We start from the raw sequence: 57,671 nt of genomic DNA, 5'->3' as shown, positions 1-57,671 counted from the left end.
TCCTTCGCCCCGATGAGGGCGAGATCGAGGTGGACGGAGTCTCTATGGTCGACTCCCCCCTGGAAGCAAAAGGGCGGATTGGTTATGTACCGGATCAGCCAGAGGCAATCATGCGTGTTACAGGGTGGGAGTATTTGCGTTTCATTGCCGATGTCTATGGTGTGTCAGAAGAAGAGAGAAAGGTGCGTTTACCACAATTACTTGAACGTTATGGGATGGAGGAGGCTGTATATGATTTAATGAACGGCTACTCCCGTGGGATGAAGCAGAAGCTGGCAGTGATTGCGTCTCTCATACATGATCCCGCTGTATGGATACTCGATGAGCCGATGGTAGGGTTAGATCCACAGGCCGCGATGGTAGTAAAAGAAGAGATGAAAAAGTGGAGAGATCGTGGCAAAACTATTTTCTTTTCCACCCATGTGTTGGAGGTGGCAGAACGTTTATGTGATCGGGTAGCGATTCTGCAAAAGGGTCAATTGATGGCAGTGGGAACAATGGATGAGCTCAAGCAAGGTTCAGGTGTCGTAGCAGATGAAGAGACACTGGAGAGGCTCTTTTTGGAGTTGACGGGTACATGAAAAAGGGATGGGCATTATTTGAGTTAATTGTCAGGGGGCAGTTTCGTCTTTCTTATTTTAGAGATCGTTATCAAAAGAAAAGTAGACGCTGGGAGATAGGGGTTGGTTTGTTAGGATTGGTCTTATTGGAATGGTTTATTTTAAATCTTTATGGAGGGGCGTACCATCTTTTTGATCAAATAGGTCAACCTGAAAAAGTGTTTCAACTACTAGTAATCGGTGGGGTGCTTTGGGTATTGGTGACGAGTATTACGCACCTCATTCAACAACTTTATTTCACACAGGATGCGGAGGTAGTGAGTCCGCTGCCCCTTACACCGAATCAAGTAGTAGGAGCGCGATTAGCCGGTGTATGGTTAGGGCAGGTTGTTGGAATGGTTATATTTTTCCTACCGGGCTTCTATCTCTATGGGTTAAATATAGGGATGGGTCCTTCTTATTACATCCTGGTACTCGACTTATTACTCGCTCTCCCAGTTCTTCCTATAGTGTTCACTGGAAGCCTCGTTTTAGGATTGATGAGAGCGATTCCTTGGGGGAAATATCACCACCAGCTACGTAGATTAGGCCCGATCTTTATTGCTCTTCTTTATGTAGTTATGTTTGTTCTTATACAGTGGGTAAACGGAGGACGAGGGACCTTCTTGGCTCAGGGGATGCTGGATGTACCGGGTACAATTGCTAGTTACTTTTATCCGCTTCATTGGGCATTGGGAGTTGGCTCTTCTGGGATTTCGGGATGGATAAATGCTCTCTTCTTTGATAGTTTCAGCCTCTGTTTGGCGCTCCTTTTTATTATTATAGGTGGATCTTTATATCAAAAGGGACTCCATAAAATTTCAATGGATGGAAAAAGAACTGGCAAACCAGGAAAAGTAGAAAGCAATCTAAAAGAACGCTCCCCCTTTCGGGTGCTGCTCCGCCGAGAATATCATTTATTGATGGATACCCCTGTGTTTGTAACAAATGTCATTTTTCAGTTTGTCATAGTACCGTTAGTGTTTTTAGTGGGGAACCTGAGTGAGGGAGGCATAGATGATCTTTCGATCCCACCCATTTTTCTTCACTTGGGTGGGGTTGTGATGATCCTTGTGATGGGGGCGATGAACGACGGGGAAGCAAGGTCGGCGCTCTCCCGTGAGGGACGATTTTTTTACTTATCAAAAGTAATCCCTGTCCCCTGGAGAATACAGATTGGAGCGAAGTATACCTTTGCGATGATGATCCTGCTATGTGCATGCGTAACGATCTCGTTACTACAGGTGTTGTTTTTTGGCACGTGGATGATCTCCTTGTGGACATTTATCACAGGGGCTCTCGTAGGTTCACTCTTTGTTCAAGTTGGGCTTTTGATCGACTTACGGATGCCCAATCTCACCTGGCAAACACCGAGAGAAGCGTTACAGGGATTAGGCAGGCTGTGGATGTATCTCCTTCTCGCTGGATTTGTTGGTTTTGTGGGTCCACTTACTGGGTTTTTGGTTGAGGAAGTTGACCTTCCCTTTATACAGATGCAATTAATATGGAGTGCCTTATTTATTGGGCTGAATGTCGCTAGTTGGAAATGGTTAGTTAAGGTAGCTAACCGTCGTTATCAAGAAATCGATGGGTAAAGAGAAATCCCCGGTAGCTGGTTGTTAGCAACTGGGGATTTGTTGTGTTTAGGGGGCCATTTTTTCCTTTTTGAGTAGCTCGAGTAGCTCACCCTCTCGGTCAGCATCCATGCCAGCAATACTCTGATAGGCGCGGGCTGGTTTTGGAAGGGATAGGACACGGTTTTTTTCCCAATGCCATGTATCTTTAAGTGTTTCACTGAGGGGACGGAAGGTAAGTCCAGACTGCAATGCTTTTGCATTGGATATTTGTAAAAACCCTTGCATAGAGCCATGTTGTTCGATCCATGGGCCACCTTCGGGGATATAAAGAGGCATTTCGGTCCAGGGTTGAACTTGATGAGCACCGAGAAACTGATCATCTGCCCAGAAGAGGGTGGCATCTGGATTCAAGGTTTGACGCCCTTCCTCTAGAAACTCTCCGATGGTTAATCGCTTAGCGGGGCCAATCGCGTTGTAAATCCCTACGTGACGCGCTTGTGCCATATCGAGTATCCACTCCGCTAAGTCACGGACATCGATATATTGCACAGGAAGTCCAGGCTGTCCAGGGGCGAGGATTTCCCCACCTTGGGAGAGCCTACGGCACCAGTAGGTGAAGCGGTTACTCGGGTCATAGGGGCCTACGATTAATCCTGGACGGATGGTTAGGACGCGGCTGGGCATCTCCTGTTCCGCTGCCTGTTCACATAGCACTTTAAGGGCACCATAATTTTCTCCTGTAAGGGTGTCAGAGGGTGAATCTTTAGGTAAGGGAGCTAGCGGCGAGGTCTCTGTAATATGAGGATGGGCAAAGGAGGCATATGCAGAGACGCTTGAGATAAAGGTATAGTGATCCGTGAGCCTTGCTAGTGTTCGTACATTATCCCGGATGACCTGGGGAAGAAAACCTGAGGGGTCGATTACCACATCCCAGTGTCGTCCCTGTAGAGCCGAGAGCCCTTTGGTACGATCTCCATGAACCTCCTCTACATCTGGGAAAAGTCCTGGATTAGTTTGACCTCTATTAAAAAGAGTGACTTCCCATCCACGAGCAAGAGCGGCGCTTGTTAGATGGCGGCCCATAAATTGCGTGCCTCCGATGATCAGTAGTTTCATGGTAACCTCCTATTTTCTCGAATGGATTTATTCGATTTTTAGATGGGATGATCAGATGATAACCTCGTCAATTAAACCGTATTTCTTTGCCTCTTCGGCGTTGAGGAAGTAATCTCGATCTGTATCACGATTGATCTTAGAAAGGGACTGTCCTGTTCGTTTTGCAAGGATTTTATTGATCGTTTCTCTTGTTTGCAGAATGCGCCGGGCACTGATTTCAATATCTGTTGCCTGTCCTTTGGTACCGCCATGGGGTTGGTGGATCATCACCTCGGCATTGGCGAGTGCTCGGCGTTTCCCTTCAGCTCCTGCTGCTAATAGCACAGCTCCCATGGAAGCGGCCATTCCGATGCAGATGGTCCTGGCTGAACGTGTTGCATGCAATCGTAAGCAACTATGCAACGAGCATGGCCCGGGGGGAGGAGGAGCCAAACCCAGAAGAGACTTCCGTGATTACAAGGGGGGCTGATTCGGGGGAGGTGACAGTCTGTACTGAGACAGTATGAGGGGCTGGGTGATTCCTCTGGGTAGGGAAAGGGATGATTTTTGAGTCAGTTTGTTGGGAGCTTTCTCCGAAGATCGGTGTCTTGTCACTGTCGGTCTTCATATTTGCTTTACACAGGATCATAAGTGAACCTCCTTTTTCTCTTCAATGGGTTCAGGTCAGGTTGACAAAGTGTGAGGGTTCTTAGCAGGTTTCAATTCTTTTCTGGATAGACAGCCATAACCATCCGATAAGGGGAGCCATGCCCTTCTTTCTTTGCTGAATACTTTGCCGCAAGTTCTTGCAGAAGGGCGACATATTCATCTAGAAAGGCACGCCGTTCCGCTTCATCTTGTAGAAAAATATTGCTCGTAAGGGTGGCACTGGGGATTTCCTCACCAATATCTGTACGATCCATCAATCGAACAGCGGCTTCTTTGATTCTTTCTGAGGTTTGAATCAGGTGAGAGAGAGATGTCTCTTGCTCCAAACGTTGCAGATCTTGAGGAGAAAGGCCTAGGGTATCGGCCAGAAGATAGGAACGGGCTGCCCCTTGATAAAGACCTTCCACCAGATTTTTCACCTGACGGCTTCCTGTTCGCTGGACGAGGCCAACTTTTTCAAGGGTCTTGAGATGATAGTTGACCCGTTGGGGAGTTTCACCGATACGGCGGGCTACCTCTGTGGCGGAGGCGGGTTGAATGAGGTGAGCCAGGATCTCTCCACGTAAGGGGTGAAGCAAAGCGGCAGCTTGCTCTGGGGATGTGATGCGATAGGTTTCTTGAAGAGGCTGCATAGAATCAACTCCAGAACATATTTGTTTTTCGTAAAAATATCTTATTACGAAGAGGAACAGAAAGTCAACAGGGAGGTATGTATTTTTGCTAATTTGTGGCTCTGATAAAGACATTACTGTGACGATGGACTTGAATAACGTGGGAAAGCTGTTTTCTTAGCGTTACTTCAAGAAGGCGAGAGGCAAGAGTTGAGAGAGTGATGATGAATAGGTGAGGTTTTTTAGATTAGAAGTTTAGTGCATTTCTTATTTTGCGGAAGGGATTTATCTACTCGTGGTGAATACCTATAGAAATTTGCATTAGGAGGATTTGTAGGAGATGGATGGAATGCAATTATTTAATGATCATAAAGCTTTACGTAATTATATGGAGCGCCGAGGACGAGACGATAATCCAAATAAGGTGCTGGAAGGCCCAGTGATGAGTCAACTAATTGGGGCGGTAGAGGGATTAGACATCCTGGACTTGGGATGTGGGGATGCTGGTGTTGGACGGAAAATGATCCAACAAGGCTGTCGTTCCTATACAGGGTTAGAAGGGGCCCCGCGCATGGCTGAAAAGGCGCGAGAGGGATTGGCTGGTACTAGGGGGCAATTGGTGGAGACGGATATTACAGAGTGGGACTATCCCGAGGATCAATTTGACCTTGTGATATCTAGCCTCGTTTTTCACTACATCGAAGAGATGCCCCAGCTACTTAAAAAGGTTTATCGTACTTTGAAGCCAGGGGGGCGTCTGATCTTCTCGGTAGAGCACCCTATCGTAACCTCCTGTTTTAAAGGATATGGTACAGAGATTAGTCAACGGCACGAGGATTGGCGAGTCGATGATTACTTTTACACAGGAGAGCGCGTAAAACATTGGCTAGGTAACGATGTGCGCATCTTTCATCATACGGTGGAAGAGTGGTTTTTGATGGTGCAGAAGGCGAACTTCACGGTGGATTCCTTGCGCGAGTCCTGTCCCGAGAAGAGGCATTTTTCTTCAGAGAAAGAGTACCGCCGCCGGATGCGTGTGCCACTCTTTCTTTTTCTCAAGGGGAAAAAGTAGATTGCTTTGTTGATGTGGTACTGGCGCTCTACAACCATTATACTGAAGGTTGAAGAACACTTGATCGGCAAAGGGTGCGTGAACTATGGAACAACCCGGCCTGGATCTCTTTCAGGAAAGTTACTTAAAGGGGTCATTTGTCCAGGAGATTTATTATAACGAAGAGAGTCACTATGGTGTCTTTTTGCTTCGTGTGATTGAGGCGACTGAGGAATTAGACACGGATGAGGTGACGGTGGTAGGAAGTATGATGCGTCCCCATCCAGATGAAACGGTGATTTGCTATGGAGAGTGGAAGGATCATCCGCGCTATGGGAAGCAGTATCAAGCACGGATGGTGAAAAAGGAACTACCCCGTTCACGGGAGGCGGTTGCGAAGTACTTAGCCAGTGGCCTTTTTCCTGGTGTAGGAAAGAAAACCGCCGAAAAGATCGTGGATCACCTTGGTACAGATGCTCTCACCAGAGCAGCAGATGATCCGGGTCTTTTAGCTGAGGTACCTGGTTTGACGGATGCGAGGGCGCAGACGATTGCTGACAGTCTACGAGAGCATCATTCCTTGGAACAGGCATTGGTTTATCTTTATCAATTTGGCATGGGTCCTGCTACGGCATTAAAAGTAGTGCAGGCGTTCAAGGGTGCTACATTGGAAGTGGTAAAAAAGAATCCCTATCGGATGATCGATGAGGTAGAGGGTGTAGGCTTTCGCCGGGCGGATGAAATCGCTCGTCAGACAGGTATGGCCCTGGATGCTCCAGAACGATTCCAGGCAGCGGCGATTTATGCTCTGCGAGAGGCCTCTCTTTCCCATGGCCATGTATTTGTTACAGAAAAGGAGTTGATGGAGGGAATTGATCAACTCCTCGCTCCACAAGGGGAAGAGTGGTTTCCAGCTGAGAAGCGGAAACTCCTTATAGCAAAGATGGCTGAAGAGGAACGGTTGATCGAGGATCATGAGAAATATTATCTTCCTTCCCTCTTTTGGGCGGAGCATGGATTAGCGATGAGGGTGCGGAGTATGTTGGAAGGAACCACAGAGCCTACCCCTGCCCATGAACTATTTAAAGCGGTTGGGGAAGTGGAAGAAGAATTGAAGGTTGCTTATGCGGAGAGGCAACGGGAAGCGATGACGACTGCTGTTGACGCTCCCTTCATGATCTTGACAGGGGGACCGGGAACCGGGAAGACGACGGTAATCCGGGGAATTTGTCATCTATTTGCTAGGCTAGAGGAGTGCTCTATCGATCCTGCAGATTATGAAAACTCGGAGAAGCCGTATCCGATTCGACTGGTTGCACCTACGGGACGAGCAGCAAAACGCATGTCCGAAGCCACAGGGATACCTGCGACGACGATTCATCGACTTCTCGGGTGGCGAGGAGATTTTTTCGAGCGGGACGCGGATCATCCGATCGAGGGTTCGTTATTGATCGTGGATGAAGTATCCATGCTAGATGTCTGGCTGGCGAATCAGTTGCTACGAGCAGTGCCGAAGGGGATGAAGGTCGTGTTGGTCGGGGATGATGATCAACTTCCTTCAGTAGGTCCCGGAAAGGTATTACAACATCTGTTGCAGGTGAAGGCGATTCCACGGGTGCAACTGGTGGAAATTTATCGGCAAGAGGGAGGATCATCCATTATCCATCTCGCCCATGCCCTTAAAAAGGGGGAGGTGCCTCATGATCTAACCGAGCCGAAACCGGATCGGCGCTTTTTCTCATGTCGACGAAATCAAGCGCTACATATTATTTTGCAAACCTATATGAATGCCCTTGAGCGGGGATATACTGTCTTCGATGTTCAGGTAATGGCTCCGATGTATAAGGGACTCGCAGGGGTAAATCGCATCAATGAAGCGATCCAAGAAGCGGTAAATCCTCCTGAAGAAGGGAAGCGAGAAACTGCGTGGGGAGAAGCGGTATTTCGCCATGGAGATAAAGTACTACAGCTGAGCAATCATCCCGAGCACCCTGTTTATAACGGGGACATGGGTCATGTATCGGCTCTCGAGCCGGATGCTCGTAACGATGACCCTGTATTATGGGTACAGTTTGATCGGCAGGAAATCCCTTATAAACGGAGTCAATTGAACCAGCTCGCCCTTGCCTATGCTTGTTCGGTACATAAGGCCCAGGGTTCTGAATTTGAAATCGTTATTTTTCCCGTATTAATGTCCTACCGCCGGATGTTGCAACGCAATTTGATCTATACAGGGATTACCCGAGCGAAGTCGTATTTGATCCTTTGTGGGGAAAAAGAAGCCCTCTCTTTAGGAGTAAAGAGCCGGGAGAGAGAGGAGCGAAACAGTCAACTGACGGAATTGATCGAGATGGAATGGTAACATCTCCCCGGATGAAAAGGAGGGACCCTTTGGCATACTAAGGGAAGCGGGAGGAGTGATTATCCTTGCGCAAATCACAGGATGTCATCGGTTTGCCGGTGGTCCATGTGAAAACAGGCAAACGAATGGGCGATGTAAAGGATTTGCTCTTTGATGAAGAGCAACGCCTCCGTGGCTTGTTGTTAGAATGTGGAGGGTGGATCCGGAGTGGCCGGTTTATTCCGGTGGAACGGATTCGAGCATTTGGAGTGGATGCGGTTATCTTGGACAGTGAAGCGGATATATTTCCCCTCTCGCGGGGGCAGAAAGCCTGGATGAGTCTGCTAACGGGAGAACGGAAATTGAAGGGTCGCCCGATCCTATCCCAATGTGGCCAGGCATTGGGCACCGTGGAGGGCGTCTATTTCCGGGAAGAAATGGGAATCCTGTCTGGATATGAATTGTCCGACGGGTTTTTCAACGACTTGCGTGAGGGACGGAAGATTTATCGTCCTCAAGTACCGCTTGTCTGGGAGGGGGAAGATGTTCTCATCGCCCCCGCTCAACCACCCGTATATGGCGTCCAATGAAACGGGGGTACCCATATGCTTCGCTGTCCCAACTGCAACACCCATGATCTCGGTCGTGTCGGGACCAATCAGTTTTACTGTTGGGGTTGTTTTATTGAATTATGCGTAACAGAGGGTAAGATCTCTTCTGTGTATCAAGTAGAAGAGGATGGGAGCTTAAGCTCCTTGGATGATTTGTTCCTAAGTGGGGGACAAGATTCACTATCCATGTGATTTTCTCTCAAAAGGGGGGACTCCACTTGAGACGACTAATTTCTTCACTGTTGATTGGTTCGATTATTACCCTTTTGTACCGTCGCTTTCGACGTCCAACCTCGATAGCTGGATGGATGAATAGACGAATGGGTGGAATGAGCTGGATGGATATACCTCGCTGGTTACGTAAACTGCCAATAAAAACGAATGGTGCCCGTATCATTTCTATGGTCATCGGACGCAAATGGTTTCGTAAAATGGCCCGCTAAATGAGATTGATTGTTCCGACCGTCACTTTTCTACAATAAGTCGTCCGTGAAAACGGGCGGCTTTCTTTTCTGTGCGTAAAGGAGAGGGGTTGGACATATACTGTTCATGATCATCGGGACAAGAGGAGGGAGATCATGGAACGATTTAGCCAACGTCGGTTGTTGAACGGGTCGCTCTTGGTTTTCGTACTCCTTGGGATTCTCTTCCTTCTGGTGAAGATCAGCCCATTGTTTCATACGATATTTATCTTTTTAAAAGCGATTCTGGGGCCATTTATTATCGCCGTGATCTTTTCGTATTTACTCAATCCAGTGGTTACGTTGCTTTCCAATCAGGCAGTACCTCGCTACTTAGCCGTCCTCTTTATCTATACCGTATTCATCTGTGTAATTGCGATTATCTTAACCAATCTTGTCCCTCTATTTAATCATCAGCTACATCAATTGGCGGAGCATTTCCCCGAGTGGAACCAGCGTGTTCAATTATGGATTGATCAAATGAATCATAGTAAGGATGCTCTCCCTGAGAGTGTACGCCTTGGCATTGAGAAATCCTTGGATCGACTAGAGGGGACCGTGACAGATGGGGTTGGCAATATTATGGGGGATCTTGGCTCTACCTTAAATCAACTGTTTATCGCCTTTGTCATCCCATTTCTTGTTTATTACATGCTAAAGGATGTTCACGTAATCGAAAATACCGCTGTTAAACTCCTTCCAACTAAACGTCGGCGTGAGGTGATTCAGATGTTTCGCGAGATCCACGAAGCTCTCGGTAACTATATTCGAGGTCAACTTATTGTTTGTGTCGTTGTCGGGGTGCTTGCTTATATCGGCTATTTATTCATTGGACTGCCTTATCCACTGTTAATGGCAGGGATTGTTAGCATTTTTAATGTGATTCCCTATATTGGTCCCTTTATTGGTGCCGTACCTGCATTGTTGGTAGCTGTCACGGTATCCAAGGAGATGGTTTTTGGGGTAATCATAGTTAATCTGATTGTGCAGGTTCTCGAGGGAAATATCCTCTCTCCTCAAATCGTAGGGAGAAGTTTGCATATGCACCCCCTCTTTATTATTTTCGCTTTGTTAGTGGGTGGAGAGCTTGGCGGTATCATTGGATTAATACTTGCAGTACCCTTATTTGCGGTGGGAAAAGTGATTATTGATCACACCTTTCGTCACTATATGAATCGAGAATGAAAATGCACAAAAAGAAACAGACTAAAGATGAGGAGAGGTTTCATTCCAGAGCCGTTCATTGTATAATGAAAATCAAATAATTCTCCGACCAAATCATTAATACGATGAGGAAACCGAAGTAAATTGTCCCCCGATGCAGAGAGGGTGCCCCTTGGCTGTAAGGCTCCCCGGTACGGACAGTTGAAAGCCAGTTTCCGAGTGCGAGTGATGAAGCTCGCCGGCGTCAGTAGCCGTTATCCGCTTTTGAGCTGATCCTTTTCCCTAGTTCTTTATTTAGGAGAGAGGGTAATCGGGGTGGTACCGCGGGAAAAGCCTTTCCCGTCCCTGTGTTTGGGGGCGGGAAAGGTTTTTCTTCGTCTAAGTTTGGGCGGGAACGAAAGGAGAGGTAAAGATGAAAGGGAATGAAATCAGACAGAAGTTTCTCGACTTTTTTAAAGAAAAGGGACATCGGGTTGAGCCTTCGGCTTCCCTAGTTCCTGTAGAGGACCCTTCGCTGTTGTGGATCAACAGTGGGGTAGCCACCTTAAAAAAGTATTTTGATGGTCGAGTTACTCCAGATAATCCGCGAATCGTTAATGCACAAAAATCGATTCGTACCAATGATATCGAAAATGTGGGCTATACTGCTCGTCACCATACCTTCTTTGAAATGTTAGGGAACTTCTCCATTGGCGAATATTTTAAGAAGGACGCTATCCCTTGGGCATGGGAATTCTTGACGGACTCCCGTTGGATGGGGATGGACCCCCATCGACTCTCTGTGACGATTCATCCTGAAGACGATGAAGCGTTTGTCATCTGGAATGAGGATGTTGGTTTCCCCAAAGAAAGAATCGTTCGCCTTAAAGAAAACTTCTGGGATATCGGAGAAGGACCTAGTGGACCAAATAGCGAGATTTTTTATGATCGGGGAGAGAGTTATGGGGATCTTTCCGACCCTGAATGTTATCCAGGCGGGGAAAACGAACGCTTTTTAGAGATCTGGAATCTCGTGTTCTCACAATTCAACCATAATCCCGATGGGACCTATACCCCGCTACCCAAGAAAAATATCGATACAGGGATGGGTCTGGAGCGGATGGCTTCCGTGCTACAAGATGTCCGCACTAACTTTGACACGGATCTTTTTCAGCCGATCATACAAGCCACCTGTAAAGAGGCTAGCGTAACCTATGGGGAAGATCAGGAGACGGACATCGCTCTAAAAGTGATTGCGGATCATTTGCGTACGTTGGTCTTTGCGATTAGTGATGGTGTGCTCCCTTCCAATGAAGGTCGCGGGTATGTATTGCGACGTTTGCTTCGCCGGGCGGTCCGTTATGCTCGCTCCTTGGGAATTGAACGTGCTTTTCTCTATCAGCTAACGCCTGTGGTTACCTCGATAATGGCTGACTTTTATCCAGAGCCAGTCCAACGACAAGAATTTATTACCAAGGTGATTCGCGGTGAAGAAGAACGTTTCTTGGAGACCTTGTCTGATGGTTTGGCGATCTTAGCAGGGATGGCTGAAGGACTTAAAAAGGAAGGTCGCAAGGAGATCTCAGGGAAAGATGCCTTCACTCTATACGATACCTATGGTTTTCCAGTAGATCTGACGGTGGATTATGCTAAGGAATACGGCCTGACGGTGGATACAGAGGGCTTTGAGAAGGAAATGGAAGTCCAGCGAACCCGTGCCCGGGAAGCACGGCAAGATGCAGGTAGTATGCAAGTACAGGGAGGCGTTCTCTCTGAACTGAGCGTAACGAGCCGTTTTATCGGTTATACTAATCCGACGGTGAAAACTCGGATTGGGGCTTTAATTTTCGGGGATCAATTGGTAGATATGGCTGGGGAAGGAAAAGAATGCTTCGTCGTGCTTGATGAAACTCCTTTCTATGCTGAAAGTGGTGGCCAAGTGGCGGATAAGGGGGAGATTTTCAGCCCTCGTGCTCGGCTTGTTGTTACGGATGTACAAAAGGGACCTAAGGGAGAACATGTTCATTCCGTTCGTGTTGAAGAAGGAACGATTCGTACAGGCGATGAAGTGACAGCCGTACTCGATGATTCCTTCCGCAATAATGTGGTGAAAAACCACACGGCTACCCACCTTCTTCACAAAGCATTGAAAGAAGTGGCTGGTGAGCATGTGAACCAGGCAGGCTCCCTTGTTACCTCCAATCGCCTCCGGTTTGATTTCACCCATATTGAACCGCTCACCGAGGAGCAAAAGCGAGCCGTAGAAGAGAAGGTTAATGCGCGAATCTGGGCAAACATCCCTGTAGAAACGATGGTAAAACCCTTGGCTGAGGCAAAAGCTATGGGTGCGATGGCCCTCTTTGGTGAAAAATACCGGGATGAGGTGCGCGTAGTTAAAGTAGGAGATTATAGTCTGGAGCTTTGTGGGGGGACCCACGTTCAGCAGACCGCTGAAATTGGTCTCTTTAAGCTAGTGAGTGAGGTAGGAATCGGTTCAGGTGTCCGTCGAATTGAAGCGGTGACAGGTCAAAATGCATACCGGTATCTCGAAGAACAAGTGGAGCAGCTCAACCAAGTAGCAGATCGCTTAAAATCCAATCCCCTAGATGTAGTTGAGCGAGTAGAAGCTTTGCAAGGCCGGTCAAAAGAGCTATCACGGGAGAACGAATCCCTTCGTAGTAAACTGAATCGCCTTGAAGGGGCTAATCTGATCGAACAAGTTGAGGAAATTTCCGGCGTACCTGTATTGGCGACTCAGGTAGACGTATCTGACATGGAAACACTCCGAAAAATGGTAGACGATTTGAAAAATCGCATTCCTGAGGGTGTCATCGTGTTGGGGGCTGCTAACGAAGGAAAAGTCCAATTGGTTGCGAGTGTGTCCAAGAAGTTTATCGTAGCCGGTCTTCATGCAGGAAAGCTGGTAAAGGAAGTAGCAAGTCACTGTGGTGGCGGCGGCGGTGGACGTCCAGACCTCGCTCAGGCTGGTGGAAAAAATCCTGACAAACTGAACGTCGCTCTACAAGCTGTACGTCCCTTTATTGAAAATCAGCTATAAATCACCACCACGCACAGAAATAAAATCGGGGTGACCGAGCAAACGCGGTCAATTCTCGTTTACGACGTGTGCAAACAAGGAAAAAGAGGAATTAAATCCCCCAAGGAGAATTTACTTTGGAAAAGCCGATGTGACGGCACCTGCATGCATCCGACGTGAGAGAGGTGTGAACATGACCATGGACAATACGATGAAATTCGACTTTAGTGGAGAAGAACAGGAAACGAATCCCAGTGAGGTGCTGTTAACCGTATACGACGCTCTCAAAGAAAAAGGATATAACCCGATCAATCAGTTGGTAGGATATCTCCTTTCTGGGGATCCAGCTTATATTCCTCGCCATAACAATGCCCGAGCCTTGATTCGAAAGGTGGAGCGGGATGAACTCCTTGAAGAATTGGTGAAGTCCTTTATGGACAAGCAACAGAATTGAAAGAGTTAGGATGCAGGAGTGAAATGATGCGTATCATGGGAATCGATGTAGGAGAGAAGCGGGTAGGAATTTCTGTCAGTGATTTGATGGGGTGGACCGCTCAGGGGTTGGAGACCGTTTCTCGGACGGAAGACGACGGTTGGCTTCGCCGTATTGGTGAGCTGATTCGCGAGTATGAGGTGGAATCCATCGTCGTTGGACTTCCACGAAATATGGATGGGTCCATCGGGGATAAAGGAAAAGCCTGTGAAGTGATCGCAGAGGATCTTAAACAGCGATTCTCTTTACCCGTAAAGCTATGGGACGAGCGCTTATCCACGATGGCAGTACAACGTACGCTGATTGAAGCGGATATGAGTCGGAAAAAAAGGCGTAAAGTAGTCGATAAAATGGCGGCATCTTGGATTTTACAAGGTTATTTGGACTCTCAAAGGAGGAATACCCATGACTGACAATGGACATCATGAACACGAACAAGAGCAAGAGGTAGTAGAAACACTAGTCATCAAGAATGAGCAGAATGAAGATGAAATCTTCCAAGTCCTCTATCGTTTTGAGCAAGATAATGGAAAGAAGTATATCCTACTTATATCAATGCAGGAAGAAGATGCAGACGTAGAAGACGAAGAACAAGAGGTTTTTGCATTCCGTTATGAAGACAAAGGAGAGGAAATCTCTCTCATTCCTATCGAAGACGATGGGGAGTGGGACATGGTGGAGGAAGTCCTCCACACCCTCGAAACGGAGCTGGATAACCACGAAAGTTGAGGGAACGCACCATGGATGATTGGGACAGGGACTCAATACCGAAAAAGCTGGATCAACTAGAGTCGGAATTCGGACAAGAACTCATATTAAGCGATGAGGACGGGGCTGTTCCTGAATCTCATCATCACATTCTGCGTGAATTAGATATAGGGGGTCGCCACTACGCAGTGCTCCGATCTTCTGATGTGAAACAGTCCAACGCCTCTCTGTATCGAGTGACTGGGTCGGAGACAGATCGACGGATGGATCACGTAGAAGATGAAACAGAATGGAATACTGTAGTGGATGCCATTGAAGAGATGTTGCATTTTGATGAAGGTTGACGAATAACGGGGAAACTCCCCCGTTATTTTTTATGAGAGTTGTGGTACGATATAAAAGCGAAACCGCAAGATGAAGGAGTTATTGGATGAAATGGTTGAAGCGAATTCTCTACACTCTTGTTCTGTTTGCGGCCTGGTCAGTTTTAGTTTATTTTTACGTGGACCATTCATTGAGTTCACCTAAACGGGATCAGCCCGTACCAATTGAAATAAAAAGAGGCGTTTCATCGACTAAAATCGGTGAGATGCTAGAAAAGCAAGGATTGATCCGTAATCACTGGTTATTCAGTGCTTATGCTTATCTAACAGGCAAGGCAAAGGGCTTACAAGCTGGAGTGTATGAGATCCCACCTAATTACGATATTAATGGTATTCTCGATCTGATTACCCGGGGAAAACAAAATGTCTATACAGTTACGATCCCTGAAGGGTTTACTGTCGAACAAATTGCTACCACAATCGATAACAAAGGGTATGTGAGTAAAGAAGATTTTCTGAAGGCAGTGGAGCAAAGAAATTATAAATATCCGTTTTTAAAAGAGATATCTGAAAACCCCAAGCGGAAATATCGTCTGGAGGGATACTTGTTCCCAACGACCTATAACATACCCAAAAACGCTCCAGCAAGAAGTATAGTAAATTTGATGTTGGGTCAGTTTCAGACACGAATGAATACAAAAGCTATCATGGACGAACTGAAAGAAAAGGATATTACCTTTGATGAGTGGATTACGATTGCTTCCCTCGTTGAACGGGAAGGACAAGTGAAGGCTGAGTTACCTCGAATCTCAGGGGTGATTTACAATCGAATGAAACGCAAAATGCCACTCCAAGTGGATGCCTCAGTTCAGTATGCCCGTGGTAAACATACATCACGTCTGCTCTATAAGGATCTCAAGGTGAAAAGCCCGTACAATACGTATAAAGTAAAAGGCCTTCCACCTGGACCGATTGCTAGCCCAGGAAAAAGTGCGATGAATGCGGCTATTCGCCCTGAAAAGAATCAATATCTCTATTATGTCACGAAGAAAGATGGTACAAGAGAACACTACTTTGCGAGAACCTATAAGCAACAGGAATCCAATATTAAGAAGAGCAAAACCTCCCGACCTCAGGGGAATACGAAATAAGGCAATAGTAGAGGGAACTATAAAACCGACTTCCTTTGGGAGTTGGTTTTTCTAGGCTGAAAAGACATAATAGTCTATCAAAACGTGTACATCGACCAAGTGGTATGGTAAGGTATGAGTGATACTCAGGCGAGAGAGGGACAAACTGTCCATGAAATGGATTCTACGATTATTTTTGACGCTAGTGATATTTGCGGTATTGTCCGCAGGAGGGTATGCCTATATTCAACATAGCCTCTCTTCACCAACGAAGAGAGCTATGGAAGTAGAAGTGCCAATGGGAACCTCCATCTTAGATGTAGGGAAGTTGTTAGAAAAGGAAGGACTGATTCGCGACGATCTCTTCTTAGCAGTTTACGCTTATTTAAAAGGAGAAGCGAAGGGAGTTCGTGCGGGGATGTATAAAGTGCCCCCTGGTACTAATGCAAAAGAACTTCTTGATATTTTGACTCATGGTGAGAATAACGTAATGCGCTTGACGGTTCCTGAGGGAACCACTGTTAATGGAATTGTCCATCTCTTAACTAACAAAGGAGTAAAACGAGCAGACTTTCTACGTGCTGTCAATCGTCAAGATTACCCCTATGAATTTGTCCGACAGATTCATAGAGATAAAGGGCGTAAATATCTTCTAGAGGGGTATCTCTTTCCGTTCACCTACAATCTCCCTAAAAAAGAGAAACCCGATGAATTAGTGGATGCTATGCTCCGTCAATTTGCCAAGCGACTTCAAGATCCTCAAGTAAAGCAACAATTAGACAAACGTAATCTGACCGTAGACCAATGGGTAACGATTGCCTCCATTGTAGAGCGTGAAGGTGAAGATCGTAAAGAATTTCCCCGTATCGCGGGAGTGATTGAAAACCGTTTGCGAGTAGGTAAAAAACTACAAGTGGATGCCACAGTACAGTATGCTCGCGGTAAACATAAATCACGTCTGTTATATAAGGATCTCAAGGTGAAAAGCCCGTACAATACATACCTTACCAAAGGGCTTCCTCCAGGTCCGATTTCCAATCCTAGTGATGCGGCACTCCAGGCAGCTTTGTTTCCGGAAAAGAATAACTATTTCTTCTATGTAGCACGCAATGATGGTAGTGGGCGACATTATTTCTCACGAACAGAAGCAGGACATAATAAAAATATTAAGAAGAGTAAGCAGCAAGTAACTCATAAGTAGTTTCGACCATTCGATAGTGCGTCTTATAAACAACCTGAACCCGGTAGTCTACCGGGCTCAGGTTGTTTAATAACATTATTCTTTTTTTGTCAAGCTCTCTATTCCCTCTTGTTGTAGGTCATTTTGAAAGGCAGCGGCGATCAATTGATATGAGCGAAGTTTAGCTTCTATATCGTGGATGATGCTGACAAGCATAAATTCATTGGTGCTATAAGCCCTTCCTAACTGAAGAATACGTTCCTTCACCTGTTCACTGTTTCCAACGATCATCCGTTGGCGATTTTGACGGATCACCATCCGGTCCCACTCGGAATAAGGGTAACGTTCTGCATCTTCGATAGTGGGGATTCCTCGGGAGTCACTCGAACTCTTTTGCTGTAGGAGAAGGGTTAGGTCTAACACTGAGGCTTGCCGCTCTGCTTCTTCCTCCGACTCTGCACAAATCACAAAGATCGCCAGCAGGGTTTGGGGAGTTGAGTTGATTGAGGAAGGCTGAAAATGATCACGATAGTATTGGACGACCTCTTCTCCTCCCTCACCGTTAATAAATTGAGCAAAGGCATAACCTGCCCCTTGTCGGGCGGCTAGATGTGCACTGCCACCGCTAGAACCAAGTAACCATACTTCAGGCTTGCTCTCAACGATAGGGGTTGCGAGTAACCGTGGAAAACGGTGTTGCTCATCTGCTCGATCATCAAGGTATGTAATTAGATCATCGAGCTGTTCTGGATAAGGATCTCGACTATTGTGCTTTCCTTCCTGTAGAGCGCGTGTGGATAGGGGTAGGCCACCAGGAGCTCTTCCTAAGCCTACATCGATCCGTTTAGGATAGAGGCCCTCAAGGACTTTGAAGTTCTCTGCCACTTTATAAGGGCTGTAATGGGGAAGCATCACGCCTCCCGAGCCAATGCGCATCCGCTTTGTTATTGTTGCTAAGTGGCTAATCAGAATCTCTGGACTTGATCCCGCTAAACTTTTTGAATAATGATGCTCGGAAACCCAGAAGCGATGGTATCCCATCTTCTCGGTTTCCTGTGCTAATCGACGGGTATCTGCTAAGGCTTCGATAGCCGTTTTTCCTTTTGGAATAGGAGATTGATCCAGTACACTCAACTTGACCATGAATTCACCTTCAAGTCTAAGAAATTTCGATCTATAAGATCGAACACTAATATTCCCATCAAAATGAAATGCAAAACATGGATAATCCTAGGATGAATCATCCCAGAGCCACATTCTAACGGAAAATAAAAGAACGGTTTATCCCCCTCTTTTCCTGACGAGAATGATAGGAGAAGAGGAGTGACGATGGGTATGGTCAGAAAGCACTGGCGTAGTAGCTTGGTGGCGGTGGTATTGCTTTTCGCTTTTGTAGGAGTTTTATTTCGTTTGTATTGGATTCAAGTCTTTGCAGTTCATTCGTTTTCTCGTGAGAAGGCGGATTTGATTTCCCGCGCCCAGGAACAACAAAGTCGGGACTTTATAGTGGATAGTGGTCGGGGAGCTATCGTGGATCGCAATGGCCGATTTCTAACATACGACAAGGATTGGAGGCTCATCGCATTTCCACTAACAGATCAACAATTGAGGGCAAATCAGAAGAAGTTATCTCAAGTAGCTAGTATTTTACATATATCCTATCGCTCATTAAGTACACAATTAACCTCCATACAACGACCGGTGGCTTTAATTTCAGAAGCGGGGCATGACTTAATTTTATCGAAATCCCAGGCAGAGAAGATTCGTAAACTTTCACTACCAGGCATCTATGCTCTTCGGTCAGATAATCGTAGTGGTACCTCCCTTGCGCGCACGATCATTGGACGATTAGAGAGAAATCCATTTTTAATCCAAGATCGCTATCCTGAAGAATGGAGCCAGGGTATTTATGATTCTCGGTCGCGGGTTGGGGCGACGGGACTGGAGGAAACCTTTGAGCCCTTTCTGCGAGGCAGTGGAGGAGAATTCTTGCTCTTTGGGAAAGACGGTCGCGGTCGACCTCTGAATGGAACGACGGTAGTGAAGGATGGGGGAAATGGATCAATCTTCCCTTATCGAGTAGTTACTACGCTAGATGCGGACATTCAACAGTTGGCGGAGCGGGTTTTGCGGCAACAAAAGGTGAAGGATGGGTCGGTGGTGGTTCAAGATATCGCAAGTGGCGATGTTCTGGCAATGGCAAGTCAACCAGACGAAGAGACGGCAAACCCCAATCAAAGTCCCTGGGATAACCGTGCATTGATGGAAACCACACCGGGCTCAATTTTTAAGACCGTAGTGACGCTTGCCGCTTTGGACACTGGAAAGGCTAGGATGACGGATGTGTTTCATTGTGATGGAAGCCTAGGTCGTTATGGATTGACAGACACCCACGCCCATGGGAAACAAACTCTCACACAGGCGTATGCCAACTCATGTAATATTGCCTTTGCTCAAATCGCTGAAAAAGTGGGTGCAAAAACGATTGAATCCTATGCTCATCGTTTAGGGCTCGGTCAACCCATCATGTGGACCGGAGAATTGTTTCAAGAAAAGGGATTTCATCAACTTCGTGGGGAAGAAAAGGGGCTAATCTTTGCGACGGGGACATCACGTAAGGATAAAGGAGCTATTGCCCAAACGGGAATTGGTCAACGGGATGTTCGTGTTACTCCACTGCAAGCAGTTAATATGGTAACGTCCCTCTTTCATCAGGGACGTACCCCCAATCCGCGTATTGTAAAAGAAATTCAAAGATATGATGGATCATTAAAATACACGTTTCCGGATCATGTATTGAAGATAAAAAAACCGATTGGGACACGTGCCCTTGCAGAGGTTCGGGAGATGATGCGTAAGGTTGTGACGGAGGGGACGGCCCAATCGATGAAAACAGCCTTGATACCCTTAGCAGGGAAAACAGGTACAGCTCAGATCGGTGTAAAAGGAGATCACTATAATAAATGGATGATTGGCTATGCTCCCTATGATCGCCCCCGTTGGTCCGTATCGGTGGTGGTACGTTCCTCTCGAGATCCTAAGGAGATGCGAGGTCAATTGGTTTTTCGTCAAGTAATGGAAGGCATAGAACGTTTGGAAAAAGAAGGGGCGAAGAAAAAAGCAAAAAAGACCACAGCAGAAAAGAAGAAAAATGAATGAACGGTCAATCATTATCTTGCCAAACGGTTGATTGCCCAGTACAATGGATTTAAATGAATAATGTTTTCAATCCTTCGGGGCAGGGTGTAATTCCCGACCGGCGGTGATGGTACCTTGATTACCTCAGTCCGTGACCCGCTTATGCGGTTGACCTGGTGAAACTCTGGGACCGACAGTATAGTCTGGATGGGAGAAGGATGACACGTACGCGTGTGGATGCAAGGGGTCTGTGTACAAAGGCTGACCTTTATTTGCAAGTGTCCAATTAGAAAAAACCCGAAGGAAGGCATCTTTGCCTTTTTTCGGGTTTTTCGCTGTACGGCGTCATCAGAACACATAAGGACAAAGGAGTGTTCTCTGATGACGAAACAAGGTTCAACAATGAAGTTAACCACCGTTTCTATTTTGGCTGGCATTGCGTTTCTCATGCAGTATTTAAATTTTCCGCTACCGATGTTCCCTCCCTTTTTAAAAGTAGACTTTAGCGAATTACCTGCCTTAGCGGCGGGGTTGGTGTTTGGTCCTCTGACAGGAATACTGGTGGAATTTCTCAAAAATCTGTTGCACTATTTGTTTAGCGGTAGTGAGACAGGGATTCCTATTGGTCAAATGGCTAACTTTCTAGCAGGAAGTATCTTTGTGGTTACAACGGTTCTCATTACAAGGAGAATCCAAGGGATCAAAGGGTTGATCGTTGGTTTTACAGCAGCCTCTCTTCTGATGGCTGTGATCATGAGTGTGGCCAACTACTGGGTCATCCTACCTGCTTACACGATTCTGCTGAATATGCCGATACAGGGACATGGAAAATCATCGTTAGTACTTTATGGTATCGGTCCTTTTAACCTGGTAAAGGGTGTTTTAACTGCTTTGGTGTTTATTCCCCTTTATGAACGGATAAAGGGAAGACTCAGTCTCCCTAAAGTGGCGCCATGATCATCACCGACCGTACACTAGTGGTCGGTTTTTTGTCCCTTCTTAATAAAAGGTGAAGATAATCCCAGCGATCAGCATGATATAGCCAATAACGGGAAGCACGAGGGGGATGCGATGCAAGTATTTTCACCTCTTTCCTATGGAAGTGTTCATAATAGTTAAGACGTATGAGATAGAACAAAGCTTGCAAAAAACCGCACCTTAATTTTTAGGTGCGGTTTTGCTTGCAAGCTTAACGTGCTATAGCAGATGTGGCCATGGAAAAGAGTGAAATGTTGCCAGAGCACTTCTTGTTCTTAGTAGTTCCATATTGAAAATTTGCTTGATCATTCATTTGAATGGTCTGTATATCTCCAATGAATACCTTCCTTAGTCGAGTAGAGGGTATGCACCATCTTCGTCATGAGTTTCACGCCCTGTACAAGGCGGATTAAAGACACAAATGAGACGTAGCTCAGTCTTTGCGCGCAATTGATGACGCTCATGGCCATTTAACGTGTAAATCGTACCATCCTTGATGGGATATACCGTTTCATCATCAAGGGTTTCGATTTCTCCTTCACCTTGGACGCAATAGACTGCCTCGATATGGTTCTTATACCACATGTTTGTGGTGGTACCCGCTTTAATAATCGTTTCATGCATCGAGAATCCGACATTATCCTTCTTCAGGAGAAAGCGACGGCTTTCCCAGGTTTCCCCCTTGACTACGTTTTCTGTTCCGATCAGGTCTGCTAGATGTTTGACGATCATGATGTGTTCATCCTTTCTTCGTTACATTATTTTTTAGCGGGTTTCTTTTGCTATTTGGATCGATTCATCTAAGATGGCGAGTCCTTTATTAAGACCTTCATCATCAATGATGAGAGGTGGCATCACCTTGATTACTTCACTGTCAGAACCTGAGGTTTCCATAATCAAGCCTCGTTCAAAGGCGATGGCACATACCTTTTCTGCGAAACCTTTGCGTCCAAATGCAATTCCTTGCATCAATCCACGTCCCCGTACTTCCGGTTCGGTGTCAGGGTGCTTGGCTGTCATCGAGGATAACGAGCGTTGGATGATCTCTCCTTTACGAAGAGTTTCACAGGTGAGTTCATCGGTTTCCCAGTAGGATAAAGCTTCTGTGGAAGCGACAAAAGCCAAGTTATGACCACGGAAAGTACCATTATGCTCACCAGGAGCCCATTGATCCAGTTTGGGCTTAATCAATGTGAGGGCGAAGGGAAGACCATACCCCCCAATGGATTTGGAGAGACAGATAATATCTGGTTGGATGCCCGCTTCTTCAAAGCTGAAGAAGGGTCCTGTGCGACCGCATCCCACCTGTACGTCGTCGACAATCAATAGGATGTCCCTCTGACGACAGATTGCTTCTACCCTTTGAAGCCAATGATTACTGGCTACATTAATGCCACCTTCCCCTTGCAATGTCTCTAGGATGATGGCAGCAGGCATATCGAGTCCACTACCTTCATCATCCAGATAGTGTTCAAGGAGGCTAAGGGAATCTACATCCTCATGATAATTGTCATAGGGCATGGAAACGGCATGGTGAAGAGGAACGCCAGCGCCATGCCGTTTAAATGAATTCCCTGTGACAGAGAGTGCTCCCAGTGTCATTCCATGAAAGCCTTTGGTGAAGCTAACCACGGTTTGGCGGCCAGTTACCTTTCGAGCCAACTTCAATGCGCTCTCTACGGAGTTGGCACCTGTTGGCCCTGGGAACATCACTTTATATTCCATTTCGCGTGGAGCGAGGATAACGTCTTGAAATTTTTTTAAGAAATTTTCCTTTGCAACTGTGGCCATATCCAGGCTATGAACCACATGGTCGTCGGTAAGATAGTCGATCAGTTTTCGTTTGATGCGCGGGTTGTTGTGACCATAATTTAAAGCCCCTGCACCGGCGAAGAAGTCGATAAATTCACGACCTTGTACATCCCAGAGCTTATACCCGCGGGCTTTATCAAAAATGGTTGGAAAGCTACGGCAGTAACTCCGTACTTCCGATTCCAGGGTTTCAAATGTGCTCATATCTGTTGTCACTTCGGTGATAGTAGTCAAGTTTCAATAAACCTCCTCGGTGGTTTCAATAGGGCCGATCCGGTAAGTCCATTCCGATTCATGCCCCTCATCCGGAAATAATTCTTCTGGAAAACAGACAGAAGTATCACAGTTGGTACGAATGTCTCTGGCCAATCCTTCAAACAAAGATTGCGATGCGTTATTAGAAGGGGAGATGGTCGCTTCCAAATAGCGTACATTCGCACACGCATCCCGGGCGAGAAGGTCCCTTAGAAGAGATTTGGCAAGTCCTTTCCCACGCTGGGAGTGATCGACAGCTACTTGCCATACGAAGATCACATCTGGAGACTCTGGTTGTATAAAAGCCGATACAAAACCAACGACGCCGCGATCCCCCTGTTCTTCTGCTATGACACAGGTGTCAGCAAAATACTTACACAACATGAGATAGCTGTAGCTGGAGTTTAAATCTAATACACCAGTTTCTTTGATCAATTGCCAGATTGCTGTTCCGTCTTCTTCGGTTGGTTTACGAAAGGTGACTGCTTGATTACCTGGGTGACGATATTTTTTGACTGTAGCTTTCGATCTCAGTGAATCATCTGTTTTTATTGGAGATGGACCCCGTCGATCGTTGATGGCTAGATCACCGTCCTTATATAATAAAAATATCAACAAAACTATACGTCTTTTATCGTAACGTGAATGAAGACATCCGTCGAAAGTACTGTACCGGCTCAGGATACTCTTAAACATGACAAGACTGGATCTGAACAACTTAGGGCTGATATTCGAACATATTCTGTGGATAGATACGAATCTGATCATAATCAGACAAAAGGAGAATTCAGGGTATAATACCCAGTATAATCTTCTATTTCCCTTAATATTGATTGATGGAAGGACAAGGGCTCCTTTTCATTAGTCTATATTTTATAGGGGAAAATAGGTTTCATTCTAGGGTTTTTGTGAAAGAAAAGAAAGGATAGGGGATTTTTTCAAGTTTATTTCAGGTATTATCTAGGTATGGGGGGAGGCATATGATAAAATAAAAAAATCCAATGATTACTATCGAAAATTGAATCATTTTAAAGGAGGCGAAAGTTCATTTTAAAGTTTAAGAAAGTGGCTTTTTCATTGGTAGCACTTATTTTCCTTGTAACAGGTTGTGGGAGACTTCAGTTTTTCTCATCAGGTGAATCGGCTCTTCAGCAGGCGAAGGATAAGAAGAGTGTGGTCATTGGATTTGCCAATGAAAAACCCTATGCCTATCAGGAAAATGGCAAGGTGACAGGAGAAGCGGTGGAGATTGCGAAGAAAATTTTTAAGAAACAGGGTATTACCAACATTAAGCCTGTGCTAGCTGACTTTGGCTCCCTGATTCCTGGTTTGAAAGCAGGTCGCTTTGATGTGATTACAGCAGGGATGTATATTACGCCTGAACGTTGTAAGCAAGTAACGTTTGCAAATCCAGAATACAACATTGGAGAAGGGTTGGCAGTACAGAAAGGGAATCCCAAAAACATACACAGCTATGAAGATATAGCGAAAAAACCAGATTCCACAATCGCAGTAATGAAAGGAGCGATTGAGGAGTCCTATATGAAAGATGTAGGCGTGAAGAAGAGTCAGATTACGATTGTGCCAGATCAACCTACGGCAGTATCTCTTCTGGATTCTGGACGTGTTGATGGAGTGACGATGACTGGCCCTTCATTGCTTGCCATACTTAAGTCAGCCAATGCGAAAAATGTCTCCGTGGTAAAGGATTTCAAGCAACCGATCATCGATGGGAAAGAAGTGCGGGGGATTGGTGCTGCCGCATTCCGCCCAGAGGATAAAGATTTTGTGAAAATCTATAACAAAGGTCTTGCTGAACTGAAAAAATCCAATGAGCTGTATGAGACGATTCACCCCTTTGGATTTACCAAAGCAGATCTACCAGGGGACGAAAAGGCAACAGAGATTTGTAAGCAACCTCAACCGAAATAACAATATACCCGTGGAGAGGATGGGATTGGGATCGAGATCCATCTTGAAATATTGAAAAATCTACTTTCAGGAGCAGTTCCTACGATACAACTCACCCTGTTGGGAGCGGCTTTAGCATTTCTGCTTTCTTTTCTGGGGGGGTTTGGTCGTTTGTCCCGTTTTACTGCTGTCCGTGGAGTGTCAGGATTCATCGTTGAATTTTTTCGGGGAACGTCCCTATTAGTTCAACTATTTTGGTTGTTTTATGTACTTCCCTTTATGGGGATTCGCCTAGAGTCAGGGATGGTAGGACTCTTAGCCCTTGGGTTCAATTATGGTGCGTATGGTTCCGAGGTGGTACGCAGTGCTATCCTTTCAGTGCCCCAAGGACAACATGAGGCTGGGATTTCACTAAATATGACGTCACTTCAACGGATGCGCTATATCATCCTCCCCCAGGCATTTCGTACGATGATCCCTTCCTTCGGCAATCTGTTGATCGAATTGTTAAAGGGAACCGCTTTAGTATCCTTGGTTACCATCCCAGAGATGACCTTTGAAGCATTGGCGATGCGAACCAATGATGCGCAGTATACCTTAGAGATTTTCGGATGGTTACTCGTGATTTATTTTGCCATTTCTTATCCACTAACCATGCTGATGCGCTGGACTGAACGTCGATTTTCACTAGGGAGGTTATAAACAGTGGTCTGGGATTGGAAATATGCCCTCGATATATTACCTGGGCTCTTAGAAGTTGCCCCTGTTACGATATTAGCCACCCTAGGTGCTTTTGCTGTAGCTCTGATTTTAGGGTTAGGTTTGGCTTTTGCCCGTCGCTCAACCAATCGTTTACTGTCAGGGGTGACCCATGCTGTCGTTGAATTTATCCGTTCAACCCCCCCCTTTGTTCAACTCTTTTTTCTCTTCTTTGTCATGCCTCAATTTGGGGTGACGATGAGTGCATTGATGACAGGGATTTTAGGACTTGGAATTCATTACAGCACGTTCCTATCTGAGGTGTATCGAGCGGGGATTGATTCAGTGGAAAAGGGTCAGTGGGAGGCTGCTACGGCTCTTAATTTTACCCCCCGGCAAAAATGGATGCGGATCATCCTACCTCAGGCTATCCGCCCGATCATTCCGGTAATGGGCAATTACTTGATCACCTTATTTAAAGAAACACCGATGTTACTCGGGATTACCGTAGTGGAGATGTTGAGTCAAGCTCAGATTATTGGTTCCCAGAGCTTTCGCTATACAGAACCAGTTACGCTCGTAGGGATCTTCTTCCTCGTCTTAAGCTATGGAGCTTCGCTCCTCGTAAAGCGGCTGGAGATTCGCTTGAACGTCCATCGTTGATAAAACCAATCAGGGAGTATACAGGAGGAGTGATTACGTGAGTGGTTCAGAAGTGATTGAGCGGCCTGATACAGAGGCTCCAATCGAGGGGAAAGAGCCGATTGTCCGTTTTGAAAAAATCAGCAAGTCCTTTGGTGAACTGGATGTCCTAAAGGAGGTCGATCTTGATCTTTATCCAGGGGAACGCGTAGCTATCATTGGACCCAGTGGTTCAGGGAAAACTACCATGGCCCGCCTGTTGATGACCTTGGAGGAACCTACGGATGGATATATTGAGGTAGATGGGCGACAGTTATGGCACAAGGAAGTCAATGGAGAATTAGTCAAGGCAAATGAAAAGCACTTACATGAGGTGCGGGGAGATATCGGCATGGTCTTTCAGCACTTTCATCTCTTCCCCCATATGACAGTACTGAAAAACCTGATGGAAGCGCCAATTAAAGTAAAGGGTCAAACAAAAGCAAAAGCCCGAGAAGAGGCTCTTGCTATGCTGGAAAAGGTGGGAATGGTCGATTTTGCTGATCAATACCCTGCTCGCCTCTCTGGTGGTCAACAGCAACGGGTAGCCATTGCCCGAGCATTGGTGATGCATCCTAAGGTAATGCTCTTTGACGAACCCACCTCTGCGTTGGATCCAGAAACAGTAGGTGAAGTGCTCGAGGTGATCAAAGAGATTGCCAAGGACCGGGAAATGGCAATGATGCTGATCACCCATGAAATGAGTTTCGCTCGGGATATTGCTGATCGGATCGCTTTCTTCGATGAGGGAAAGATACAAGAACAAGGTCCTCCTGCGAAGCTTCTAAATAACCCAGAAACAGAACGTCTCGGTGAGTTTTTAAATCGTTTTGGGATCGATGGGAATCATGGTTAAGAAAAATATGGATCGTGCATAGATCGTTGTTAAGTGTTCTATGATCACTTTTAAAAGAAGGATGGGGCTTAGTAGCCTCTCCTTCTTTTTATTTGACGAGGTCTTTTGATCACTCTACTTCTCCTCTGCTTTGCCACAGTTTAATAGAGAGTTGGAGCAAAAAAAGATCGTCGGGGTTAAATAGAGATCGACCTGTAAGCGATTCAATTTTACGTAGACGGTAAAGGAGAGATTGACGATGCAGGTTCATCTCGCGGGCGGTTTGACTTACATTCATTTGATTGCGGAGATAGGCGTTAAAGGTAGTGATTAAGTTAATGCCTCGTTTTCGACTATAATCAAGTAGGTGATGCATGGTGGAATTCGTTATTTCTTGTATTTCAGGGTGTTCAGCAAGCTGATCAAGGGCGCGATATAAGCCGGTATCCATGTAAAAGCTACGCCGTCCTATTCCCTTTTGGCGACGTCCCATGGTAAGGGCAGAGTGAGCGGCGAGATATCCTTCACGAAAGGAGAAAACGCCTGCTCGATTTTCACCAATTCCCCAAGAGATAGGAAGATTTGGGAAACGCTCATGAAGACGGCTTTCTAAGAGATCGAGGAAGCTTTGGACACGTAGTATGACTTGAGTGGGTTCAGTATGGAGATAGATAACGAATTGATCCAACTGTAAGGTAGTCAGTATCTGTACACTTAGCATTCGGGCTGTGATGTGAATTTCTTCTGTTACATGGGAAAGTTCGGGGTGAGTAGAGGATGATGCTGTACATGCTGAGATTTCAGGGGAACCAAGGATACAAACATAGGGGAGGGATAAATCATAGCCAAGGGCCTCTGCCTGAGGTGCGGCGATCTCCATCGAAGGAATTTCTCCCTTTGCTAGATTCCAGAGAAAGTCGCTACGTAAGCGTAATTCAGTTTCAAAAGCAACGGATGCTTGTAAAAAACAGAGGGCAGCTGCGGTAGCCGCATGTTCAAGAAATATATGATCTTTTTTTTGCAAGAAGGGCTTTGAAGCTTGTGTATGGGGGAGTTGGAGCCAGAGGGAACCTTGGCGTTTTCGTGCAGAATAAATCGGTATCTCAACTAAGCAATTTTTATCGGTGTGATACTGTGCCCAGTCTCCCTGACTTCGTGTATGGAGTTTGGTTTTAGGTAAACTTGTACAATGCTCTGCGAGGCGGTTGGTTTGTGGACTACTCCCGCATACTTCCCCTTGTTGATTCGCGAAAAGAGCAGGATATGAGAGTTTTCGATAGATAACCGAAGCTAGCGAAGTCAAGTTGGCTCCTTGCAGGATCAACTGTAACAATTCCTCTTGGGTCTCCTTGGAGTAGATGGTCCATTGGTCTTGTTGATGATCGAGGGCTCGGAGAACCTTATGGATGATATAAGAAAAACGGATCCCCCAGGGCAATTCAATGAGGGGGATATGCTGTTCACGGGCTAACTGGATCGCCTCCTCAGGGATGCTCATCAAATGACGACCAGTTGCAACAGCGAGGGCAGTTGCCCCCGTTTGTATGAGGTCCCGCAAAAATCCTGTGAATAGGGAGGGATCCTTCCCACATCCAACAGCCGTACTGAGCACCAATTCCCCTGGACGGACAAAATTTTCTACAGGAATTTCGATGACGGAAACCCATTCGACTACATTATCCATGGAAGTATCGGGGGTTAATACCCTTGCTTCCTTCATGATATCCCATTGTAGTATCTCACGAATGGAGAGTGGCATCGAATCACCTCCCCTTTAGATGGAGCGCTTCGGAAGAGAGGATGCTTGTTAACGGATTATACTTCAATAAAATGATGAAAAGTTCCTTCGTATCTTTATACAGAATGTCAGTTGTGAACCCACCCTTCTCGTCGATAAGATGAAAGCAACCCTAGGAATCAAGGGGAAAGGGGGATGGGAAGATGCTAAAGGATTTACCTTTTTCCCTCATAGAATATGGGGATCGGATTCGGAAGACGAAGGAGCAGATGATTGAGCAGGGGGTGGAGGTACTTTTGCTCGCTGACCCTGCCAATATGTATTATCTGTCTGGATATGACGGTTGGTCCTTTTATGTTCCCCAGCTTTTGGTGATTATTTTAGATGAAGAACAACCCATTTGGATCGGACGCAAACAAGATGTCAATGGAGCAAAATTAACGGTATGGTTCCATCCAGATCGGATCCTTTCATATCCAGAATGTTATATCCATGCGGATGAACGTCATCCGATGGATTATATTGCGTACATTCTTAAAATGATTGGTCAGGGATCACGGCGAATCGGGGTAGAGATGGATGCCTACTATTTTACGGCTCGCTCCTTTGCATCTCTACAGAAGAATCTGCCTAATGCCACCTTTATCGATGCGGGGTTACTTGTGAATCGTTTGCGGATGATCAAGTCGAGCCAGGAGATCGAATATATGAAACAGGCAGGGAGAATTGCGGAGCGAGCGATGTTGACAGCGATGGAAACGATTGCAGCAGGGGTCAGGGAGTGTGATGCAGCAGCGGCGATTAGTCATGCGCAGATCAGTGGATTAGCGGATTGTGGAGGTGATTACCCAGCAATCGTTCCCTTATTGCCTGCAGGTGAGAAAAGCTGTACCCCTCACCTCACCTGGACAGAGCGTCGTTATTGCTCAGAAGAAGCAGTGATCGTCGAATTGGCAGGGTGTTATCGTCGTTATCATACCCCCTTTGCACGAACGGCGGTGATTGGTCCACCCTCCCCTCCGATTAGAGAATTAGGAGAAGTGGTGGCTGAAGGGCTCAATGCGGCGTTAAATGTTGTGGCACCTGGAGTTACCTGTGCCGAGGTGGCGGAGGCTTGGCAACGAACAATACAGCGAAGGGGATATGAAAAGGAATCCCGGTTGGGCTACTCTGTCGGACTGAGTTACCCGCCAGACTGGGGTGAACATACAGCGAGTATCCGCGCAGAGGATCACACCATTCTCCAACCGAACATGACCTTTCATCTCATCCCAGGGATGTGGTTAGAGGAATACGGCGTGGAACTTTCTGAAACCTTTCGGGTGACAGAGGCGGGATGTGAACTCTTTTCCCATTTTTCACGAGAGTTGATTCAACGACCGGCTATTCCCAATATCGTGTCTCCATTTGAGGATGGTGCGTAGTAAGCGGATCGGTAAATTCGGGGATGGGGTAGTGAAACAGGAGGAGGGGTCTAATGAAAGAGTTACGTGGGTGGGAGAGAATGATAGGGACCCAAACGGTCTGGGGAGGCGAGGAGGAGTATCTTCTTCAAGGATCAACACAAGTGCCGGTTGTTCATAGTGTCTCCTTCGGATATAAGGATATCGATGAGTGGCATGAGGTCGCTTTGGGAAAGAGAGAGGGACATATCTATGGTCGCAATACCAATCCCACGGTGCATGTATTTGAAGAGAAGGTACGCTTATTAGAAAAGGCAGAGGCAGCGACCAGTTTTGCGACAGGAATGGCTGCGATTAGTGGAACGTTGTTTACCCTATTGTCCCCAGGAGACCGCGTAGTTTCGATCAAAGATACCTATGGGGGTACTCACCAAATCTTTCGTGAGTTTTTGCCGCGTTTTCACATTGATGTGAAATTAACTGAAACACATGATCATGAAGCGTTGGAAGAAGAAATCGCAAAGGGATGTCAGGTTCTCTACTTAGAAACCCCTACAAATCCTACCTTGAAAGTATTGGACATCGCGCGACTTAGTCGAGCGGCGAAGAAGGTAGGGGCGACAGTGGTTGTTGATAATACCTTTGCAACACCGATTAATCAACATCCTCTTGGACTAGGTGCCGACTTAGTGATCCATAGTGCAACTAAATTCCTTGGCGGACATGCGGATGCTCTGGGCGGAGTAGTGTGTGGATCGGAAGAGCTAGTAAAGAAGATCTACCACTACCGAGAAATAAATGGAGCAACACTGGACCCCATGGCAGCTTATCTGCTTCTGCGGGGGATGAAAACCCTTCATCTGCGCATCCGTCAGCAAAATCAAAGTGCACTTAGAATCGCTCACATCCTTTCTCAACATCCACTGATCGATGCAGTGTATTACCCAGGGTTACCCGATCATCCCCATCATGATATCGCGGTGAAACAGATGAGTGGATTTGGTGGGGTCATGAGTTTTGCTCTTAAAGGTGGGATTACCGCGATTCGTCGGTTCCTCCCACAACTGACCCATGCGCATTGTGCCGCTAATTTAGGAGCAGTAGAGACGGTAGCAGGGCCTCCCCGTACAACAAGTCACGTGGAGTGTACAGAGGAAGAGAGAAGGGAGATGGGGATTCCGGAAGGGCTGATTCGTTACTCCGTTGGGATCGAGGAGACAGAGGATTTATTGCAAGACTTAACTCAGGCTTTGGAACTAACGGGGGATGTATGTAGTTAGGGCTTGGTGCTTGGTACCAACAAGAGCAGGAAAGGTTGTCCACCTTCCATGTGAAAAAAAGGTCTTCCATCGAAGGCCTTTTTGTTGAGCTTGGATCAATCAGTGAGAATATAAGCATCATCGATACCGATGGCTTTGACTTCAGCAAGTCTTGCTTCAGCATTTTCACGATGGGAGAAGGCACCTGCTTGTACACGGTAACGGGTGTTTCCATCTACGTTTGCCCTGATAATGAAAGCTTCGATACCCTTCTCTTCAAGAAACGCTTGACGACTTTTGGCTCCGGTCACGTAGGAGAAGGAGCCAGCGATTACTCGATAAAGGGTAACCATATGGTTTTTTTCACGAAGGGATAGAGCCTTAGCTATTCCAATTGCAATCGATTTTGCGAGATCATCCGTGAAAGTACTGCTACGGAGGAGAGCGAGATCTGCTGAGGTGTCGATAAACAGATTTTCCAACAAAATGGCTGGCATATCAGCTTCCCTTAGAACGTGAAAATTGGCTTCTTTTTTACCACGATCCTTGACGTTATATTTAGAATGGATCGCCTCGATCACCGTGGAATGAATCGTTTTTTGTGCATTGATAGTGAAATTGGAAACGCTTCCATTGTAGATGTAACTTTCCCAGCCGCTTCCTCCGCCTGAATTGATGTGGATGGAGCAAAAGTAATCCCCGTTATTCGCATTGGCATAGTTGGTGCGTTCTGAAAGGCTGACGGTTTTATCTGTGGTTCGTGTCATGAGGATCGTCACCTCATAATGATCCTGAAGATAATCCCGTACCTTTAAACTGATGGTAAGGGTGAAATCCTTTTCCTTGTAACTACCGTTGACGGCACCCGAGTCTGCTCCCCCATGCCCAGGGTCTAAAATCAGCTTCGTCAGATAGATCACCTCTACTATTAATCTATGAAAATACAATATGAAAGGTTCGGGCGACCTAAGGAGATAGAGAGAAGCATTTGTTTTTAAATTGTTTTAGCCAAATGTGGACACAAAGGTCATTCCTGCTGCGAATAATAGAATAAGAAGTATTTCGCGGCAGGAAAGAAGGTGCAGATGATAACGAAACTACGGGCGAAGTTTGTCGCTGTGGGAATCGCAGTAATATTATTTGCGATTCAAAACCATGTTAATGCAGCTCCATCCAATCAAAAAAATAAACCACTTTCATCTGATACCTATACAAATGCGAGCCCAGAGCCGTTGAAAGTCGCGGTGAAGAAAGTGGCTCAGCTTCTGTTTTCCAAAGTGAATGGATAAGAAAATTTTCCATTTCTTGATTTCGTGACAACCTCTCGTTTTTTACATAGGATGGGGTGAGGGAGTAAGGACTCAGTGGGGTCGCCTAATTGGCGGCCTTTTTTGCTGGAAAAATTAAGATATTCAAGAGGTGCCAGAAGTTACGGTAATGAATTAAAATATTCGCTACAATGGTCTATGCTATGATCAAATAAGAAAACGAAAACGTTTTCATTCACACAGGTGGTGATCGATGGTATGAATTCACGTAGGATTCAACTGATCCAGCACCTGAACCATGCGAATGAGCCTGTTTCAGTTCGTTTCATCGCCGAGGAAATCGGCTGTTCAGAGAAGACCGTGCGAAATGACCTCCACATGGTGCGGCAGTATTTGCAGGGTAAAGGTCTCACCCTTACGATGCGCCCCGGTGTGGGGGTGTATCTTACCGGAAGCACGATGGATAAAGAGCGCGTATTGCTTGAGTTGAAGGGTGCGGATTCACATGATCTGGAGAAATGTGATCGAAGGGGACGAAAACTTCGCTTGACTCACTTGCTTCTTGACGAAGATAATCCGCTTACTCTCGCATTTCTGGCAAAGAAGCTCTATATCAGTAAAGGGTCTGTACATGCGGATCTTAATCGGATAGAGCCATGGTTTTTGAAACATGGATTGACCATTGTGCGTAAACCCAACGTGGGGATCAGGGTAGAAGGGGAAGAAAAAGCGCGCAGATTGGCCATGTCTCATTTGATGAGAGAAGAGGTGGTAATGGAGGAAGGTCTTCCGACAAGGGAAGAATTGGGTCATATGAAGGATGAGATTTATCACCTTGAGCGAAAATTTACCCTCACTTATACCGAAGAGGGAGTAGCCAATTTGGCTATCCATTTGTCCGTTGCAATGCGTCGTGTACGCCAATATCAGCAGGTGGATATGATGAAAGATGAATTGGCCTTCCTACAGGAGCAAAAGGAGTATCGCTATGGAGAATACCTTGCCCGCCGTATAGAGAAACGGTATGCGCTCCATTTACCTGAATCTGAGGTAGGGTATATCACGATTCACCTCCTGAGTGCAAAGCTTCGGCAATCAAGTAAAGAACGTGACTTTAGTACTGTACAAGAGCGAGTCGATGCGGATGCATGGGAGCTTGCGACGACCATGGTAAACCGGCTTAGTGAGGTATTAGATCAACCACTAAAGCTGGATGAATCCTTATTAACAGGGCTTGCCCTTCATCTTCAATCTGCGCTCTATCGACTACGTTACGGTCTTGGATTGGATAATCCGCTTTTGGCGGAAATTGAACAAAATTATCGTTTTCTCTATGAAATGATTCTCTCTTTGCTTCTAGAGTGGGAGCAAGAGAGAGGTGTCAGGTTTAGCGCAGCAGAGGCAGGGTTTCTCACCCTTCATTTTCAAGCTGCCTTGGAGCGAATCTTACGGATGACCAAGCGCTGGCGTGTCTTGATAATCTGTGCTTCAGGTATGGGGACGTCACAGTTGATACAGGCGAAACTGGAACGACTCTTTCCTGAGATCGAAGTGGTGGATACAATTGCTTCCCACGAACTAAATTGCGTATGGTCTCGTGGTTGTGCTGATTTTGTGATCAGTACAGTACCCTTGAATCAGGTAGAGGGACGCCCAATAATCCAAGTAAGCCCCTTTTTAACACGGGAGGAGCACGAACGCTTACGTGGATTTTTGGATGGGTACCCTTTAATAAATTCAGGTGGATTACCTTCACCCTTGGGAGAGCTACTTTCGGAAGAACGAATATTTTTGCAGATTGAAATGACCGAACGAGACGAATTGCTTCGTGTATTGGCGGATTCCTTAGACCACGCAGGAATAGTGGACAAGGAGTATGTGGACAGTGTCCTAAAACGGGAGCAACTCTCCTCTACTACTATCGGAGTAGGGATTGCCATCCCCCACGGTGCTCTACGCCACATTCAACGTTCAGGGATTGCAGTTGCTACATTGAAAAATCCGCTGGATTGGGGCGGAGAGCCTGTCGATATCATCTTCCTCCTTGCCTTGCACCCAGAGGAAGGTGAACGTACACAAAGGATCTTTCGTGAATTAGTCGATCTAACCGGGGACCCCGTCCTATTAGAAAAATTGCGGGGCTTGCGAGATTCCTATGTATGGCTTGAACAACTGAAAAGAAAAAACGATGAGAGGTGAACGACTCGTGAAATTACTAGCAGTGACTTCCTGTCCCAATGGGATTGCCCATACGTATATGGCGGCTCAAAAGCTCGTTAAAACAGCGGAAGAGAGTGATATGGGGATTGAGGTCCAGGTTGAAACCCAAGGCTCTATTGGAGTGGAGAATGAATTAACCCTTGAGGAGATTCAGAGTGCAGATGGAATCATCCTTGCAGTAGATAAAGTTGTAGATATGGATCGTTTCCACGGCAAAAAAGTATTACAATGTTCTGTTGCGGATGCGATCCGTAAACCAGAAGAGCTTTTCCAACGATTTGTCGAAGGAAATGTACCCGTTTATGAGACGCAAAAAGAGCGCCACCAAGATGAAGGAAAAAAGAATACGGGGCAAAATGTTTTTTACCGCTCATTGATGAATGGTGTTTCCTTTATGATTCCCTTTGTTGTGATAGGCGGTCTTCTCATCGCCCTCTCGCTAGGGATTGGAGGAGAGCCGACAGCTAAAGGAATGGTTGTACCGAAAGATTCAATCTGGAATTCCATATTTCTTGTAGGAAAGGCTTCTTTTACCTTTATGGTTCCGATCCTGGCCGGGTATATCGCGGTTAGTATAGCCGATCGTCCGGGACTGGCCCCGGGGATAATTGGTGGTTATATTGCAGCGACGGGTAGCTTTTACGGATCGGAAGCAGGTGCCGGTTTTATTGGTGGGATTATAGCGGGTTTCCTCGCCGGATATATTGCAAAATGGATTAAATCGATCAGAGTTCCTAAGATGATTCAGCCTATTATGCCTATCCTAGTGATTCCGTTGATTACCTCTGTCGTTGTAGCTATTCTATTTATCTTTGTACTAGGAGCTCCTATAGCATCCTTGATGAATGGATTGACTGGATTTTTGGAGAGTATGCAAGGAACGAGTAAGATTCTCCTCGCCTTAATCTTAGGGGCGATGATCGCCTTTGATATGGGTGGACCGGTCAATAAAGTGGCATTCCTATTCGGCGCAGCAATGATTGGTGAAGGACAAACGTTTATCATGGGAGCACTTGCCGTCTCCATCTGTATCCCACCATTAGGGATGGGTCTTGCCACCTTATTGGCGAAGCGTAAATATGGTGAATCAGAACAGGAAGCAGGTAAAGCGGCTCTCGCTATGAGCTTGGTCGGTATTACTGAAGGGGCGATTCCCTTTGCAGCAGGGGACCCCTTGCGTGTCATTCCCAGTATCATGGTGGGATCGATGACAGGCTCTATGATCGCGATGCTATCGGGTGTTACCGATCATGTTCCACATGGTGGGCCAATCGTTGCATTAGTGCAAGCTGTGGGTAATGTTCCCATGTTTTTTGTTGCTATCCTTGTGGGTTCACTTGTGACAGCTTTCATGGTCAACGCACTAAAAAAGCCCGTGGTGAATGAATAATGTTATCTAGAGAAAAGTAGGTAGAGAAAAAGAGGTGTTAAGAAGTGAAACTCTCTGATTTGTTGACGGAGGATCTGATGGTGCTGGAGCTTGAAGGTGCCAATCGGGAAGAGGTAATGGAAGAACTACTTAATCGATTGGACGCTACTCAGGCTCTGAGTGATCGCGAAACGTTTAAAAAAGATCTCTATGATCGGGAGAAACATGGTAGCACAGGGATCGGTTCCGGTATTGCTATTCCCCATGGTAAGTCAGATGGGGTGAAGGAACCACGGGTCGCCTTTGGCCGTAAGAAATCCGGTGTAAATTGGGATAGCCTTGATGGAGAGCCGGCTAATCTGATATTTATGATTGCTGTTCCTAAAGAGAAAGCAGGAGATGATCATCTGCGTATTCTCCAGGCACTTTCACGCATGTTAATCGATGATGATTTTCGTACCAATCTATTGGCCGCTGATTCTAAAGAAGAAGTGACGGAATTGATTATTGCCGTGTAAATAAAACTATGGGAGCTATTGCGGCTAGAGAGTTAGTTCCCACTCTTTTTATGGTGGTTAGTAATCTAGTATAACGATTGATATTTTATATAATTTGAGACCGATGTTTTTTTATTCTTGGCCGGGGTAGTGAAGAAAAAAATCAATATGGGATTGACGGTAAAATAGCTTTCCGATAGAATGATGGTTAACTAATAACATGAACGGAGGTGAAAGGGACTATGAAAACGTGGATTAAGGATACGGAAATGAACGCTATCGCCATGGGCAAAAACATCATTACCACCATTGCATGCAACCTCCAAGGGGCACGTTTATCTGCATGGACGTTCTCTGCTGTTGTATTGCTCTCGCAAGTAGCGGCAGTTATCGTAGTTGCTGTTACCAAAGGTTGCATCAACCTGGCATTCCATGGAGTACGTATGTCTCGATTCGGCATTCCTGCGTCCATTTTTTCATGGCTGGATCCCTTTCCCGACCCATCATCGGCATCGCCGTGATAAACCAATCTGGTTTTTCGCGAAGCCGGAAAAAGGGCCTTGGGCAGGTATCCTGCCTAGGGCCCTTTTTGTTGTTCTTCTTTAAAAAAGATTTACTTAGATATTCGTGGTAGAAATGGAGAGAAAATTATGCGTTTGCGTGATTGGGATCGTAATTTAAAGGTCCGTTTATTCGGTGAAGGTTTGTTTAACGTTCTCTTTTGGATGTTCTTTCCCTTCATGGCTGTTTACTTTTCAGATGCATTCGGTAAGGGAATGGCAGGTTTTTTACTTGTTTTATCGCAAGTGTTTGGTGTGGTGACTAACCTAATCGGAGGCTGGTGTGCGGATCGCTTTGGGCGTAGGCGTATGATGCTTATTGCCGCGATAGGAGAAGGGGTTTGTTTCTTAGTATTTGCCTTTGCTAACTCCCCATGGTTGGAATCACCGATCACCAGCTTTATAGCTTTCTCCGCTTTAGGGATATTCGGTTCACTGTATTTGCCAGCTTGTCATGCGATGATCGCTGATTTAGTAGAACCGAAGCATCGCAATGAAGTGTTTGCTGTTTTTTATACGGCGATGAATCTGTCCGTTGTGATTGGCCCGATATTAGGAGGAATGTTCTTCTTTAAATATCGGTTTGGATTGCTTTTGTTTGCCGCAGGGTCTTCATTGTTGCTGGTCTACTTAATTGCCAACTTTATTCGTGAGACAGTTCCACATCATGAAGAAGAGGAAAAAGTGGCAATTAAGGAGTTGGGCTGGAAAGGGTTTATGATCGATCAACTAAAGGATTATCGTGTGATTGCACGTGATATAAACTTTTTGCTATTTATCGTGGGAGGCATACTAATTGCCCAAACCTTTATGCAGTTAGACTTGGCTGTCGCTGTGTATGTAACCGAGGCAATCCCGGTTCAACAGCTCTTTTCATTAGGAATATGGAATGTTCAAGCAGGGGGAGCCACCTTCTTTGGATGGTTGGTCGCATTCAATGGTTTTCTGGTTGTATTATTTACTGTCTGGATCAATCGTTGGGTGATCCGCTTTCGGCCAGGGCATGTATTTATCGCTTCGGCACTCTTATATGCCGTTTCGATGATGATGTTTGGAAGTTCCACCGGTCTTTGGGTGGCAATCGGTGCGATTGTCGTATTAAGCTTTGCAGAGCTGTTGACTGTTGGGTTGCAGGAGAGCTTTGTGTCGGAACTGGCACCTGAACATATGCGAGGCCAGTACTTCGCTGCAGCCAGTTTACGCTATACCCTTGGCCGTACTTTTGCTCCAGCAGCCATCCCTTTGGCAGCTTGGGTAGGGTATACATGGATGTTTATTATCCTTGCAGGAATTACCTGTGTGGGTGCATGGGTATACCATATCCTCTTCCGTCGGTTGGATCGTGGTGAAGTAATTCACACGAAGAAACAAATAACAGGTGAAGCACTGAAACAAGCTTAAGCAACAGACAACAAGATGGGCGCCAATGACCAGAATTCACCGGTCATTGGCGCTCATCTATTATTTTTAACATAAAAACAAATGTTTATCTATGGGACAAAAGTACTATTCACCCAGATAAAACTCTTTGTTCGAGTCGTATTTAAGAAAGGTTGTCTATATTGGTTTTTCATAAAAAAAGAGAGCCGTCTGGTTGCTGGTGCAGTAGTTATATAAGTTTCGAAAGGATAGTTAAGCGAAAAATATAGACCTTTTGGCCTAAAGGAATCTCATTCTTATTTGTCGAATCTAATACATCGCAGGAATAGGGAGAGTGAGCGAGAGGTTCATCCAATCGGTTGATCCCCAAAATCCTAATTGTAGGATAACTCAATATATTTGAACGGGAAAGGATGATGGACTTGTTCAAGATGGGCAAAGTGACGGTAGGGTTACTGTCAGCAGCTCTCGTAGTGAGTGCTGTGACACTAACTCCTATGGCGTTGGCGGAGAAAAAGACATCCACCATCAGTAATAAGATTAATCAGGCAGCTGGTAAAGTCGATATGGCGAACGTCGACATCGAGCGTCTGGGCAAAGCTCTTATCAAACAGGGTAAAATAAAAAAGGGAATGACCCGTGCTCAAGTAGAGCAGGCAGTACGTCAGTATGTACAAGCGCGTTCCATACCACAAGGGATCGATACTTCGAGCTCTTTTGGGAAAAAAGCGAAAAAAGGTCTAACTGGAGTACGTGCGGCCAATGCTGAGAAGGCTGGCGAAGGTAAGATCAAGAAGACATCAGGCGTTCATACAGATAATATCGCTATGGCACTGGTTGAATTCCCCGATAATACTCATAATTCAATTAAAGAAGAAAAAGGCTCTTTGTATACCAAAGACTTTAGTCAGTCCCATTACGAAAAAATGCTCTTTTCTTCCAAATATGAAACTCCTGAGGGCCTCAAACTCCTCACGATGAAGAAGTATTACAATGAACAATCAAATGGAAGCTGGAACGTCAGTGGTACAGTAACCCCTTGGTTGAAAGCCAAAGAGAATGCTTCCTTCTATGGTGGCAACAATGGTGACAACGACAAAGCTCCTCGTGAACTTGTCGCTGAAACCCTGGATAACATCGGGAATGCGATCAAAGGTAATGAAGCTAAATACGATCAACGCGATCCGTATGACAAAGATGGCGACAAAAATGTCATGGAACCGGATGGTATGCTCGATAACCTGATGGTTGTTCACGCTGGTATCGGTGAAGAAGCAGGTGGCGGCAAGCAAGGTGCGGACGCAATCTGGTCTCATCGTTGGACATTGAAAACGCCTACAGCAATTCCCGGTACAAAGCTGAAAGCATACGACTACATGATTCAACCGGAAGATGGGGCATCGGGTGTATTCTCTCACGAGTATGGCCACAATCTGGGCTTGCCGGATCTGTATGACACCACTTATGGTGGACAAGGTTCTCCTGTAGGTTCTTGGTCTGTCATGTCCGGTGGTAGCTGGAATGGTAAAGTGGCGGGTACTGAGCCTGTAGGTTTTGATCCGTGGTCCAAGTTGTACTTACAAACTACCTATGGTGGTAGCTGGTCTCATCCAAATGAAATCAACGTCAAAGATATTGGTAGTCGCGGTAAAGATGTGAAATTAAACGAAGCAGTCAGCAAAGACCTTTTCGGTAAAACCTTGAAGATCAATCTGCCTGATGTGGAGAAAAAAGCTCCGACTAAGCCTAAAACTGGGAAGAAGTCTTACTACTCCACAACGGGTGACAACTGGAATACCAAGATGACCTCGAACACCATTGATCTCTCTGGTGCTAAGAAAGCAGAACTTTCCTTTGATTCTTGGCGTAAAATCGAAACAGGTTATGATTCCCTTACAATCAATGCAATCGATGAGAAGGGTGATAAAAAGGAAGTTAAAACATACGATGATGATACCGAAGGCCAGTGGAAAAGCGAGACTATCGACCTCTCTGCTTTCGCTGGTAAGAAGATCAAATTGGAGTTCAACTATGTAACCGATGGTGGCCTTTCCCTCGATGGTTTCTATGTGGACAACATTGTTGTAAACGCGGATGGTAAAAAAGTTCTCGAAGATGGTGCTGAAGGAAAGTCTCAGTTTAAACTGTCTGGTTTCAAAGTATTTGACGGCTCTGGTACAATGCACCCAAACTACTATCTCGTAGAATGGCGCACCCTAAACAGCGTAGATAAGGGTCTGAAATATCTTCGCCGTGGTAACAGCTTCATAAAATACGATCCAGGTGCAGTTATCTGGTACTATGATGGTCGCTACAACGAAAACAACACCAGCCAGCATCCAGGTTTTGGTCAAATTGGTGTAGTGGATGCTCACCAGCAGTTGAAATATTGGAACAACGACTATACCAAAGTAGCCTCTGATCGTTACCTCTTGAACGACGCAGCATTTGGTCTAAACCGCACCACACCAGTCAACATCAAAGACTTCGGTGAACTTGGAGATCTGAAGGCACCTAGCTATGCAGGCGTCTCCACCTTCAAAGACACCAAAAACTACTCCGAACCAGGTGCAGGTTCCGTCGGTAAAATCTTGCCGAAATTAGGTCTGCAAATCAAGGTGAAGAGTGAAAGTAATGATGGTAAGAAAGCTGTAATCAACATTAGTAAGAAGTAAGTTAAGTAAGAAAGAACTAACCCCGTAGCCAGTAAGGCTACGGGGTTAGTTTTGATTTTTTTAACTACTCCCAGGTAGTGAGGTATCGTTACTTCCATTTGCAACAACTTTTGTTTCTAGCTTATCTGGGCCAAAGGCTACTGGAGTACAGGCAAATACAATGATGGCAATGATGATAAGGAATCTACTCTTCTTCAAAAATGTCAGCCTCCCCATTTTTTAAGTCAATTTGTGTTTTATATATATTCAGCAGAGACTTCTCGAATTCCTTCTGGTCAGTATTTTTATAACATTGTGAGAGACGGAAGTGTAGTTTGTTTTCAGCTTTTTTGTAATTGAATTTTTGAGCTAGTTGCAAAGCCCGTTGATAGTAGGGAATTGCTTCTTTGCTATTTTGACTATCTTTCAAAAAATCACCCATAACTCGCAGAGCATATGTAAGTTTTGGAGCATCATCATGTTTTTCTGCATTAGTTATAGCCTGTAAAAATAAATCTTGTGCTTCGCTTTGTTTTTCCTGTTGAGTATGAAGGATCCCAAGCCAAATGTAAGTATCAGTTAAAACTACATCATTCTTAACGAGATCTTGGGATGCTAGAGCGGTATTAAAGCAAATTTCAGCCTTATCCCATTGTCCTAGTGAAGTATTTAGGCTACCTAATATAGTTAACATGTCAAATAGGCATCGGTAGTGTTTGTTGATCCTTGCTAGTTCTAATCCTTCTTTGGCATACTGGATGGCTTCTTCTATCATCCCCGTTTTTCGTAAGAGGTCTGCACGTGTTGAATAAAACGTTAATGTCGTTTCTATATCACTACATTGATTCATATCTCCCCAAACATCTTGAAGAACCTTTAAGCCTTCGACAAATTTTCCTAGACGTTCGAGGAATACAGCTTTATTTCTTATAAGGATATATTTTACGTAATTACGTCCTGCATTTTCGTTAAATGTATCTAAACCGCTATTAGCGAACTCTAAAGCTTTCTCCATTTCATTCTGTGCATAACAACACATGCTCAAATCTAGAAAGGAAGAGGCTTCAATGTTGTCTTTGTTACCATTCTGACTACTTATGCTTATTGCTGCTGCATAGTATCTCTCAGCTCTCTTCCAATTCTTCATGCGTAAATAAGCTTTACCTCGTAGATATTGAACTAGCGACGCATATGGATGACTATCATCAAAAGCAATATCATCCATTTTTGCTAACACTTCTTTGGGCTTTTCCAAATCAATCATCATCTCAATTAAGGATAAATTAAATTTCAAATCTTCTAGTTCTTTCTCATGATCCAATAGGATGCCAGGTACCTCACTCATACTCAATCCCAATTTTTCAACTAAGTAATAGACCTTCGATGTATTAACATGGGTTATACCTCGCTCGATGTTACTGATAGTAGCTGGAGAGATATTTTCATCTGCCAAATCTTCCAGGCGAAGACCTTTGGATTTCCGTACTCTTCTTATAGCTTCACCTACATCTTTAATTTTTGAAGGCTCCACAACGACACCCCTCCACAAATAGTAGTTATTCGACCTTATTCTACACTAGAATTACTGATTTTGGGAATAGTTGATTTCTTATTATTTCAAATTTAGATTCAAACTTATTTTGCTGTAGTAGTATTCTATTTCCATTTACGTGGCTTTTGTGGGGAGGTATTCATTAGATGGTAGATAAGTTAAGTAGATATAATAAAAAATATGTCTAATTAAAAAATATTTTGTTTATAGGAAATTAATTCAAGGTTTTATTAGCAAGGGTTTTAGTTTTTGTGTCATACAGTAGCTTTTATCAAAGAGAAAAGTGAATGAATAATAAACAACTTTCTTAAATCAGAATGGTCTGAGTCATTTTTTATCCGACACTTTGTAGGAGCATAAAACAAAGACCACCCATCTCATTGGGTGGTCTTTGTTTGTTATCGTAAAATGATACCTTTGGTGCTTAGGACGGATCAGTAATACCATCTTACTGCCTATACATATGATGGGAATAAACAATCTGAAAAGGAGTTGCAACTATGTACCAATATCCACTGAAGGTATTTTCTTATAGGATACAATCAGGTGATAATTACTTGATGTTAGCGGAAAGATTCAACACAACCTATGACGCTATTATGCAGGTTAATCCAGGAGTAAATCTGTACAATCTTTTTGTGGGTCAGATTATTAATATCCCCCTTAGTAGACAACAGATGACTGTTTCGGGTAATCACCCTACTTCTTACTACCCTTATTCATATCATCATCCATGCATAACTAAAGCAGAAGTTGATTTGAGAAACCTGCTTCGTAAATTATGGGTACAACACGTTGAATGGACACGGATGACGATTATTAGTATGGTAGATAATCTTAAAGATGTAGACCTTGTAACAAAACGTCTGCTTCGTAACCCTTCAGATCTAGGTACTGTTTTCAATGCCTACTATGGAAGTGCAATTTACCATAAGTTCGTTGATTTGTTTACTGAACATTTAGTGATAGCAGCACAATTAGTCAAAGCAGCTAAGGCCGGAGATACAAAAACGGCTGAAAGTGAAGAAAAACGTTGGTATGCAAATGCAGATGAGATTGCTATCTTCCTTAATAGCATTAACCCTTATTGGCCAAAAGAAGACTTAAGACATATGCTTTATACCCACCTGAGACTGACAAAATCTGAAGCGGTTTTTAGGTTGAGAAAAGATTACACATCCGACATCGCAAATTATGAAACGATTGAAGAACAAGCTTTAGAGATGGCAGATGCGTTTGCTGACGGCATTGTAAAGCAGTTCCCATCGATGTTTTCTTCATATTAAAAATAATTCGTAACCTCAAACAAGGGCACTAGTTTTTAGGCCTTATAACGTAACCAGACATTATGATGTCTCCTGGTGTATTCAACTGCTATTTCCGATACTTAGTTAAGTATTTGCCGTCGCCCTTGTAACTGTTACATCAAGGGCTAGCCGCGCCAACTGTGCAACTGGTAAATCCATGACTACATTTCAACTCCAACGGCCTCTGGCGTAGAAGTATTATCGTGTAAAACCCGCTCTCATCGAGGGCGGGTTAATGGTCTATATGAGCAGGAGTGGTACTCCAGGAATAGACTGACGAACATTTAAGACCCTACCCGATAAAACTCATGAAACAACTTAATCAACGCCCTCTTCTCAATAATATGAGGAGGGCTGGCGATGACGGACGGTGAGTACAACCAACTATTGGCGCGGGCAGTGAAGGGCGCGGTTTACTTGGACAACCCGCTAATAAAGCCGGAAGACAGAGAAAAGGCATGAAACTCTATGATGCGATTTGTGAGCAAATACTGCGAAGGAGGGGGATGGATGAATGAGAAGTGGCGAGTGGTAGAAGCCATTGCAGAAATTCACAGAGAGGGGGATCGCCGTGATCCAGCTTGAAATACCCGATATTCCGCTATCCCTTAACCAATTGAGAAATATTCACCATTACCAATGGAACCAGATGAAAAGGGAGTGGGCGGGCTTGATTTCCTTGGTGGCTAGTTTAGATGAAGCGGATCGACTAAGTAGTAGCCGCCTCACGTGGTCGGATAAAGAGCGGATTAAGGAGGGGCTATCTGGACTGACCGATCTGGAGAGGGATGTGTATCTGATGGCGCGGGGTAGATGCCTTTCTCGTGAACAAATTGCTTCGTTTCTAGGGGTCAGCAAGGGGACTATTAATAAAATGTTGACTCGTGCGGATGAAAAAGTAGCGCATCGATCTCAAACGAGCTTATTTTGTCTCCCGAATGCCAACTAATAGTGAGGGAATCTATTACCTCTCCCTTGGGTGCGCTCTCTCCCGTGCCCTTATTTTATCGAAGATTCATTGCTGCCTTCGGGTGGCTTTTTTTGCTAAGAGGTTAAAATGGTGCTAAGTACCTATGTTGGCAATCGTGCAATTGGCAGATAGAAGGGATGAAAGGTAAATAATCCCTTAAACTCCTTCTGTCGCGCTATAAAATAGCATGAGAAGTAAATTTACAAGCAATATGGACCCTTCCAGATAAAGAATAATAAATAATCCTATTCTTACCAAATACTTACTAATCGCAGTACTGTTCAATAATACATAAAAATTAAGCTACTTACCCATTGAATAAACAAAGTATACACTCGATAAAAATTTAAAATGTGTTATTATACTGCATTTATTTAATTTTACATAAAAAACAATTAAATAAATGCAGTATAAATATATTTATATATACATTAAAATATATTTATACTTGACCAGTAGTAATAATGGTGTATAAATATAAGTTGTAGGAGATTTAACCATTAACAAAAAAGGGAGAGGTCAATTCATGAAGCATTCTAGAACGAGATTGTTTAAGGTTTTGATTGCCTTTATACTCATTGTTAGCGGTGGGCTTACTGGATCGATGAGCTCAAAAGCCTTTGCAGCAGAGCCTACGTTTTTCGATTTTGATGCTGCAGTGAAGGAGGCCTTCTGTAAAGCTACTGACAAATGCGAAAGTACGTACTATACTAAGACTGATTCATTGAAAGTGGAAACTTCCAATGTAAAGTTTATTGGGGAACCTAAGGAAACGAATCAGGACCTCCTGTTTATGGGAGATGCTGAATTGAGCAACTCCGACTCTAAAGTTACGCAGAATTTAAACTCGGATGCGTTTTCACAACAATATCAGGACACCTTTTCCTCGACAGTTACTGAGGGATGGAAAGTTGGAGGGGGATTGGACATTACCGCGCAACTTTCGAAAGCTTTAGGACTAGGCTTCAATGCGAACGGCGAGTATAGCTTCAGCAAATCTGAAACGCAAACCTATGCAAAGTGGACAACTTATAATTCTCCAGCCCAAAACATCAAGGTCCCACCTCGTAAAAAAGCGATTGTGAAAGTGAATTTACAACGTGTAAAAGGAACTGGGGAAGCAAGCCTAGATGCGACGATAGGCGGTAACGTACAATACGGTAATACTATTGAAGCTGGTTTTGACGAAATGCCCGTATATGATTTATTTAAAGATGCTGTGAGTAAAGGGTATCAAATGCCCCCACAATTGTCATTCGATGATCAAAATAAGAAACTACTTTTCAAGGGAAAAGGAACCTGGGAAGCAGATTATGGTACGAAATATTTAGTGGATACAAAACTTGAGGATCTAGATACTGGCAAAGTAGAAACGAAAAAATATAGCGTTCCAGCAGAAGAGGGTAAAAAGTGATTCAATATTTTCTCAACAGAAAGGGCCTTAAATAAGGCCCTTTTTCTGTAGAAAGGAGGATGGATGGGGATATCATCCGATTAATAGTGAATGTTGTTCAAACAGATTTAGCTACATTCGCCTTCCACCCGCCCCCCTTGCTATCACTGGGGTTGTCTAACAGTTGAATTACACCATGTAATACAAAAAGAGCCAGGACCTATGGTGGAAATTTATTATAACGTACATGATAATTATCAGAAGGCACTGCATGGACTAGTAGAGGATGGAAGAAGTTTTAGAACCAACCCCATATTAGATAAACAGTATAATAACTTTAGAAAACAATATTGGAAACGTAGAGCTAAAGAAATTGGCGATTGAGGAGTGGGTATAAGTGAGCAGAGATGAAGTGTTAAAGATGATACATAAGTACGAAGAGGGAGGGTATTTTTGGTAACACTGGCCTATTTTGGGATAAGAACAACTACAGAAACCTTGCCAACGTACTTGATGTAACAATGTCTATGGTATCCTTGCTCGACACACGAGTTTTACACAATGTAGATGAGTAAAACAGGAGTAGCGGGATTGAATCCTGCTACTCCTGTTTTGATTGCCAGGCAAAGTCACGAAGGAAATCGGCAGGGTTAGTGACAGGGCACTTGCTATTTAAAATATTAGAATTATTTGACTTTTATTAACAATGCTATTATAATTCATGTGTATTGAGAACCAAAATTAAGAAAAGGTGGGATTTTTGATGAATGTAAGAAAAATGGCAATTCTATTTGTGGCTCTGTTTACTTTCATGGTTGTGAGTGCAGTACCAGCCTATGCGGATAACTTTTTCGGCTGGAAATATTTCAAAACAGAAGACGGAAAATACGAACATACGTTTAAAACCACTAATTCCTATAAAAATGTAGGAGTAGATGTATCTGAGATAAAGAAAGTAAAGAAAAGCACAGGAACGAAAAGCAACGGTAGCCCATCTTCTTTGAATGTAAGACTATGCAGCTCCTCCAGCGGTAATTGCACTTCTTGGAAAAATTTAAGCACTGGAGCAGTGGATTTTACTGATATGAAAGTCGGAACCTATTATGTAGACATCAGAGATAAATACGCCAGTTACTACTACTCTGGTTATGTATCGGGTTTTTTATTCTAGATTAGAGGGTATCACTAGGTGGAGACTTCAAGGATGCCCACCTAGCCGATATCGAGTAGATGTATGTTATCTGACCAAGAATCTAAAAATTATGACCATATAGTGCAGTTTCCATTAGAAAAATCCCCAGAAGGTAGACAGTGAAAAAAAGTCTATCTTAACAGATGGACAAAAATCATTGTTTATCGGAAGGGGATTTTTCTGATGGCTAAAAAGGGACAAAAGTTTAGACGATATACATCCTTCAATGCCTGTTCTTGTCTCTGGGGTCACCGGACCATTTCGGGAAAATTGTACGCTAAGACATATTTCGGCCGGGGGTGATTTCATACTTGATTGTTCATGTTAAGTATTTTCTTGCGTCCTTTTTAAAGGATAACAAGTTTCATTACCCTTAAAAAACTTGGATAAAGAAGTAATTGGGAGCTATTAGACGTATTTCTTGTTAATATAAGTTAATTCGACAAGTTCAGTAAATTGACTATATTCAAATATTGAAATAATATGCAGATACCTGTAAAGTAGTAAGAACCAAAATTAAGAAAAGGTGGGATTTTTGATGAATGTAAGAAAAATGGCAATTCTATTTGTGGCTCTGTTTACTTTCATGGTTGTGAGTGCAGTACCAGCCTATGCGGATACAGACTACGGCAATAATTATTTCAAAACAGAAGACGGAAAATACGATCATACGTTTAAAACCACTAGTTCCGATAAAAATGTACGAGTGTATGCATTTGATATAAAGAAAGTAAAGAAAAGCACAGGAGAGAAAAGCAACGGTAGCTCATCTTCTTTGAATGTAAGACTATGCAGCTCCTCCAGCGGTAATTGCACTTCTTGGAAAAATTTAAGTATGGCAGTGGATTTTACTGATATGAAAGCCGGAACCTATTATGCAGACATCAGAGATAAATACGCCAGTTACTACTACTATGGTTATGTAAATGTTTTTGTATACTAGATTAAAGGGTATTGCTAGGTGGAGACTTCAAGGATGCCCACCTAGCCGATTTCGAATAGATGTATGTTATCTGACCAAGAATCTAAAAATTATGACCATATAGTGGGTGTTTTTGCACATAAAGAGTATATCGATCGGGCTAATAAAGTTCGTAAAGCTGCCTTGTTTTAAAATTAATTGGAAAAAAGTTTAGTAGTGAGAACTGAAATTAAGAAAAGGTGGGATTTTTATGAATGTAAGAAAAATAGCAATTCTATTTATGGCTCTGTTTACTTTCATAGTTGTGAATGCAGTACCAGCCTATGCGGATAAAGACTACGACCCGAAATATTTCAAAACAGAAGACGGAAAATACGAACAAACGATTCAAACCATTAATAACGATGATGTAACAGTGGATACATTTGATGTAAAGAAAGTAAATAAAAGTACAGGAGAGAAAAGCGACGGTAGCCCATCTTCTTTGGATGTAAGACTATGCAGCTCCTCCAGCGGTAATTGCACTTCTTGGAAAAATTTAAGTATAGATGCGTATTTTTGGAATATGAAAGCCGGAACCTATTATATAGACATTAGAGATAAATACGCCAGTTACTACTATACTGGATATGTAACGGCTAAGGTATGGAATGATCCATTGCCCTCAGATTACTATTGAAGACCCTAGACAGCCGTGTACCATCTTATTAGAAACAGGTGATATTGAGTCAGCTAAAAATTAGCCGACTCCCTTCGGCGGTTAGCCTCCGATCTTGATCAAGAAATAGGAACAGTAAAAATATTTAAGTGTTTAGTGCCCCAGTTGGAATAGAACAAAGTTTGACACAATATAAGTGAGTGAAACTGAGAATACAGATGTTACAAATGTTACAGATGTTACACTTTTTGCGATCAGTTATCTTGACGTTTATACTTCGTATAGGAGTCCCATGGCGGTGCTCTCTCAACCTTATATTTATCGTCGATATTGAAAGAGTAGCGAGGTTAGATCCCGCTACTCTATTTTTATGGATGTAAAAAAGCTTAAAGGGGTAAGCCCCAATTCTATTGAGGTAATGGAAAGGGCAATGTTATTCAAATTAAGAGAGTAACTCCCGAGTACAAAAATCATCCAATTAATTAGGCGCACAGAAGGGCGCGTATTTTAAAGAACACCCCCCTTTTCAATTACTAAAGAAAAGGGGGGTGTTGATGGTCTGAGAAAGCCTCTGGAATAGAGGTCTTTCCGTGAAAGTCATACTACCTGTTTTTCGAAATTATTCAAGATGGGAGCCTGGTGTTACGGGATAATACAGTTCTTTTTCATTATATGCAAATTTCGGATTAGCCAATCCTTGAGTAAAGAGATTGTTCATACCCCCAGCGCTCATCAGTTCTTTTAAACCGGTTCCAGGTTCAAGGGTATACGTGGATTCTAATTGATACAGTGCTCCTCGATAGACGTTATATTGATAATCTGGATTATCAGCTTTTGGCACTCTAGTCTGATCTTTATACGTTACTTCATCCGAAATTGTAATTTCGGAGCCAAATTGATTCGTTAATTCCGTACTAAATTCTGTTGTTGTTTTCCCTGGAACAACACCGCCACCTGCTTCGACACTTATCTTGAATCCAACAGTCCATGCCAAACTATATGACTCTGTCGTGTTTACACCATGTTTAATATCTAGCCCAGACCACCACTCTGCTGAATTGTTAACGACGCTTGTTCCAAGTAATTTATATTTAGAGTCTCTTTTTAACTTGGAGGTTCCATCAAAAGCTTTACTCCAAGCCATGGACGGTCCATATTGATTTACCATCCATTCTTCGCCATTCTTCGCTCTCTCTTGATTTTCCAGCGTAAATGGGAGATTGGATAATTCACCTGTCTTCGGATCATAGACTCCCATTTCAATGGTGCCATCCGATTTTTTTTCTAAATAAGGTGCAGCATCTCTTTTCTCCTCACCCTCTTTAAAGGCGGCTTTAAATCCCTCATATTTAAAATATATGATATTTTTCATATCCGCCGATTTAGTTGTAGTCGATCCGCTTCCCGGTGCAGGCGCATAGGGATCTTCTGCTAATTTAGGGTAATTTCCCTCATATGGACTAGTAGCATACTGAGTTTTAGATTTCGGTGTATTATTATATACCGGTGTTTTCTTACCGTCTTTTACTAAGTACCCTTGAATATATTTTTCGGGTAACTTCTCCTTACTTTTTTGTGCAGCAAAGGCTTTTGAGCTCACTCCTGCACTCACACTGGCAGCAAGTAGTAATGCCATCGCGCCAGTAAACACTTTTCTTTTTACATTTTGCACGGTCATCTCTCCCTTTATTTTATTGTGTCTTCCTTCTCTATTTAAAATAAATTTAATTGATTACGGCATAATTTTCAATCTGTAATTATTGGTATACTAGTAATTTTATTCGTTATATACCATAAAAGGATATATATACCTTTTATAACAAAAAAAGAAGGCCTTGGTAAGGCCCCAATAAAGTTGGAGTACAAAAATAAAATAAAGGGATAAAAACCGACAAGTGCAAAGATACCATTTACAGTGCGCACCATGCAAGGAGTAAAATTTGAAACCTGTTGTGAGGAACATATGCGAAAGAATTCAAATAATAAAGCGCCCCACTGACCGCAACAGCTCTTCAGTTTTTAAAGTCCCTTTGGAATGTATTGAGCAACAAAAAAGGTGCAGAGACGGTTGAGTATGTCATTATCATGTGTGTCGCAGTTGCCATGGGTGCTGCGGCTATTGGGGCAATCAAGAGCGAACCTGTTCAGTGTGTAAGGTTCAGGCGATTGAAAAAACGGTGCCCATGTCAGGGGATGCAAAAGAGCAAAAAAAGTGTACCCAGTATGCCGTTGGTGACGCACCTTCAAAAGAGAATCCTGATAATCCGGAAAAAGGTAAGAAACCCAAGTCTGCCGCAGATGATGGGGGTAGCTGGCTCGATAAGTTGAAAGATAAAGTGTCCGATGGATAAGATAGAACCATGAGAGATGAAATATTTGAGGCTATTGAAGCAGAGGCCACTGAATGTCCTGAGGCTTCCTTTTTGATAATCGTCCCATAATCCTGACCGTGATCCTTTCTGCCAGTATAATATCACGAGCAATTTTTAGCTTCTGGTCCAAAAATATCTTCGCATTCTTTTAAAATTAGCGAGGCCTTTTTTGGAAGGAGCAATTTATTTGTTATTATATTTTGTTCCAAGTCACACTTTAGTTATTTGCGTCCTTTTTTCTTGCTGGAATAGGATCAAGTGGAGCCTTAACTCCACTAAGTACTTATTATGCTGAATGGACTGAAGTAGAAATACGTGGAAGAGTATACTCCCTTGTCAATTATTTGAAAAAATCAAGTGCAGTGATAACTAACCTTTTTCTAGGGGTGTTAGTTGAATATATTAATGTTAAATATGTTATCTCTGCAACAGGTATTTTTTTAACCCTAGGATTAACTTTGGTAACTCTATACTTTAACGGGTGGTGATTGTTTAAAATAATAAATAAAGATTAGGTGTGTTGATTAACCGCGTGCCCAGCGAAGCTACAGAGAACTAGCTGGTGGAAGTTCAGTCAAGGTAACAGCCAAATGGCCTTGTAGCTGACGGAAAGCTGGTGGAGAAATCCTAAGGCTGAAGCTCCGTGACAAAGTGACTCGAAAGAGTTGCGAACACTCATCAGACCGTAATATGAAATGAATCCTGCCGCGGAGACCCTCCTCTGCCCGCTTTTTTTGAATTTAAGACAGTAGAGCATTTCTCTACTGTCTTAATCTTATCTATTGGGACTGAGTCATAGGTTTCTTAACCGAACAAAACTCCCCATATTCAACTATTCCATCGGCAACCAATCTTCTTGAACTCGGGATCGTTGACATTTTCCTTTTTTACATCGAAAATGCCATTAACTGCCCAGCTACGTTGTATTGCCTTCACCAGGCGTGTTGATAGCCAGAAGTTGGGATGTAGAGAGCGTGTGGTGGTGGCATTGTTAAGCAGTTTCCATTTACGTTTTTTTAGCGAAAGCCAGAAATTGAAATAAATAATAGAAATAAATAATAGACCACTATCAATTTTGATAGCGAACTATTATTTATTTCATGTCAAGCAATCGTACATGTAACCATTTACGATCCGACCCGATAAAACTCATGAAACAACTTAATCAACGCCCTTTTCTCAATCCGAGACACATAAGAACGAGAGATACCCAGTTCCTTCGCAATTTCTCGTTGTGTCTTTTCTTTACCTCCTGAGAGACCGAAGCGATTGCGAATCACCTCTTGTTCCCGCTCATCGAGGATGTGGAGGTGGTTATATATTTTTCGTTTTTCGATTTTCATTTGAACCAATTCGACGATTTCATCTCGTTCGGTACCAAGGACGTCGATCAAGGTTATTTCATTTCCTTCTTTATCCGTTCCTATCGGATCGTGCAGAGATACATCCTTTCGTGCCTTTTTTAACGAGCGAAGGTGCATTAAAATCTCATTCTCTATACAACGGGCGGCATAGGTGGCTAGTTTGGTGCCTTTGTTGGGTTGGTAGGATTCGATGGCTTTGATCAGGCCAATGGTACCGATGGAGATGAGATCTTCCGTATCTTCATTGGTATTTTCGAATTTTTTGGTTATATGGGCGACAAGGCGGAGATTATGTTCGATCAGTTTGTTCCTTGCATGACGGTCTCCTTCGGCCATCTGTTTTAGACATTGTTCCTCATCTTTCTCGTTTAATGGCTGAGGAAAAGCATTGTTCTTGATGTAGGCGACAAAGGTCCAGACTTCACGGAACAGGATGGCAAGCGTCGTGATCAAACCAGGCACAGTTGCCGTCACCTCCGCACATGTTTGCCGAAAATCAGGTGTTACCAGCATATGAGCGAAGGGGAGGGCGCGTGCCTGTACATAGGAGAAATGAACCCGGCCCTTATTAATGGCCAGGTGTGTAGGTGACAGGTTTGATAGAGACTACTTTCCACTAAAAAAGCCTTCCCTCTGGCTATATCAGGGGAAAGGCTTTTCCAACTTTAATTTTCCGAGCTCCAAATATCTTCGCTAACTTCGTGTTCAGAGCCTTTGCCAGCAACCTTAAGCGTAATCACCATAATACTTAAAATGGCGAGACCCGACAAAATGATCCAATTAAACAAAATAATCATCCTTTCTTTAGTATGGCACTCCGTTGTAGGAATGGTTGCATATGGATAATAAGTGGATAAAGCTTCCTATCTATTTGTTATGACGAATGAATGGGGGAAAAGTATTCATTTTTTATAAAAAAATTTTCTCTTTTTGTACCGTAGTCTGATGGAATCGAAAAGGGATGACTCAAAGTGAAACATCGCTTTGAGTCATCCCTTTTCTTGGGTTTAAGCAAAGGCCCTAGAGAAAATTCCCATTAAGGGTCGCACCTGTTTCCAAATCCGATGCATTGAACGCAGGGGTTTCCACCAAGCCCAAATGGAACGAAGTCGTCCAATTCCCTTTATTCGAGTGAACATTTGGGCTATACGAGCGATCCACACAGTCGCGGCACCTCCAGGGATAATATTCCCTTTCATTGTATTCCTTACAGAAGGAATGGGATGGGCAAATAGGACAAAGTTTGAAAAAACAGAGGACCGTGCTGATGATATTGGGCCCTCTGTAATAGATAGTGATGATCCTGATCTAATTATCAACTTTAGCACCAAGCATGTTTTAGACTATCGTTCATTCTACCCGTTCAATTTGCAAGTGGATCCATTCATCCATCGTTTTCAGACAATCAGATGGGTACTTGTGTTGTAATTCCTCCAGCATTGAGGATAGTGTTTCCTTGGCTAATTCCTGTTTCCAAGCGGATTCTGCGCGGTACATCACCGTAGATAGTATGCATCGAGTGGATGAGTCGCTATGGAGGACACGGTCATGAACACCGCCATCTTGGTATAAAGAGCCATGTCCCTCTACAGCGAGGAAAATATCAAGCAGGGTAATCGCAGAAGGAGGGCGGGAGAGTGAAAAGCCACCCCGTATTCCTGTACTGGATCGAACAAGACCCGCCTGTACAAGTTGTCGCATGCCTTTTTTAAAATAGGAGGGGGATGTACCCATCCGTTCGCTGATCGCTTCCGCTGTTAAGCTGGTATGCCCGGGAAGGCGGGCAAGCAGGAGGAGGGTATATACGGCTTGTTCCATACTGGACTTTATCCGCATCGCTAGACACCACCTATCTATAACTATTATATATAATGAATATCTACAATAAGTTTATATGCTATGAAATAAGTTGTCAAAGGGGGAGCAGGCCACCAGTGGGCCTGCTCCCCCTGACGATGATCTAGCAATGTCCAGATATATCGTAAACATATCGAAGCTGGAGACACCTAAGCGCATGCGATAATTCAAATATCCAGTGAATCAGTTATATTTTTTAAATCATACCAACTATTAATTATTTAACGGGATGAAGAAGGTGCTTATAATAAAAAAAATAATAACAACGAGAGAGGAAGAGCAAACATGCTTAAAGCTAACAGAAAATGGATTATTTTCGTGATTGCTTTTGTACTCGTTATTGTTGGACTCACTGTAAATTTGAACTCAAGGGTCTTTGCAGCAGAGGCGAATTTTCTCAATTTTGACAAAGAGGTAAAAGATGTCTATTGTTCTGAAGCCAATTGTGACGGATTTTATATTGACTGGAATAAGACGAAGCTGCAAGCGATTGATGTAAGCGCCAAGCCAGTTGGAGAGCTCAGATAGAGAATCTGGACCCCGTTATTGTAGGAGAACTTACATTTAGAAACGAAACCAATACTGCTAAAACATTTGACACAGGTGCATTTGAAAAAAATGTTACAGATACCGTGACCACGCAAGTCACTAGTGGGTTTAACTCTGAAGGAGTCTCATTAAGCGCACCGATCAGTCTATCTTCAGCGAACGGCGAGTTTAACTTCAGCCAGGCTGAAGCGAATACCAAAACATCGCAGGTACCGTATAATCTTGATTCCCAGAAAATCGAGGTTCCAGCCCGGACAGAAGCGAAAGTAAAAGTGCTGTTAGAACGAGTGAAAGATACGGGGAAAGTAGAGCTAAATGCGGCATTCGATAATAATAGTAGCTTTACGCTCCAATATCCAAACAAACCAGCTGGATATTTAACTACTGTGGGTGTAGTAGACTATTTCGCAAATGCTAGTTCAAATTATGTATTGGATGGACGTTTGAAACTTGATCAAGGGAAACTAAATTTCAACGGAAGTGGAGAATATTCCGCAGAGTATAGTACGGGATTTAGTGTTGGTTTGGAGTTCTTTGATCTAGATACCGGAGCGCCAAAGTCAGTAGATGGGGCAAAAAAATCCTATTCCGTTCCCGTTAAAAAGTAACGTGGTTGTAAATAGTTTCTCAACAAAAGGGGCCTTGGTTAAGGCTCCTTTTGTTATTAATAAATGAAGAAAGATTAGTAAGGCCACCTGGATGTTGATTGTACGGAATAAGGGGTTAATAAAGTCTCTAAGCTTTAGATTAGGCTGAGGTTGATAGTCTCTTGATGGATGATATGAACTGGGTGAATTGTTGATGGTATTACAGATGTTTGCCGACTGAAAGCCCACGGTTTCAATAGTGGGATGAAAGGCGGCGTTGCTCGTTATCCCTTTATGGGGATGCTTAGAGCAACAATCTTTTGCCTTTATATTTTTTGTTTGAATGTAGCTGTGCGATGATGAACTGATATAATTTAACTATGGAACAAGAATATAGAAGAACTCGTACGACTGTATCTCTTATCCATTATCATTTTGTTTTTTGCCCACGCTATCGGAGAAAAGTACTGGTGAACAAAGTAGAAGAACGATTCAAGCAATTAGTGGCAGAGATTTGCCAAGAAAATGATTGGATTATTGTAGCGATGGAAGTAATACCCGATCACTGTCACTTGTTTTTGAACGGTCTACCCACTGATTCTCCATCCGATATTATGGCAAGAGTTAAAGGAGTGACTTCAAGACGGTTAAGACAAGAATTTAACCATTTGGTGCATCTGCAAAGCCTTTGGACACGTTCTTTCTTTGTTAGCACAGCAGGAACTGTATCGAGTGATACGATTAACCGTTATGTCGAAGCCCAGAAAACAAGGGGGTGAACATATGCCTACGATCACACTGCGTTTAGAACTACATAAACCCACTCAACCGAAACAGCAGATGTATCAACGAATGACAGAGATGAACACGGCGTTTGCTAACTGGCTTCTTTTGCACCCAGAGGTTAATAAGGCAACCAGCACGATCTTTAAGGAATTTTCGGATCAATCATTCCCATCGGCTGTTGTCAATCAAACCATTCGTGAAGTAAAGTCTCAAAAGAAGAATCAGCATGCGAAAGCTTTTCGCAAAATAGGGTGTTGCTTCAACAATCAAAACTTGAAAGTAGAAAAGAAAGAACTCTACACTGTCTCTTTCCCTACACTTGAAAAACGTATAGGCGTTCCAGTGGTAACAAAACCGTTCCAAGTCGCGTGGCTTAACAAAATCATCGATGGAACCGTAAAACAAGGAGCAGGAAAACTATATAAAAAGAAAAAGAAATGGTATCTTGCGATCCCCATCACGTGGCATGTGGAATC

Annotated in this window: 52 protein-coding genes, 5 pseudogenes and 1 riboswitch (1 of these 58 running past the window's edge); of the genes and pseudogenes, 42 read left to right on the top strand and 15 right to left on the bottom strand. The window is 44.1% G+C overall.

What is annotated here, in order from left to right; translation table 11 throughout:
• Positions 1 to 581, top strand: partial view of an ABC transporter ATP-binding protein gene (locus BLV90_RS06255; protein ID WP_091737969.1) — the 3' portion only. 154 nt of this gene lie to the left of the window's left edge; only the last 581 of its 735 coding nucleotides appear in the window; its start codon lies beyond the left edge, outside the window; its stop codon occupies positions 579 to 581.
• Positions 578 to 2,194 (top strand): hypothetical protein, encoded by a 1,617-nt coding sequence (locus BLV90_RS06250; protein WP_091737966.1) that lies wholly within the window; start codon positions 578 to 580, stop codon positions 2,192 to 2,194. The genes BLV90_RS06255 and BLV90_RS06250 overlap by 4 nt, the downstream gene beginning before the upstream one ends.
• A gap of 48 nt (positions 2,195 to 2,242) precedes the next feature.
• On the opposite strand, the gene BLV90_RS06245 is transcribed toward BLV90_RS06250, so the two are convergent.
• From BLV90_RS06245 to BLV90_RS06230, 4 genes and pseudogenes are all read right to left on the bottom strand, one after another.
• The gene (locus BLV90_RS06245) at positions 2,243 to 3,292 is read right to left on the bottom strand and encodes an NAD-dependent epimerase/dehydratase family protein (protein WP_091737963.1); all 1,050 of its coding nucleotides are present in this window, start codon (positions 3,290 to 3,292) and stop codon (positions 2,243 to 2,245) included.
• 51 nt (positions 3,293 to 3,343) lie between these two features.
• Positions 3,344 to 3,655, bottom strand: a pseudogene (locus BLV90_RS06240) (ATP-dependent Clp protease proteolytic subunit); the annotation flags it as partial.
• A 31-nt stretch (positions 3,656 to 3,686) separates the two neighbouring features.
• Entirely contained in the window at positions 3,687 to 3,920 is a 234-nt protein-coding gene (locus BLV90_RS06235) for a hypothetical protein (RefSeq protein ID WP_091737957.1), read from the bottom strand.
• Positions 3,921 to 3,990: 70 nt separating this feature from the next.
• A complete protein-coding gene (locus BLV90_RS06230; RefSeq protein ID WP_091737955.1) occupies positions 3,991 to 4,572 on the bottom strand; it encodes an ArsR/SmtB family transcription factor in 582 nt (193 codons plus the stop codon).
• 328 nt (positions 4,573 to 4,900) lie between these two features.
• On the opposite strand from BLV90_RS06230, the gene BLV90_RS06225 reads away from it, so the two are divergent.
• The 13 genes from BLV90_RS06225 to mltG (BLV90_RS06165) all read left to right on the top strand — a co-directional run bounded on the left by BLV90_RS06225 (position 4,901) and on the right by mltG (BLV90_RS06165) (position 17,050).
• Complete coding sequence (locus tag BLV90_RS06225; protein ID WP_177167923.1) at positions 4,901 to 5,623, top strand: class I SAM-dependent methyltransferase; 723 nt, start codon at positions 4,901 to 4,903, stop codon at positions 5,621 to 5,623.
• Positions 5,624 to 5,708: 85 nt separating this feature from the next.
• Positions 5,709 to 7,964, top strand: coding sequence for an SF1B family DNA helicase RecD2 (gene recD2, locus BLV90_RS06220; RefSeq protein WP_091737948.1), 2,256 nt, complete (start codon positions 5,709 to 5,711; stop codon positions 7,962 to 7,964).
• A 65-nt stretch (positions 7,965 to 8,029) separates the two neighbouring features.
• Positions 8,030 to 8,533, top strand: a complete 504-nt coding sequence (locus BLV90_RS06215) for a PRC-barrel domain-containing protein (RefSeq protein WP_091737944.1) — start codon at positions 8,030 to 8,032, stop codon at positions 8,531 to 8,533.
• Between the two features lie 15 nt (positions 8,534 to 8,548).
• Complete coding sequence (locus BLV90_RS16515; RefSeq protein ID WP_091737941.1) at positions 8,549 to 8,746, top strand: hypothetical protein; 198 nt, start codon at positions 8,549 to 8,551, stop codon at positions 8,744 to 8,746.
• A 26-nt stretch (positions 8,747 to 8,772) separates the two neighbouring features.
• The gene (locus BLV90_RS06205) at positions 8,773 to 8,997 is read left to right on the top strand and encodes a hypothetical protein (RefSeq protein WP_091737938.1); all 225 of its coding nucleotides are present in this window, start codon (positions 8,773 to 8,775) and stop codon (positions 8,995 to 8,997) included.
• Between the two features lie 135 nt (positions 8,998 to 9,132).
• Complete coding sequence (locus BLV90_RS06200; protein WP_091737935.1) at positions 9,133 to 10,200, top strand: AI-2E family transporter; 1,068 nt, start codon at positions 9,133 to 9,135, stop codon at positions 10,198 to 10,200.
• 391 nt (positions 10,201 to 10,591) lie between these two features.
• Entirely contained in the window at positions 10,592 to 13,216 is a 2,625-nt protein-coding gene (alaS, locus tag BLV90_RS06195) for an alanine--tRNA ligase (protein ID WP_091737932.1), read from the top strand.
• Positions 13,217 to 13,388: 172 nt separating this feature from the next.
• Positions 13,389 to 13,649 carry an IreB family regulatory phosphoprotein gene (locus BLV90_RS06190; protein WP_091737928.1) on the top strand — a complete coding sequence of 87 codons (261 nt, stop codon included), beginning with the start codon at positions 13,389 to 13,391 and terminating at the stop codon, positions 13,647 to 13,649.
• A gap of 23 nt (positions 13,650 to 13,672) precedes the next feature.
• The gene (ruvX, locus tag BLV90_RS06185; protein WP_091737924.1) at positions 13,673 to 14,101 is read left to right on the top strand and encodes a Holliday junction resolvase RuvX; all 429 of its coding nucleotides are present in this window, start codon (positions 13,673 to 13,675) and stop codon (positions 14,099 to 14,101) included.
• A complete protein-coding gene (locus BLV90_RS06180; protein WP_091737921.1) occupies positions 14,094 to 14,417 on the top strand; it encodes a DUF1292 domain-containing protein in 324 nt (107 codons plus the stop codon). The genes ruvX and BLV90_RS06180 overlap by 8 nt, the downstream gene beginning before the upstream one ends.
• 11 nt (positions 14,418 to 14,428) lie before the next feature.
• Positions 14,429 to 14,740 carry a DUF1292 domain-containing protein gene (locus tag BLV90_RS06175; protein WP_091737918.1) on the top strand — a complete coding sequence of 104 codons (312 nt, stop codon included), beginning with the start codon at positions 14,429 to 14,431 and terminating at the stop codon, positions 14,738 to 14,740.
• A gap of 86 nt (positions 14,741 to 14,826) precedes the next feature.
• The gene (gene mltG, locus BLV90_RS06170) at positions 14,827 to 15,870 is read left to right on the top strand and encodes an endolytic transglycosylase MltG (RefSeq protein ID WP_091737915.1); all 1,044 of its coding nucleotides are present in this window, start codon (positions 14,827 to 14,829) and stop codon (positions 15,868 to 15,870) included.
• Positions 15,871 to 16,021: 151 nt separating this feature from the next.
• Entirely contained in the window at positions 16,022 to 17,050 is a 1,029-nt protein-coding gene (gene mltG, locus BLV90_RS06165) for an endolytic transglycosylase MltG (RefSeq protein ID WP_091737912.1), read from the top strand.
• Between the two features lie 75 nt (positions 17,051 to 17,125).
• Here mltG (BLV90_RS06165) and BLV90_RS06160 read toward each other — a convergent pair whose 3' ends face one another.
• Entirely contained in the window at positions 17,126 to 18,172 is a 1,047-nt protein-coding gene (locus BLV90_RS06160; RefSeq protein WP_091737909.1) for an LLM class flavin-dependent oxidoreductase, read from the bottom strand.
• 186 nt (positions 18,173 to 18,358) lie between these two features.
• Here BLV90_RS06160 and BLV90_RS06155 point away from each other — a divergent pair, with 186 nt between their 5' ends.
• Both BLV90_RS06155 and BLV90_RS06150 read left to right on the top strand, forming a co-directional pair.
• A complete protein-coding gene (locus BLV90_RS06155; RefSeq protein WP_091737906.1) occupies positions 18,359 to 20,188 on the top strand; it encodes a peptidoglycan D,D-transpeptidase FtsI family protein in 1,830 nt (609 codons plus the stop codon).
• A 66-nt stretch (positions 20,189 to 20,254) separates the two neighbouring features.
• A riboswitch (FMN riboswitch) is annotated at positions 20,255 to 20,390 on the top strand.
• 158 nt (positions 20,391 to 20,548) lie between these two features.
• Complete coding sequence (locus BLV90_RS06150; protein ID WP_091737903.1) at positions 20,549 to 21,124, top strand: ECF transporter S component; 576 nt, start codon at positions 20,549 to 20,551, stop codon at positions 21,122 to 21,124.
• 369 nt (positions 21,125 to 21,493) lie between these two features.
• On the opposite strand, the gene BLV90_RS06145 is transcribed toward BLV90_RS06150, so the two are convergent.
• The 3 genes from BLV90_RS06145 to ectA are packed head-to-tail and all read right to left on the bottom strand — an operon-like array spanning position 21,494 to position 23,827.
• A complete protein-coding gene (locus BLV90_RS06145; protein ID WP_091737900.1) occupies positions 21,494 to 21,877 on the bottom strand; it encodes an ectoine synthase in 384 nt (127 codons plus the stop codon).
• Between the two features lie 33 nt (positions 21,878 to 21,910).
• A complete protein-coding gene (gene ectB, locus BLV90_RS06140; RefSeq protein WP_425433865.1) occupies positions 21,911 to 23,191 on the bottom strand; it encodes a diaminobutyrate--2-oxoglutarate transaminase in 1,281 nt (426 codons plus the stop codon).
• 3 nt (positions 23,192 to 23,194) lie between these two features.
• Positions 23,195 to 23,827 (bottom strand): diaminobutyrate acetyltransferase, encoded by a 633-nt coding sequence (gene ectA, locus BLV90_RS06135; protein WP_342707307.1) that lies wholly within the window; start codon positions 23,825 to 23,827, stop codon positions 23,195 to 23,197.
• Positions 23,828 to 24,289: 462 nt separating this feature from the next.
• On the opposite strand from ectA, the gene ehuB reads away from it, so the two are divergent.
• From ehuB to ehuA, 4 genes are read left to right on the top strand one after another with little or no spacing between them, the layout of a single operon-like run.
• Positions 24,290 to 25,144, top strand: a complete 855-nt coding sequence (gene ehuB, locus BLV90_RS06130; protein WP_245726270.1) for an ectoine/hydroxyectoine ABC transporter substrate-binding protein EhuB — start codon at positions 24,290 to 24,292, stop codon at positions 25,142 to 25,144.
• 51 nt (positions 25,145 to 25,195) lie between these two features.
• Positions 25,196 to 25,825: an ectoine/hydroxyectoine ABC transporter permease subunit EhuC gene (gene ehuC / locus BLV90_RS06125; protein WP_342707306.1), complete on the top strand. Its 630-nt coding sequence runs from the start codon at positions 25,196 to 25,198 to the stop codon at positions 25,823 to 25,825.
• Between the two features lie 3 nt (positions 25,826 to 25,828).
• Complete coding sequence (ehuD, locus tag BLV90_RS06120; RefSeq protein ID WP_091737888.1) at positions 25,829 to 26,485, top strand: ectoine/hydroxyectoine ABC transporter permease subunit EhuD; 657 nt, start codon at positions 25,829 to 25,831, stop codon at positions 26,483 to 26,485.
• Between the two features lie 37 nt (positions 26,486 to 26,522).
• On the top strand, positions 26,523 to 27,359 hold the full coding sequence (gene ehuA, locus BLV90_RS06115; RefSeq protein WP_091737885.1) for an ectoine/hydroxyectoine ABC transporter ATP-binding protein EhuA: 837 nt from the start codon (positions 26,523 to 26,525) through the stop codon (positions 27,357 to 27,359).
• A 109-nt stretch (positions 27,360 to 27,468) separates the two neighbouring features.
• Here the strand turns inward: ehuA and BLV90_RS06110 are convergent, their stop codons facing one another.
• On the bottom strand, positions 27,469 to 29,097 hold the full coding sequence (locus tag BLV90_RS06110; RefSeq protein ID WP_091737881.1) for a PucR family transcriptional regulator: 1,629 nt from the start codon (positions 29,095 to 29,097) through the stop codon (positions 27,469 to 27,471).
• A gap of 182 nt (positions 29,098 to 29,279) precedes the next feature.
• On the opposite strand from BLV90_RS06110, the gene BLV90_RS06105 reads away from it, so the two are divergent.
• Both BLV90_RS06105 and BLV90_RS06100 read left to right on the top strand, forming a co-directional pair.
• Positions 29,280 to 30,500, top strand: coding sequence for a M24 family metallopeptidase (locus tag BLV90_RS06105; protein ID WP_091737878.1), 1,221 nt, complete (start codon positions 29,280 to 29,282; stop codon positions 30,498 to 30,500).
• Positions 30,501 to 30,553: 53 nt separating this feature from the next.
• Positions 30,554 to 31,759 (top strand): cystathionine gamma-synthase family protein, encoded by a 1,206-nt coding sequence (locus BLV90_RS06100; protein WP_091737875.1) that lies wholly within the window; start codon positions 30,554 to 30,556, stop codon positions 31,757 to 31,759.
• Between the two features lie 95 nt (positions 31,760 to 31,854).
• Here BLV90_RS06100 and BLV90_RS06095 read toward each other — a convergent pair whose 3' ends face one another.
• On the bottom strand, positions 31,855 to 32,658 hold the full coding sequence (locus BLV90_RS06095) for an N-acetylmuramoyl-L-alanine amidase (RefSeq protein ID WP_245726269.1): 804 nt from the start codon (positions 32,656 to 32,658) through the stop codon (positions 31,855 to 31,857).
• A gap of 165 nt (positions 32,659 to 32,823) precedes the next feature.
• Between BLV90_RS06095 and BLV90_RS06090 the strand changes: the two genes are divergently transcribed.
• The 6 genes and pseudogenes from BLV90_RS06090 to BLV90_RS06060 all read left to right on the top strand — a co-directional run bounded on the left by BLV90_RS06090 (position 32,824) and on the right by BLV90_RS06060 (position 41,707).
• Positions 32,824 to 33,027 (top strand): hypothetical protein, encoded by a 204-nt coding sequence (locus BLV90_RS06090; RefSeq protein WP_091737872.1) that lies wholly within the window; start codon positions 32,824 to 32,826, stop codon positions 33,025 to 33,027.
• A gap of 237 nt (positions 33,028 to 33,264) precedes the next feature.
• Entirely contained in the window at positions 33,265 to 35,205 is a 1,941-nt protein-coding gene (locus BLV90_RS06085; protein WP_091737869.1) for a BglG family transcription antiterminator, read from the top strand.
• Positions 35,206 to 35,212: 7 nt separating this feature from the next.
• Positions 35,213 to 37,113: pseudogene (locus BLV90_RS06080) on the top strand (fructose-specific PTS transporter subunit EIIC).
• Positions 37,114 to 37,334: 221 nt separating this feature from the next.
• Positions 37,335 to 37,613, top strand: a complete 279-nt coding sequence (locus tag BLV90_RS06070; RefSeq protein WP_091737860.1) for a hypothetical protein — start codon at positions 37,335 to 37,337, stop codon at positions 37,611 to 37,613.
• A 129-nt stretch (positions 37,614 to 37,742) separates the two neighbouring features.
• Positions 37,743 to 39,053, top strand: a complete 1,311-nt coding sequence (locus tag BLV90_RS06065; protein WP_091737856.1) for an MDR family MFS transporter — start codon at positions 37,743 to 37,745, stop codon at positions 39,051 to 39,053.
• A 410-nt stretch (positions 39,054 to 39,463) separates the two neighbouring features.
• A complete protein-coding gene (locus BLV90_RS06060; RefSeq protein WP_245726279.1) occupies positions 39,464 to 41,707 on the top strand; it encodes an immune inhibitor A domain-containing protein in 2,244 nt (747 codons plus the stop codon).
• A gap of 60 nt (positions 41,708 to 41,767) precedes the next feature.
• Here the strand turns inward: BLV90_RS06060 and BLV90_RS16165 are convergent, their stop codons facing one another.
• Both BLV90_RS16165 and BLV90_RS06055 read right to left on the bottom strand, forming a co-directional pair.
• On the bottom strand, positions 41,768 to 41,905 hold the full coding sequence (locus BLV90_RS16165; RefSeq protein WP_177167922.1) for a hypothetical protein: 138 nt from the start codon (positions 41,903 to 41,905) through the stop codon (positions 41,768 to 41,770).
• The gene (locus BLV90_RS06055) at positions 41,892 to 43,217 is read right to left on the bottom strand and encodes a helix-turn-helix transcriptional regulator (protein ID WP_143035005.1); all 1,326 of its coding nucleotides are present in this window, start codon (positions 43,215 to 43,217) and stop codon (positions 41,892 to 41,894) included. The genes BLV90_RS16165 and BLV90_RS06055 overlap by 14 nt, the downstream gene beginning before the upstream one ends.
• A gap of 581 nt (positions 43,218 to 43,798) precedes the next feature.
• Here BLV90_RS06055 and BLV90_RS06050 point away from each other — a divergent pair.
• The 7 genes and pseudogenes from BLV90_RS06050 (at position 43,799) to BLV90_RS06020 (ending at position 49,701) form a co-directional block, all read left to right on the top strand.
• Positions 43,799 to 44,524 carry a LysM peptidoglycan-binding domain-containing protein gene (locus BLV90_RS06050; protein ID WP_245726278.1) on the top strand — a complete coding sequence of 242 codons (726 nt, stop codon included), beginning with the start codon at positions 43,799 to 43,801 and terminating at the stop codon, positions 44,522 to 44,524.
• A gap of 592 nt (positions 44,525 to 45,116) precedes the next feature.
• Positions 45,117 to 45,494 carry a sigma factor-like helix-turn-helix DNA-binding protein gene (locus BLV90_RS06045; protein WP_091737845.1) on the top strand — a complete coding sequence of 126 codons (378 nt, stop codon included), beginning with the start codon at positions 45,117 to 45,119 and terminating at the stop codon, positions 45,492 to 45,494.
• Between the two features lie 625 nt (positions 45,495 to 46,119).
• Positions 46,120 to 46,929 carry an ETX/MTX2 family pore-forming toxin gene (locus BLV90_RS06040; RefSeq protein WP_177167921.1) on the top strand — a complete coding sequence of 270 codons (810 nt, stop codon included), beginning with the start codon at positions 46,120 to 46,122 and terminating at the stop codon, positions 46,927 to 46,929.
• Positions 46,930 to 47,100: 171 nt separating this feature from the next.
• Positions 47,101 to 47,292 (top strand): annotated as a pseudogene (locus tag BLV90_RS06035) (HNH/ENDO VII family nuclease); the annotation flags it as partial.
• 379 nt (positions 47,293 to 47,671) lie between these two features.
• Positions 47,672 to 48,079 carry a hypothetical protein gene (locus tag BLV90_RS06030; RefSeq protein WP_091737836.1) on the top strand — a complete coding sequence of 136 codons (408 nt, stop codon included), beginning with the start codon at positions 47,672 to 47,674 and terminating at the stop codon, positions 48,077 to 48,079.
• Between the two features lie 559 nt (positions 48,080 to 48,638).
• Positions 48,639 to 49,043 (top strand): hypothetical protein, encoded by a 405-nt coding sequence (locus tag BLV90_RS06025; RefSeq protein ID WP_091737833.1) that lies wholly within the window; start codon positions 48,639 to 48,641, stop codon positions 49,041 to 49,043.
• A gap of 229 nt (positions 49,044 to 49,272) precedes the next feature.
• A complete protein-coding gene (locus tag BLV90_RS06020) occupies positions 49,273 to 49,701 on the top strand; it encodes a hypothetical protein (RefSeq protein ID WP_091737829.1) in 429 nt (142 codons plus the stop codon).
• 598 nt (positions 49,702 to 50,299) lie between these two features.
• Here the strand turns inward: BLV90_RS06020 and BLV90_RS06015 are convergent.
• Positions 50,300 to 51,352 (bottom strand): hypothetical protein, encoded by a 1,053-nt coding sequence (locus BLV90_RS06015; protein ID WP_091737826.1) that lies wholly within the window; start codon positions 51,350 to 51,352, stop codon positions 50,300 to 50,302.
• Positions 51,353 to 51,827: 475 nt separating this feature from the next.
• On the opposite strand from BLV90_RS06015, the gene BLV90_RS06010 reads away from it, so the two are divergent.
• Together BLV90_RS06010 and BLV90_RS16825 are read left to right on the top strand one after the other, a co-directional pair.
• Positions 51,828 to 52,031, top strand: a complete 204-nt coding sequence (locus tag BLV90_RS06010; protein WP_091737822.1) for a hypothetical protein — start codon at positions 51,828 to 51,830, stop codon at positions 52,029 to 52,031.
• A 254-nt stretch (positions 52,032 to 52,285) separates the two neighbouring features.
• Positions 52,286 to 52,540: pseudogene (locus BLV90_RS16825) on the top strand (hypothetical protein); the annotation flags it as partial.
• Between the two features lie 639 nt (positions 52,541 to 53,179).
• On the opposite strand, the gene sigK reads toward BLV90_RS16825, so the two are convergent.
• A complete protein-coding gene (sigK, locus tag BLV90_RS06005) occupies positions 53,180 to 53,878 on the bottom strand; it encodes an RNA polymerase sporulation sigma factor SigK (RefSeq protein WP_091737819.1) in 699 nt (232 codons plus the stop codon).
• Between the two features lie 888 nt (positions 53,879 to 54,766).
• On the bottom strand, positions 54,767 to 55,252 hold the full coding sequence (locus BLV90_RS06000) for an Rrf2 family transcriptional regulator (RefSeq protein WP_091737816.1): 486 nt from the start codon (positions 55,250 to 55,252) through the stop codon (positions 54,767 to 54,769).
• A gap of 306 nt (positions 55,253 to 55,558) precedes the next feature.
• Between BLV90_RS06000 and BLV90_RS05995 the strand changes: the two genes are divergently transcribed.
• The 4 genes and pseudogenes from BLV90_RS05995 to BLV90_RS05980 all read left to right on the top strand — a co-directional run.
• Positions 55,559 to 55,801 (top strand): hypothetical protein, encoded by a 243-nt coding sequence (locus tag BLV90_RS05995; RefSeq protein WP_091737813.1) that lies wholly within the window; start codon positions 55,559 to 55,561, stop codon positions 55,799 to 55,801.
• Positions 55,798 to 56,430: an ETX/MTX2 family pore-forming toxin gene (locus tag BLV90_RS05990; RefSeq protein WP_091737810.1), complete on the top strand. Its 633-nt coding sequence runs from the start codon at positions 55,798 to 55,800 to the stop codon at positions 56,428 to 56,430. Before BLV90_RS05995 ends, BLV90_RS05990 begins: the two co-directional genes overlap by 4 nt.
• 359 nt (positions 56,431 to 56,789) lie before the next feature.
• Positions 56,790 to 57,188: an IS200/IS605 family transposase gene (tnpA, locus tag BLV90_RS05985; protein WP_091737807.1), complete on the top strand. Its 399-nt coding sequence runs from the start codon at positions 56,790 to 56,792 to the stop codon at positions 57,186 to 57,188.
• Positions 57,189 to 57,192: 4 nt separating this feature from the next.
• Positions 57,193 to 57,671: pseudogene (locus BLV90_RS05980) on the top strand (RNA-guided endonuclease TnpB family protein); the annotation flags it as partial.

This window comes from Marininema mesophilum, assembly GCF_900106775.1.
GTDB lineage: Bacteria > Bacillota > Bacilli > Thermoactinomycetales > DSM-45169 > Marininema > Marininema mesophilum.
Note: the sequence above shows the minus strand (reverse complement) of the source record. Positions and strands in the feature narration are given on the sequence as shown.

Coding starts and splice junctions, on each gene's coding strand:
- BLV90_RS06250 (WP_091737966.1), top strand. CDS start 578: ATGAAAAAGGGATGGGCATTATTTGAGTTAATTGTCAGGGGGCAGTTT.
- BLV90_RS06245 (WP_091737963.1), bottom strand. CDS start 3,292: ATGAAACTACTGATCATCGGAGGCACGCAATTTATGGGCCGCCATCTA.
- BLV90_RS06235 (WP_091737957.1), bottom strand. CDS start 3,920: ATGATCCTGTGTAAAGCAAATATGAAGACCGACAGTGACAAGACACCG.
- BLV90_RS06230 (WP_091737955.1), bottom strand. CDS start 4,572: ATGCAGCCTCTTCAAGAAACCTATCGCATCACATCCCCAGAGCAAGCT.
- BLV90_RS06225 (WP_177167923.1), top strand. CDS start 4,901: ATGCAATTATTTAATGATCATAAAGCTTTACGTAATTATATGGAGCGC.
- recD2 (WP_091737948.1), top strand. CDS start 5,709: ATGGAACAACCCGGCCTGGATCTCTTTCAGGAAAGTTACTTAAAGGGG.
- BLV90_RS16515 (WP_091737941.1), top strand. CDS start 8,549: ATGCTTCGCTGTCCCAACTGCAACACCCATGATCTCGGTCGTGTCGGG.
- BLV90_RS06200 (WP_091737935.1), top strand. CDS start 9,133: ATGGAACGATTTAGCCAACGTCGGTTGTTGAACGGGTCGCTCTTGGTT.
- alaS (WP_091737932.1), top strand. CDS start 10,592: ATGAAAGGGAATGAAATCAGACAGAAGTTTCTCGACTTTTTTAAAGAA.
- BLV90_RS06190 (WP_091737928.1), top strand. CDS start 13,389: ATGACCATGGACAATACGATGAAATTCGACTTTAGTGGAGAAGAACAG.
- ruvX (WP_091737924.1), top strand. CDS start 13,673: ATGATGCGTATCATGGGAATCGATGTAGGAGAGAAGCGGGTAGGAATT.
- BLV90_RS06180 (WP_091737921.1), top strand. CDS start 14,094: ATGACTGACAATGGACATCATGAACACGAACAAGAGCAAGAGGTAGTA.
- BLV90_RS06175 (WP_091737918.1), top strand. CDS start 14,429: ATGGATGATTGGGACAGGGACTCAATACCGAAAAAGCTGGATCAACTA.
- mltG (WP_091737915.1), top strand. CDS start 14,827: ATGAAATGGTTGAAGCGAATTCTCTACACTCTTGTTCTGTTTGCGGCC.
- mltG (WP_091737912.1), top strand. CDS start 16,022: ATGAAATGGATTCTACGATTATTTTTGACGCTAGTGATATTTGCGGTA.
- BLV90_RS06160 (WP_091737909.1), bottom strand. CDS start 18,172: ATGGTCAAGTTGAGTGTACTGGATCAATCTCCTATTCCAAAAGGAAAA.
- BLV90_RS06155 (WP_091737906.1), top strand. CDS start 18,359: ATGGGTATGGTCAGAAAGCACTGGCGTAGTAGCTTGGTGGCGGTGGTA.
- BLV90_RS06150 (WP_091737903.1), top strand. CDS start 20,549: ATGACGAAACAAGGTTCAACAATGAAGTTAACCACCGTTTCTATTTTG.
- BLV90_RS06145 (WP_091737900.1), bottom strand. CDS start 21,877: ATGATCGTCAAACATCTAGCAGACCTGATCGGAACAGAAAACGTAGTC.
- BLV90_RS06110 (WP_091737881.1), bottom strand. CDS start 29,097: ATGCCACTCTCCATTCGTGAGATACTACAATGGGATATCATGAAGGAA.
- BLV90_RS06105 (WP_091737878.1), top strand. CDS start 29,280: ATGCTAAAGGATTTACCTTTTTCCCTCATAGAATATGGGGATCGGATT.
- BLV90_RS06100 (WP_091737875.1), top strand. CDS start 30,554: ATGAAAGAGTTACGTGGGTGGGAGAGAATGATAGGGACCCAAACGGTC.
- BLV90_RS06090 (WP_091737872.1), top strand. CDS start 32,824: ATGATAACGAAACTACGGGCGAAGTTTGTCGCTGTGGGAATCGCAGTA.
- BLV90_RS06085 (WP_091737869.1), top strand. CDS start 33,265: ATGAATTCACGTAGGATTCAACTGATCCAGCACCTGAACCATGCGAAT.
- BLV90_RS06070 (WP_091737860.1), top strand. CDS start 37,335: ATGAAAACGTGGATTAAGGATACGGAAATGAACGCTATCGCCATGGGC.
- BLV90_RS06065 (WP_091737856.1), top strand. CDS start 37,743: ATGCGTTTGCGTGATTGGGATCGTAATTTAAAGGTCCGTTTATTCGGT.
- BLV90_RS06060 (WP_245726279.1), top strand. CDS start 39,464: ATGGGCAAAGTGACGGTAGGGTTACTGTCAGCAGCTCTCGTAGTGAGT.
- BLV90_RS06050 (WP_245726278.1), top strand. CDS start 43,799: ATGTTAGCGGAAAGATTCAACACAACCTATGACGCTATTATGCAGGTT.
- BLV90_RS06040 (WP_177167921.1), top strand. CDS start 46,120: ATGAGCTCAAAAGCCTTTGCAGCAGAGCCTACGTTTTTCGATTTTGAT.
- BLV90_RS06030 (WP_091737836.1), top strand. CDS start 47,672: ATGAATGTAAGAAAAATGGCAATTCTATTTGTGGCTCTGTTTACTTTC.
- BLV90_RS06025 (WP_091737833.1), top strand. CDS start 48,639: ATGAATGTAAGAAAAATGGCAATTCTATTTGTGGCTCTGTTTACTTTC.
- BLV90_RS06020 (WP_091737829.1), top strand. CDS start 49,273: ATGAATGTAAGAAAAATAGCAATTCTATTTATGGCTCTGTTTACTTTC.
- BLV90_RS06000 (WP_091737816.1), bottom strand. CDS start 55,252: ATGCGGATAAAGTCCAGTATGGAACAAGCCGTATATACCCTCCTCCTG.
- BLV90_RS05995 (WP_091737813.1), top strand. CDS start 55,559: ATGCTTAAAGCTAACAGAAAATGGATTATTTTCGTGATTGCTTTTGTA.
- tnpA (WP_091737807.1), top strand. CDS start 56,790: ATGGAACAAGAATATAGAAGAACTCGTACGACTGTATCTCTTATCCAT.